Below are 56,083 nucleotides of genomic sequence, written 5' to 3'. Positions count from 1 at the left end.
AGGGTAAAGACCGTGACCCCGGCCAGGAACAACGGCCCCCGGCCCAGGATGTCCCCGGCACGGCCGGCGGCGACCAACACGACACCGAAGGTCAGGGCGTAGCCCGAGAGGACCCACTGAAGATCCGATTGCGAGGCGTCGAGGCCGGATTGGATGGAGGGCAGGGCAACATTGACGATGCTGACGCCGACCAACGACATGAACATCGTGACCAGCAGGACGATGAGGATGCGCCACCGGCGCGGATCCGGAACATAAGGCGTCTCGTCGGGGTCGGCAGGGGAAGGGGTCACAGCACCATTCAAGCACTGACGGGTCCGGTGCGTTGCCCAACTCGATCCACGTTGGTGGACATTACTTGGTGAAAAAGCAGGCTTGGATGACCGACGCGGAACCGGACTAGCGCCGGTAGTCTCCGCGAACGCGAAATGCCCGGGCTGCCGCGAGAGCCTCTCCGGCGACGATCAAGTAGTTTTCTCGTCCTGCTGACAAGGGGATGGATTCTTCGCCGTACTTCTCGTAGGCGAGATCAACGAGCTCCTCGGGAGTGTCTATATCCAGCGCGCTGGCCACGCGTTCGAGGTCCTCGATATCCTTGCTACGTTCAGCTGCGAGTTTCATGGCGGCCAGCGTTGGCAAGTCAGCCAGCGATACGGCGGCAGGTGTTCCAGGAATGTTCGCGGCCCACTCGGCACCGTCCGGGATGAAAGCCGTGGCATGGGAATTCAACCAACGCGCTGGCAGCACGTACTCAGCGGCCATTTCTGTGGCGACCTCGTCGATGATCTTGTTGGAGTACCGGGCGTCGATGTCTTCGGTCGAGCGTTCCAATAGACCGTGAAGGATCAGCGCGGCACCGCCAACGATCTGAATGTCCTGGCGACGCCACGCTTCTCGAGCCGGGATTCGAGCTCAACGAGTAGCCCAAGGATTGCTTCTCGGGTGAATCCCGGCATGCTCATGCGCGAGTCAGGTCCCTCTCCCGCATCCAGACGTTCATGGAAGCCAATTCACGAGGCGTCTCCCGTCGGATCAGGTCCTTCATCGCCTTGCTCATGGGGTGGAGTTTTTCTGAGGGGAACATCGGGCTGGATGCCGGCTTCGAGTCCTTGGCCCATCGGGGAGAGCACGAACCAACCTTGGCTGCTGCCCAACGGGTGATGGCGGCAAGCGCGGCACGGTAGGCCTGATCCTTGATCCGCGGCGCCCGGGTGATCATCATGGACGGCCCCTCTTCGACGACCCGTTGGGCGTATTCCCCCAGAAGGCGCAAGGCAAAATCGTAGTCGCCCCGGGACAATGTGGATTCGAAGTCGATCCTGAAGTCGCGCTCGTGAGGGCCTGCAGTGACGTTCAAATCCAGTTTGTTCAGGACAATGAGAGTCAAGCCCAGCGAGGCGCCGGGGTGGCCAGCCTCGAGGTCACCAAGGAATTTCCTGGAAACCCCTGCCTCCCTAGCCAGTTCCAGCTGCGTCCAGCCGCGCCGCTTGCGGGCGGAACGAATGCGTTCACCTACCATCGCGGCATCAATTCCTCTGGTTTCCATGCCTCCATGATGTCACCAACTGGTGACATGACGTATACCTCGCGTTGACTCTTCCGGGATGTCTCCGAAGGTGGCCATACGTTGCCGCACAGCAAAACCTCCGGATGCTTCAGAGCATTCAGAACCGAATCAGGTCAAACCGCTATGGGTGGGACTGACCGGCTGGCACCGCGATCAGGCCCGGGGCGTTGCCCAGGCTGAGCAGCGCTCCCACGGGAGCCCGGACCATCGGGCAGTCGGTTTCGACGCCACGCCCGAGACTGGTCACCCTAGAACTTCCGGGCGACAATAGGGCATGGGACTCTTTCGATCAGACGCCCGTCCCTTTTCGGACCGGGACTACGCAGGCCGCCATCTGGCCAGCCATCTGGACACCTACCGAGACCAATCTGACTCCGTCGTCGTGCTGGGCCTGGCCCGTGGCGGTGTACCGATTGCGGCGGCCGTGGCCCGCATCCTCGATGCCCCCTTCGACGCGCTGGTTGTGCGCAAGCTCGGCGTCCCCGGCCAGAAGGAACTCGCTTTCGGCGCCTTGGCCGCCCACGGACCGGATCAAGCCGAAGTACTGATGAACGAGGTTCTGGCCACCCTTCCCCCGGAAACACGCAGCAAGGCCGCCCTGGATGAAGTCCGGGACCGCGAATCCAGGGAACTACGACGCCGCCAGCTCTCCTATCTACGCCGGCGCGGCATCGATGTCGGCGAACAAGACGTCATCCTGTGCGATGACGGTCTGGCTACCGGGGCGTCAATGCTCGCGGCCATCAAGGTCATCCGCCAAGGAAACCCCAACCGCGTGATCGTCGCTTCCCCGGTGGGCCCACCCGAGGTGTGCGCACAACTGGCAGCGGTAGCCGACGAACTAGTGTGCCCGCTGCAGCCGGAAGAATTCGGTGCGGTCGGTGAGTTCTATGCCAACTTCGCCCAGGTCAGCGACGAGGACGTGCTGCGCCTACTGGGCGGCTAGGCCACGCACCGTGGCTCGACGCCTTCGCCATCTGACGAGCTCGACGGTCATAGTGCCCACGACTCCGGCAATGAGGAACATCCAGAACAACGCCTCGGGGCCGACCAGCGCGATGGCCACCGCGGTGAAGACGAGGGCCCACCACAGCTGATGGCGCCATTGGGGCCTCCGGATACCTCCGGGCTCGACGGGGCCCGACTCACGGACATCATCCAGCCGCACTTCCCGCATCGGGTCCATTGGAATCCCCCTCTTGGTTGCTCGTGGGTTACATCCTGCCATGGCCGAAATGACACCCCTCCCCCACGAGGACGGCCGCCCCACCCCCGAAGTGAATCCGGAAGGTGGGGCGGCCGTCGTCGTCCTCGGCGTTTCTACTTCTCGACGTAGTCCACGTGGTGTTCAACCATCAGGTCGACCCCGCGGGTTTCCTTCACCATGGAGACGGCGATCAAGGAGATGATCGAGATGACCACCACATAGATCCCGATGCTCCAGGAATGCCCGGTCTTCTCCAGCAGCAGCGCCGCGATCAGCGGGGCGAAGGCACCACCGAGGATCGCACCGAGTGCGTAGCCGATGGAGACCCCTGAGTAGCGAACCCTGGCGGGGAACATCTCGGCATAGAGTGCCGACTGCGGGCCGTAGGACAAGCCCAGTCCGATGGTCAGAACGAACAGCGCCACGAAGTACCAGTAGATGTTGGCTGTATCAATGAGGAACCACATCGGTACCGCCCAGAGGGCCACCAGGATGTAGCCGAGCTGGAAGGTGCGCACCCGGCCGATCTTGTCGGAGAGGATGCCCCCATACATGGTGAAGATCAGCCAACCGAAGGAGGCCAACGCCGTGGCCAGCAACACGGGGCCACGGTCCATCCCCAACGTCTTGGACGCGTAGGTGGCGAAGAAGGCGATGAGCAGGTAGCCGGCGGCGTTGTTGGCGATGAAGATCAGCGCGGTGAGGACCACTTCACGGGTGTTGTGCTTGAACAGCGTCTTCAGCGGTGCCGATGACTCCTTCTTGCGCTCCTGCAAGGCAGCGAAGACCGGGGACTCCTCCACCGAACGGCGGATGACGTAGCCGACGATGATCAGCACGATCGAGAACAGGAACGGAACGCGCCAGCCCCAGGAAAGGAACTCTTGCTCACCAATGAGGGTGGTCAACAGCCAGATGGTGCCGGTCGCCAGGATCATGCCGCAGGGGACACCGATCTGCGGGTAGGCGCCGAAGAACCCGCGGCGGTGATCCGGTGCGTGCTCAACCGACATCAGGGCGGCTCCGCCCCATTCGCCACCTGCCGAGAAGCCCTGCAAGACGCGCAGCAGGATCAGCAGGATGGCGGCCCATCCGCCGATCTGTGCGTGGGTGGGCAGTACGCCGATCAGCGACGTGGCCAGCCCCATCATGATCAGGGTGAAGACCAGCATCTTCTTGCGACCGAGTTTGTCGCCCAGATGGCCTGCGACGATGGCGCCCAGCGGGCGGAACAGGAACGAGATGCCGATGGAGGCCCAGGAGGCCAGCTGTGCACCGGTTTCCCCCAGCGGGGCGAAGAACAACGGACCGAGGACGAGACCGGCGGCCTGTGCGTAGATGAAGAAGTCGTACCATTCGATGGTGGTTCCGACGAGGGTTCCGGCCAGGACCTTGCGTTCCTCGCGCCGGGTGGCTGCAGTGGGTGCTGCTGCTGACAGGGACATGCGAACTCCAGTGTTCTGCGCTCTCTGCGCTAGGTGCATAACCGACCGAACGGACGGTAAGTGTGATCTATCTCATCGTAACCGATATGTTCGTCAATTTCTCGTCAACATTTCCCATATTTCGCCCAGATGACGACGGCACGGCTTAGAGCAGTTCTTCGACCCCGAGTTGGCTTCCCGGAATGGTGGTGAAGGCGCTATTGGCGAAGGCCAACGCATCGCCGGTGCGGTAGTTGAAGTCCTTCACCTCCCCCAGATACAGGGTGTGGTCCCCGCCGCCGTAGGCGGCCCAGGGGTCGCAGGAGAAATGTGCCAGCACGCCGGCGAGGCGTGGCGCTGTTTCGCCTTCGACCCAAACGGGGTCCGGTCCCGGCTTGCCGGCAAAGTGCAGGGCCAAGGCCTGTTGTTCGGCGCCGAGGATGTTCACCGTGAAGGGCCGGTCAGCGAGCTCGTCGTGGGCGCGGGTGCTGCGGGCGATACTCACCAGCACCAGCGCGGGGTCCATGGACACGGAGGTGAAGGAGTTCACCGTGATCCCGTGGCGTTTAGTGGATCCATCGAAGGTCACGATGGTCACGCCGGTGGCAAAGCGCCCCAGGCTGCCCCTGAAGTGCCGCGGGTCGGTGGTCTCGATCCGGTGCGGTAGGCCGCCTTCGGCTACTTCGCCCTGCGGGTCCACGTCCATGTCCGAGCCTCCGTCGTCAGCGATCAGGACCTTGCCTTCACGACCACAGGTGTTCTATATTCGAACTTCCAGTTCTATGAGAGAACTACTTCAAACGTATCCCGGGCCCCTGCGGCGCACAAGAGGTCGCGCCCCGCCCCTCAGAAAAGGCGGTACCCGTGTCAGAGAGTTCCACGGCCGGTTCCCCGGCGCAAACCCTGTCGCGGGGGCTCCGCGCCCTGGAAATCATCACCGATCGTTCCGAGCCTCCCACGATCGCCGAACTCGCTGACGAGTTGGGCGTCCACCGCTCCATCGCCTACCGGATCCTGCGCACCCTGGAAGATCATGCCCTGGTCCGTCGAGATAGCACCGGCCGCCTCGAGGGGGCTCCGGGGCTGGCGTCCTTGGCCCGTGGAGTCCAGCGCGATCTGCAAAGCGCCGCCCTGCCGGAACTGACCTCACTGGCCAACGAATTGGGGATGACGGCATTTTTGGCCGTCTGGGACCACGAGGACTGCATCACCTTGGTCTCCGTGGAACCACGACACAGCACGGCCACCGTCATGCAGCGTCCCGGTTCGAGGCATCCGTTAACCCATGGCGCCCCGGGCATCGCGATCCAGTCGGCGCATTCGCGCGCCGAATGGGAGGCGGTGGCACCGAAACATCCGTGGCGTGCGGCCGCCGACGACGCCCGGAGGGCAGGATATGCCACGAGCCTGGATGAGGTCATCCCTGGAGTTTCCTCCATCGCTGCGGCCCTTCACGTTCCCGGCCAGACCCCTGCCGCGTTAGCTGTCGTCTATGCCACGGCGGCCCATGAGGTGGACGCCGATACGGTGGGCCACCGCGTGGCCACCGCCGCGGCCACGGTCCAACTGGCGCTGGGCTGATCGTCGTTGCCCGGTCCGGCAGCTAAACGCTGTCGGTGCGCCGCACCCGTCCCAGCGCGTAGGTTCCTGCACCCGAGCCAAAGAGGACGACGGCGGCAGCCGCCGCGACCAGGAACGCCCCCTGCGGCCCCACCACATCGGCCAGTACCCCGGCGAAACCGTTGCCGATCGCGGTGCCGACGACAATCCCGCTGGCGAGCATCGTCATCACGGTGCCCATTCTGCCGATGGGTGCCACGTCTCCTCCGACGGTAAAGATCGTGACCAGAATCGGTCCGATCGGTAGGCCGATCAGCAGCAGGAACACGACCATGGTGCCCATCGTGTCAGGAACCTGCAGCAGCAGGGCCAGCGGAATCAGCAGCAAGGCACAGGCCGCCCAGCGCACCGGTTGCGCCCAGCCACGTGGCCACAGCGAGACGGACAGGGCGGCGATGGCCGAGGTCAGTCCCAAGGCGGCATACAGCAGTCCGCCGGCGCTGGCATGACCGAAAAGTCCCGCATAGGACACGGCCCCGGCAGAGACTGAACCGAAGAGGGTCCCCATCCCCGTCATCCCCAGTACACACAGACCCACGCGCACCACGCGGGCCGGGATCCATCCGGATCCAGGGACTGGTTCGGCGCCGGAATCCTGCAGTTCGATGGCGTGGGAGGTCGGGTGGACCGCGAAGGCCGGAACCAGAACCGCGGTCAAGACGGCGGCCAAGGCCAGCGGTAACCAGGGCGCCGCGAGTGAGGCCAGCACGCCGACGAGCGCCGGTCCCATCACGAAGGTCAGTTCATCGACGGTGCTTTCGTAGCTCAGTGCTGTTTCGAGTTCCCGTCGGCCCCGGGAGCGCCCCTGGGTCAGGGCCATCCAACGCACGCGGGCCAGCGGGCCGACTTGCGGACAACTGGCCCCGGCAGCGAAGGAGATCACGATGACCAGGAGCAGGGATTCGGAGTCGATGATTCCGATGCCGGCCAGGATGAGCACCGCAACGACGAGTGCGTGGAGCAAGGCCACCGGGAGCAGGACGGGCCGTTGGCCCCACCGGTCCGCAGCGTAACCGATCAGCGGCGCACCGATGGCCGAACCAACTCCTACCGCCCCTGCAGCGATCCCACCGCTGGCATAGGATCCGGTCGCGGTGCTGATCAGTGTCAGGGTGCCGATGGTGAGCATGGCCAGAGGCAGTCGGGCGAAGAAAGCCAGCGGGAAGAATCCCGGACCGGCCAGTTCCAGCAGGCTGCGGAAACTACCACGAGAGCGGGGGGTGGTTTCAGTGGCGGGGTGCGCGCCCGTGGTGGGCGCCGAGGGATCGGTGTTCATGTATTTCACGGGTCCTCCAAGGTGCGCCCGTCCCAGCCACCCGGAGCGCCCTACCCTTTGCGCTCCCTATTCTACCGTGTCGGCCAAAACCACTTCGGTGGTGGAACCCGTGCGTTCCTTACTGACCCTCAACTGGGCAGGGATACGTTGTTTCATCTCGGCGACGTGGCTCACGAGGCCGACGACCCGGCCACCGCGACGCAGCCCGTCGAGGGCATCCATCACCGTCTCCAGTGCCCCCTCGTCGAGGGAACCGAACCCTTCGTCAACGAAAAGGGTCTCGATGTCGATGCCTCCCGACTGCTGTTGGATGACATCGGCCAAACCCAGGGCCAACGCCAACGAGGCCATGAAGGACTCCCCACCGGAAAGCGTCTGGGTGTCGCGGCGCTGGCCGGTCCAGGCGTCGAGCACATGCAGTCCCAGACCGGATTTTGCGTTGCCCTTGGGGCTGTCGTCGTGGACCAGCGAATAGCGTTCGGCGCTCATGACCAGGAGGCGTTCGGTCGCGGCGGCCGCCACGGCTTCCAGCCGGGCAGCCAAAACGTAGGTGGACAAGGTCATCTTGAACCGGTTCTCCCCCAACCCCCGGGCGATATCGGCCATCGACTTCACCCGCGCATAGCGTTCCAGCACGGCGCCTTGGCTGGTCTCGAGTTCACGGAGGCGTTCGCTGCGCCGTCCGAAGCGTGAGGCATAGGAGCGCAGGACGGCGTCGCGTTCGAGCACCGTGTCACGTGCCGTGGCCGTTTCGGCGGCCGTGGCCTGGGCTTCGGCCAGTTCCTCCTGGCCAGGGACCGAGAACCCCTCTTCCACCTCGGTTTTGGCCCGGGCTACGGCTTCGGTTCCCGCCAGGGTGTCGATCCGTACGCCCTCGGCCGTGTGTTCGGCGATCTGGGCCTGTGCGCCGGCCCGTGCCTCCGGGTCCAGAAGTGCCGCGGCCCAGGCGGCGTCGTCGTGGAACCCGGCAGCATGGCGTTCGGTTTCCCAGGTAGCGGTGGCCGTGTCGGCGGCACGGCGGGCACTGTCGAGCGCACGGGCTGCCCGGGCTAGTTCCTCGAGCAGTCCCCTGGCACCCACCAGCAGTTCGTGGCGGGACCGTAAGGATCCTTCCTCGCCTCGCAGCCGTTTCAGCCGGGATTCGAGGGTGGTGATTCGTATGCCGAGCTGTTCGATACTTCCGGCCAAGACGGTCAGTGCCGTGGCTTCGGCGGTGTTGTTCGTGCGCAGGCGCTCAAACTTTTCGCTGGCCTCTTCAACCGCCGTTCGGGCGCGTTGGGCCTGCGCCGCGGACTCGGTAGCCTCCGCCAATGCTTGGTTGGCATCGGCGAGGGCTTGGTCGGCCTGTTCGGCGGTGGACTCCCCCGCCTGCCCCGCGGCCCGGGAGGCTGCCTCGCGGGCTGCATGGAGCCGGGAGGCCGCCTCGGTTTCGGCAGCATCGGCAGCGGCAGCCAGCTGACGGGCGCTCTCCTCGTCCTCTTCTTCGACGAGTTCACCGTCCGCTACCCTGGCCGGAGCCGGGTGCTCGGCCGAGCCACAGACCAGGCAGGCCTGCCCCGGAACCAGTTCCCGGGCCAAGGCCGCAGCCGCCTGGGCCAGCCGGGTCCGTCCCAGGTCCAGCAGCCGTTCACGGCCTGCCAGTTGTTCGTCCTTGGCCTGGGCCCACACAGTATGGGCTTGGGTTGCCGCGGTTTCGGCGGCCTGGCGGGCCGCGACGGCTGCCACCCGGTGCGCCGCGTCGTCCCGTGTGGCGGTGAGCGTCGGCAGCGTGCCGGCCGTCCCGGAGAGGGCTTCGGCTGCCTCCCGCAGTCGCGGCAGTGAGTCCCCGAGCGCCTCTTGTTCACGCAGTTTCTCGGCCTGTGCCGTCCTCCGCAGTTCAAGGTCAGCCTGGGATTTGTCCAGTTCAGTGTTGTGTTCGCTCAGTTCGCGCTCTTCGGGCAGGGCAGCCTCCAGCACGGCAGCGTCGCCGGTGATGCGCGAAGCGGCCTCGGCGGCGCGTTGCGACAGTTCTGCAGCTTCGGTCTCCGCCGGCCCAGCATCGGTTGCGGCGTCCGTTTCGGTGAGCACGCCCGGTTCCGCTGCCGCGGCCAGGTAGTCGGCGGCCAGCCCACGGCCTGCGGCCTCGCGGACGGATTCCAGCGCCTGGTCGGCGTCCTGGACAGCTTGTGTTGCCCGGCGTCGTGCCTTGTCGCTGGGCTGAAGAGCCGCTGCCTGCTCATCCAAGGACACTTTGGCGGCCACGGCAGCCATCCGCTCGCCGCTCTCGGCATGGGTGGCGCGCAGCCGGTCCAGTTCGGCCAACGCCCGGTGGCGTTCGGCGGCTGCAGCGAGTTCGCTGGCGGCGGTTCGGGCCTGCGTCGCGGCGGCATCTGCCGCCGTCCGTTCGGTGCTCGAACGTGCCGTGCTTTCCTGCAACCGTGTCTCCAGTAGCGTCAGCAGTTCCTTGCTGGAGAGCTCTTCCGGCGTCATGTCGGGCGCCGTACCCTCTTCGCTATCGACCGTATCGGCGGCAAACGGGGAGACTCCGTCGTCGTTGGAAAGGGATGCGGTGGCGTCTTCGATCAACTGGTCGACGGCTTCACTGCGGGCGCGTTCGGCCTCTTCGGCTGCCGTTCTAGCCGTCGCGAGTTCCTCGGCGAGCAGCGCTTCGACGCTGTCGTAGAGACCGGTGTCGAAGAGTTTCTTGAGGAGCTCTTCGCGTTCCTTGTCCTTGGCGCGGAGGAAGGCGGCGAAAGCGCCCTGGGGCAACATGGCGACGCGGGTGAATTCGTCCTTGCCCAAGCCGATGACCCCCCGTAATTCGGCGGAGACCTCGTCGTTGCGGGTGGAAATTTCCTTCCACTGGCCCTCCACGAGTTCGCGAAGCCGGCTCTGGGCCTGGGCCGTGGTGGTCTTCCCTGTCCCGCGTTTGGAAGGGCGCTGCCAGGCCGGTGATCGACGAACCTCGAAGCGGCGTCCGCCGGTACTGAATTCCAGGACGACCTCCGGCTCATCGGCTGGTCCCGCATGATCGCTGCGCAGCGATTTGGTGCCCTCCCGTGCCCCCGGGAGCCCGGCATACAGTGCGTAGCAAATCGCGTCGAGGATACTGGTTTTGCCGGCACCGGTTTCACCGTTGAGCAGGAATAAGCCAGCCGCGGAGAGTTCGTCGAAGTCGATATCCTGCCGCGCGGCGAACGGCCCGAATGCGGCGATCTGCAGGTGGTGGACTCTCATCGTTCCACCTTCCCGCTGGTGGCCTGCTGAAGGATCCGGCCCAGCAATTCGGCCTCCGCCTCCGAGGGCGGGCGCTGGCGGACATGGTCGATGAATCCGGTGCAGACCTCCAACGGGCTCTCCGCCGCAGCCAGCCGGTCGCGGTAGCTGCGGGTGACCTCTGCCGGGCGGCCCTCGGGTTCGAAGTTCAGGACCAGGGTGTTCGGGAAGCGGGTTCGCAGCCGTTCCATCGCCTGGGAGGGACGATCACGGTCCGTCAGCGTCACCTGGCACCAGGCTTCTTCGGCACCTGCCAGGCCCGGGTCGGCCAGAAGTTCCTCCAGGGGGCCCCGCAGAATGCGCAGCTGGGTGGCGGCGGGCCAGTCCACGGCGTCGATGGAGGTGATGCCTTCGGCGGTGACCTCCAGCAACCAGGCCCCCTTGCGGTGGTTTGCTTCGGAGAAGGAGTAGGCGATCGGTGAACCCGAATAGCGGACCGTTTCGGCGAGGCGTTGGCGGCCATGCAGGTGTCCCAAGGCGGCGTAGTCCAAGCCGTCGAACTCTTCGATCGGAACGATGTCCAGCCCGCCGATGCTCAATTCGCGTTCCGAATCACTCGAGAGGCCCGTGGCTGCAAAAACGTGGGCCATGACGATGGAGCGGATGGGCGTCCCGGTTCCTTCCCTCCGCGTAGCCAGATCGGCACGAACCCGGCCCATCGCCGCCCGGACCACCGGCTGATGTCCGGGGGCCTCAACGCCCAACTGCTCGGCGACCATCCGCGGTTCAAGGTAGGGCAACCCGTAGATGGCCAGGGTGAAATCCTCGCCCTCCACCAGGGCCGGGGTGTCGAGGTCCGCGAGGCGGGTGCGCAGGTGCAGTCCGGCGCGTTCGAGCAGGCGCGAGCCGAAGCCCAGTCGCAGGGCCGAATCGTGGTTGCCGCTGGTGGCCACGACGGTGGCCCCCGCATCGCGTAACCGCACAATGGCGTCGTCGAACACGGTGACCGCATCGACGGAGGGCAGGGCGCGATCGTAGACGTCCCCGGCGATCAGGACCACGTCAACCCGTTCGTCCTTCACCGTTGTGAGCAGGGCATCAACGAAACCACGTTGGGCGTCCAGGAGTCCGGCGCCGTGGAAGGACCGGCCCAGATGCCAGTCGGAGGTGTGCAGAATCCGCATGAACCTAGACTATCGAGCACCACCGACGGGTTGGACCATGAAGACCCGGGTGGTGGAGCCAGTCCCCCGAGGGGCGGCTCCAGCTGCGGGTTTCACCGCCCGCGATGGTCTTTGCCTCACCTTTGCTGGCCAGTCACGACGGGTGAGGGCACACTGGGGGTATGAGCGAACCTCAGGGCACCGGCGTTTCCCAGGATGCTTCCGAGCATCCCGACTCGGCCGGGACGCGAATTCCCACCACGGCCGCCGACATTATGAGCGCTCCCGTGTTCACGGTTTCCCGTGACACGCCCGTCGAAGAAATCGCGGCCCTGCTGGGTCGGCACCGAATCAGTGCTCTGCCCGTCGTGGAAGATCCCGGGCATGTGCTGGGGCTGGTCAGCGAATACGATGTGCTCGCCAAACCCGGGCGGACCGCCGCCGAGGTGATGAGCCCCGGGGTCATCAGCGTTTCCGTCGACACACCGATCTCCGATATCCGGGCCCTGCTGGTGGATCAGCGGCTGCGCCGTTTTCCCGTGCTGGACACCGGACGGCTGGCAGGAATCGTCAGCCGCCGCGACATCGTGGCCCTGCTGACCACCGAATGGGTGTGTGGAACCTGCGGCGAGCCGGCCCGTGGGATGGAAGCCCCCGAAACCTGCCCCACCTGCGGGGGATCCGGCAGCTTCAGACTTCAGGAACAGCCTCCCGGCCCCTAACCACAAAAGTGACGACGGCATGGAGGCAGGCCAGCAACGGAGGAACATGATGGTTGATCGGACGCAACAGCGCACCGCCGGGGAGGAAGACCCGCAGACGCTGATCGGGTATTACCGGCAGATGGCACTGATCCGCAGATTCGAGCTGACGGCCGACCAGATGTATAAGCGGGCGAAGATCGGCGGGTACTGCCACCTCAACCTGGGTGAGGAAGCCAGCGTGGTGGGCCTGATGACCGCGCTCCAACCCCGTGACTACCTGTTTACCAACTATCGCGACCACGGTTATGCCCTGGCGCGCGGAATGAGTACCGGCGCGGTGATGGCCGAGCTGTTCGGCAAAAGCACCGGGGTTTCCAAGGGCCGCGGCGGTTCCATGCACATGTTCGACACCGAAACCCGCATGCTGGGCGGTTACGGCATTGTGGGTGGACAGCTTCCTCCCGCCACCGGGGCCGCCTTGGCGTTGACCTATCGCAGCGCACCGGGCCCGGACGCCGAAGTCGTCATGTGCCAGATGGGCGATGGAACCACCAATATCGGTGCCTTCCACGAATCGTTGAACCTGGCCTCCGTCTGGAACCTGCCGATCGTCTACGTGATCATCAACAACGGATTGGGCATGGCCACCACGGTCGATGCCGCCGCCGGTGAACCCGAACTATATAAACGCGGCTGCTCCTACCGCATCCCCGGTGAACGGGTGGACGGCAATGACGTGGTCGCCGTCAGGGATGCGGCCAACAGGGCCCTGGAGCGGGCCCGCCACGAACGCCAACCGTTCCTGTTGGAGCTGATGAGTTCACGATTGCGTGGTCACTCGGTGGTCGACCCAGCACAATACCGCTCCCGCGAGGATGTCGAGGAAGCCCAGGCAGCTGACCCGGTTCCCGCCTTCCGCCAGCAGCTGGTGGCCTCGGGGGTGCTGGAGGAATCCGTGGCACGACAAATCGACAACGAAGCCCGCGAAGAGGTCGAGGCAGCGGTGGCCTTCGCCGATGCCAGCCCCGATCCAACCCCCGATCAGCTCTTCGATTACGCCTATGCCACCCCCGTCGCCAATGCACCGGACACCCTGCCCGGACAACCAGTGATCGGCATGCCATGACCGGCGAAGAAGGAGTCCAGATGACCGTCACCACCTACCGGCAGGCCCTGAACGACGCCTTGCGTTCCGAGTTGACCCGCGACGAGAACGTCCTGCTGATCGGCGAGGAGATCGGACTTTTCGAGGGTTCCTATAAGATCACCGCCGGGCTCTTGACCGAGTTTGGTCCCCGCCGCGTTCTGGACACCCCCATTGCCGAAGAGGGGTTCGTGGGCGCCGCCGTCGGTGCCGCGATGCTCGGAATGCGTCCGGTGGTGGAGATCATGACCTTGAACTTCTCCCTGATAGCCATCGACCAGATCGTGAACCACGCGGCGAAGATCCACGGCATGTTCGGCGGCCAGAGCGCCGTCCCCCTGGTGATTCGGATGCCCGGCGGTGGTGGCCAACAGTTGGCCGCCACCCACTCCCAAAACCTGGAGGTCTGGTACGCGCATATCCCCGGGCTCAAGGTCGTGGCTCCTTCCACACCCGCGGACGCCAAGGCCCTGCTGGTCGCATCGATCCGCGATAACGACCCGGTGATCTTCCTGGAGAACTTGGCGCTCTACAACACTCGCGGTGAGGTTCCCGACGGGGACAACGTCGCCGAAATCGGCAAGGCTGCCATCGCCAAAGCGGGCAGCGACCTCACCGTCATCACCTACTCCCGGGCCACCACCGTGGCTCTCGAGGTGGCCCGGCAGCTGGAGGAGGAAGGCATTTCGCTCGAAGTGGTGGATCTGCGCAGCCTGCGCCCCCTGGACCGGGAAACCGTCTGTGCCTCGGTGCGCAAGACCAGCCGGGCCGTCGTGCTCGAGGACGACTGCCTCAGTTATGGCATCGGCGCCGAAATCTCGGCAACCCTCATGGAGGGGGCCTTCGACTACCTCGACGCCCCGGTGAGACGGGTGGCGGCGGCCGAAATCCCGCTTCCCTACGCGAAGCCCCTGGAAAGTGCCGCACTGCCGACCGCGAAGGACCTGATCCGGGTCGTCCGCGAACTTCTCGCCGCCACCAGCTTCACAGGATAGGAGACCGCGATGCCCGAGGTGAACATGCCCCGACTGTCCGACACCATGCAAGAAGGTGTCCTCAGCCGTTGGGTCAAAAAAGTGGGCGATACGGTGCGTGAAGGCGACGTGATCGCCGAAATCGACACCGATAAGGCCACCATGGATCTCGAGGCCTTCGACGAGGGCATTTTGGAGAAACTCCTCGTCGAAGAGGGGACGATGGTGCCCATCGGGGAACCTGTCGCCTTCATCGGTACCGGTGCCGCTGGCGACAGCGGTGGCGGAACCACCGGCGCACAGGCCGCCGCGTCCTCAAGCAGCCCGACCCCCACGGAACCCAGCCCGGCCTCCGAGCACGTTCCTGCCGCACCGCCGGCGCAGCCCCGCACGCCGGCGGGCCCGACGGACCGGCAGTCCCCTGCCGGTTCCAACAGCGGGCGTCTTCTTGCCTCCCCGCTGGCCCGCCGTGTTGCCGAACAACACGGCATCGACCCGGCGGAAATCACGGGAACCGGCCCGGGTGGGCGCATTGTCAGGGCGGACGTCGAGGCTGCGGTCGCCGCCCAGGCCTCCGCTGCCCCCCATCAGCGGCAGCCAGCGGACTCCACGCCGGTGAGTGCAACCGGCACGCAGCCGTCTGAATCGGTGGAGGTTCCCCTGACGATGATGCGCAAGGTGATGGCCCAACGGCTCACCGAAAGCGCCAGCGCCCCACACTTCCACCTGACTCACGTGGTGGCCATGGATCGACTCATGACCCTGCGCGCGGAGATCAATGAACGCTTCGCCGATTCAGGAGTCAAGATCAGCGTGACCGACCTGCTGGTCAAGGCGTGCGCACTCACCTTGGAGGACCACCCGCAGGTCAACGCCTCCTGGGCCGGGGATAAGATTCTGCAGCACCCCCGCGCACATATCGGGGTGGCGGTGGCCCTGGATGACGGGCTGATCGTTCCCGTGATCCGCGACGCAGCGACCAAGGGCCTGGAGGTGATTTCCACCGAAACCCGTGCGCTGGCGAAGAAGGCCAGGGACGGCAAGCTGACCCCCGCGGAATTCAGTGGCGGGACCTTCTCGATCAGCAACCTGGGCATGTTCGGGGTCGACAATTTCACCGCGGTGATCAACCCTCCCGAGGCATCGATCCTGGCGGTGGGTGCCACCACCGAGGAGCCCTACGTGCAGGACGGCCAGCTCTCCACCCGCCAGATCATGAAGATCACGCTCACCTCAGATCACCGGGTCTTGGACGGAGCCGTCTCGGCGGCCTTCCTCCGAGATCTCAAACGCACCCTCGAAGAACCGTTACGCATCATCATCTGACCGGCCCACCGGCCAGCGGTTCTCCCCGCACCAGATGAGCTCTGGACTTTGGCACGGGGAAGTTGGTTAATGGGTTAAGAGCCGTCGCCCTGCAGAACACGGTTCTCGTGGTGGACCCACACGTTCGACGTGTTCTCCACGACGCCGGGGCGTCAGCGGGCTCCGTCACTCGCCACGAGGAGGACCGGCCATGCATGAATATAAAGTCATCACCGACAAGATCAAGGACTACCCCGACTTCAAACCCTCGGATCTTGAAGCCAGTCTCAACGAGCATGCCCTGTCCGGGTGGAAGGTCGTCACCTGTTTCACGGACTCCACGGTGTGGCACGAAACCACGGTGACCACCATTCTGGAACGCCAAAGCAACTACACCACCAAGTCCTAGGGTGGTGTCAGGTCACCCGACGGTCCTCTGGACTAGTCGGGTGACTCAGACACCGCAAGACCCCGAACGACGCCGCAAATTTTCCTGCCCGGTCGAGGCGATTCCGCGGATCAGGGCCTTGGGCACCTTGGAGTCGGCCACCAGATTTTAGGAATCAAGACTGGGGTCCTGGCCTTATAGGCCTCGTAGTCAGCTTGGCCACCCCATTTGGCATCGGATTTCTTTTCCAACAGCGGGACCCCGCTGACTTTGGTCAGGAGCAGAATGACAAGGACCGGGGAGATCAAGGCCACCAGCTGCCACCCTTGAAGCACGGGGAAAGCGACGATGGCGACGCCGATCCACAGCAAGATCTCACCGAAGTAGTTGGGGTGACGCGAGGTGGACCACAAACCGGTGGAAATGAATCCACCCTTTTTCGATGGGTTGCCGTTGAACCGTGATTTCTGCTGATCGGCCACCACTTCCAGACCGAATCCGAGCATCCACACCAGGACGCCAACGAGTGCGAACCCGTCCACGGCAACTCTATTTTCGGAGGTCATGGCAACCCACGCCGCCGCCGCGGTGAAGGTGACCCACAGCCCCTGGAGCGTCCACGTGCTCAAGAACCTGACGAAGGAGGGCTTGATCTCATCAAAACGATCATCCTTGCCAGCCCGGCTAATGCGACGGAACAAGAAGAGTCCGAGCCTCAGCGTCCAGATGAGAACCATGATGGCCAAGATCAGCGAACGCGCGTCGATATCTGGAAGGGCCAGGAGAATCATGACCGTAATGGTGACATAGCTCAACATGCCGGAGAGGTCGTAGTACTTTTCCGTCTGGGCCAGAAAAGCAGGAATAATGGCTATCCACTGAATCACGATGGCCATGCCCACGGCCAGGGCAAAGACGGGGATTACTCCCAGAGTGACACCGCCACTGCTGCCAGCAGCAGCAAGCAAGGCTGCGATGATCAACACGATGGGCAACGTGATCAGCGCCTTGCGCTCAGATTTATTCACTGGACGGTTCCTCTCTGACATGCGGAGCTTGCGCGGAGACGGTTTCCCCGGAGACTATGCTGCATATAAAATTTCATTCAATCTTTTGATGATCAAAGAATATTGACTATACTCGAAGCTTGCCCTTAAGGAATGGAAGTCGTCATGTTGTCTTATCCTTCCGTCGCCACGACCTTGCAGGAAATGTTGATCCTGGCCCGCGAGAGCGAGAGGGAAGTGGCTCTGGGATTGGGCCTGAATCTCAACGATTTTCGTGCGCTTTCGGTGCTGACCCAATCAGGACCGATGACTTCGGGAGATCTCGCACGGGAGCTGGGTTCCACCGCGGCTACCACTACGGCCATCACCAACCGTCTGGAGCTCAATGGTTACCTCACCCGTAACCGCGGCGCGGCAGATAGGCGACACGTCATGTTGACGGCGACCAACGAGGCCTTCCACGAAATCCGGAACCTGACCCATCCACTGGCGACCGCCATCTACGAACAGCTCCGGGCCCTCCCCGTTGAGCACGGCACCATCGTCAGCAATTTTCTTGACGCTACCCAGGACCTGATGCGTCACCACCTGCAAACACTGTCGAATGGGAACACCCCGTGAAAGAGTTCACCACGCCATCCTTGGTGGTTCCGGCCGTCTATCGAAACGCGACAGAGCTTTTGATGCAGCGGCTCAGGAGTTCGCCCCACCACATGGCTTTCGAAGTTCGTTCCGGCGGCTCGGCGATCGCCGATCCCTGGGTCCCAGTGAGCACCAGCGCGTTCGTCGGGCAGGTGCAAGCTCTGGCCAAGGGCTTCATGGCCGCGGGCCTCCAGCCCGGTGGATCCATCGCCATCATCTCACCCACCCGCTATGAATGGGCCCTGGCGGACATGGCCGCCTGGTTCGCTGGCGCTGTTGTCGTGCCGCTCTACGAAACCGCCGCACTCAACCAGATCTCGGCTATCGTCACCGACGCTGACGTGCGCTTCGGTGTTGCCGGTACGACAGAACACGCCCGCCTGCTTAAACAGGGATTCGAGCAAGCCGGTGTCCTCGACGGGCGCATCTGGACGATGGACCGCCAGACGGAGTCATCCCTGGACGACCTGGTGCAGATCGGCGAACACCTGACCGACGAGGCCTTGGAGGAACGACGGCTACTGGCCACACTGGATTCGGTGGCAACCATCGTCTACACATCGGGAACCACGGCTGATCCGAAGGGCGCGCTCATCACCCATGGAAACTTCGTCAACCAGGTACTGAATGTGGCCGGATCCTACTCCGAGGTGGTCAAGGAATCCGGAAACACGGTGATCTTCCTCCCGATGGCCCACGTACTGGCTCGCGGGCTACAACTGATCTGCCTGGCCAACGGCATGCGCATTGCCCACTTGGACGATACGCGTGAGGTGGTACCGGCTTTGGGCGCACTGAAACCCACCTTCTTGGTGGTGGTCCCGCGTGTTCTGCAAAAAATACAGACATCCGCTGCGGCAGCCGCAGAAGCAAAACATCTCGGCCCCCTCTGGAAGGTGGCACAGGAAACCGCTGTGCAGTGGGGCCGGCTGGCAGAGCGTCGCGCTACACATCCGGCAGCACGAGCCGGGCTCGGGCTCCGGATCAAACACGCGATCTTTGATGGATTGTTCTATGCCCGCATCAGAAAACTCGTCGGTGGGCGCCTGGACTATCTCCTTTCCGGCGCCGCCGCGCTGGACGCTGAACTCTCGCTGTTCTTCCGCGGTCTGGGATTGCCCGTCATCGAAGGATACGGACTCACCGAAACCACGGCTCCGCTGACCGGTAACCTTCCAGGAGCCATCAAGGCAGGCTCCGTGGGAGTGCCCATGCCGGGAACCACCGTCCGCATCTCGGATCAGGGTGAGGTCTTGGCTCGCGGGGCCGGAGTATTTTCCGGATACAACAGGCCCGCGGATAACACCAATGCCTTCATCGATGGCTTCTTCCGGACCGGTGACCTCGGCGAACTCGATGACCTCGGGCAGCTGACCCTCAAGGGGCGCATCAAGGATGTCCTCGTCACAGCAGGCGGCAAAACCGTTTCCCCCACCATCTGGGAAGGCTACGTCGAAAACGATCCCCTCATCGCCCATGCCGTGATGGTGGGAGAAGGCCGCCCGTTTCTCGGCGGCCTGTTGCTCCTTGACTTCGAAGCCGTCGTCGATTGGGCACATCAACACGGGTTCGCCCGTCTGGCGGGCCTTCGAATCCCCGAGGCCGGCGGGGCGGTATCCATCGAGGACCACGGACTTCTCGAAGCGCTCAATCAGACGGTCAGCAGCGCGAATTCGAAAGTGTCCCGTCCCGAGCAGGTACGCAAGTTCCTCCCGCTACTGACCGATCTGAGCGAAGCAAGCGGAATCATGACTCCCACCCTGAAGCTCAAGCGAGGGATCTTCACCCAACGTTCGCTTTCGTTCGTTGAGAAGATCTATGCGCACTCACCGGAGCCAGGCTAGATTTCCCGGGCCATCTCCTAGACTGTTCGAGTGACTCAGACACCGCAAAACCTCGAACCACGCCCCGAATTTTCCGACAGGGTCCTCGCCGTCCTGCGGGCCACCGCGGCCGGCGCCGCCGCAGCTCGAGCCGGCCAGGCCCCAGGTGAGACGGAGACGCTGCAGCTCTTCCTGTTCGATGGGCTCCTGGAAGCCGTTGAATGGGCCAACGACGGGGTGGCCTCCGATGAAGCTGCCTGCCTGTGGTTGGCCGGACTGCGCTGGAACCGCGCGGTCACCGGCTCCTTCCCCGACGGTGCCCCGGAACCGCTCCCCCGGTGGATCGACGCAGCTTTCTCGGCCACCGACGAGCTCGCTGCCCCCTCCCTGGCTCCTGCCGATCCGCAAAACCGCAGGGCCCTGGCCGACCCGGATATGGCCAGCACCGGCAGACCGGCCCACCCCACGGCGGATGGTCCGGGGGTCTTGCCGCGGGCAGCGGTCATGGCCCTGTTGCCGCGCGTCGATGAGGGAACGACGGCACGGCTCGCCTCCGACGCCGCCGCCCTGACCCACGGCGCCCCCGGAGCACACCGGGCTGCCTCCTATGCCGCCCGTGCGGTGCGCGCCGGCCTGGACCTCGGAGCCCAGGCCCCGCAGCGGTGGAAGGAAATACTGCAGGAGACAGCTGATGACGACGGTGCCGCCTGCGCCGCCTTACGCGCAGCACTGCAGGCGGCCATCGATGAACTAGCGACCCGGCAGGCAGCTACCGATGAGACCGGGGATGCCTCCGCCGTCGTACGGCGTCTGGGGACGACGCCGGATCCCGATACGGCAGGATACGCTGCGGCATTGGTCGCCTCGGCCACCGGGTATCGCCAGGCAGCCGAACTACCGACCAGCACCGTGGATTCGGTGATCTCCCAGATGCACCACCGGTGGGTTGAGGCCGTGCTCGGCACTGCCCCCGATCAGGCCGGCTGATCAGGGAAGCCGGAACCCGCCGACGAGCTGCAGGAATTCGCCCTCCGAGAGCAGCGAGACCTCCCGTCCTGCCTCGCGCAGCCGCAGGACATGTTTGACCTTGGAGGTCAGACGCGTGGTGTGCAGGTCACCGGGAACGAAGCCGTCACCGACGATCAGGACCGTGGTGGCCCGGGTGACCCGGCTGGCACAGGTGGCCCCGTTCTCGGCCGCCCGGTTCTTGGCTTCCTGCCGGGTGATGCCCAGGTTGCCTGAAAAGACCACCGTTTCCCCATAGAGCGGGTTGGACGGGTCGGCCTCGGGATTCGGAGGCGGGTCCTCCCCCTCGGAGGGCCAGCCTCCGGCCCAGGTCGGTTGGGCGGGGACCAGCATTCCTGCTGCCAGCCGTTCCTGGGCCGATACCGTGGCCTTGGACAGTCCGTCCCCGGGCGCGTAGGCCGCTGCATGGCCCATCGCCACGCGTACCGCCGTCGCGGCGTTGGACACCGAATCGACGACATGACGGTGCCCGATGTCGATCATGATGGAGGCGCAGGCCCGCGCGTCCGCCAGGGCATCGTGATGGTTCTCCATCGGGGATCCCGCTGCTTCGGCTACGAAGGGCAGCGAATAGGACTGCAGCGAATACGTTTTGCGCGCCAATTTCACCGTGCAGGCGAAATCGTAGGCGGGACCCGCCAGCTCGGAGACCTCCAGTGCGGAGCGGATGACGCCGAGGTCGAAGGCCGCATTATGGGCCACGACAGTATCCGAGCCGATGAAGGAGGCCAGTTCCCCGAAGACCTCGCCAAAGCGGGGCGCGGTGGCCACCATTTCGGCGGTGATCCCGTGGATCTGCACGTTGCGCGGGTCGAAATGGTCGAATCCCTCGGGTGGGCGCATCAGCCAATAGGCCTCATCGACGATCCCCCCGTCGCGGACGCGGGTGACGCCAACGGAGCAGGCCGACCCGCGAAATCCATTGGCTGTCTCGAAATCGATCGCCGTAAAGTCCAAAGCCACCCCACTACCTTAGCGGGGCCCGGCTGGGAGTCTGCCCACACTTTGGTCCGGCGGACCGTTTCGGAGCAGCCGGCGGCCCGGCCGCCGGTAAGCTGGGGCACGTGATGATTGACGCCCTGAGCCCGGCCCTGGACGCCGCAGTGACCCTCCAGCCTCAGATGGCCGGCTTGCTGCCGGACTTCCTGAACCCCGATGTCTTCCTGCGTGACCCGCGGTTGGCCCCCTGGATCGTGCTGCTGGTCTGCGGCATCGTCTTCGCAGAAACCGGCCTGCTGGTTGGTTTTTTCCTGCCCGGTGACTCCATGCTCTTCACCGCCGGCCTCCTCGTCGCCACCGGGGCCATCGACGTGAACCTGTGGGTCTTCGCCGGCTGCGTGTTCCTCGCCGCCTTCGCCGGGGACCAGACCGGCTATCTCATTGGTCATAAGGCGGGGCCAGCGGTCTTCAATAAACCCGATTCCCGTTTCTTCCGGAAAGAATATGTGGACAAGGCCCACGAATTCTTCGAACGCTTCGGCGGCCGTGCGGTCATCCTGGCCCGCTTCGTGCCGATCGTGCGGACCTTCGTTCCCGTGATCGCCGGTGTCGCGAAGATGCACTACCGCACCTTCATCGCCTTCAACCTCGTCGGGGCACTGCTCTGGGGGGTCGGGGTGACCCTGCTGGGCCACTGGCTCGGGCAATACGCCTGGGTCGGAAACAACATCGACATCATCTTCGTGGCCATTGTGCTGCTCTCGGTGGTCCCGATCGCCGTGGAACTGATCAAGGCACGCCGGAAACCAGCCCAGAAGTAGTTCACCGCAAGAATCCCCCTGATCCGAGGTGAATCAGGGGGATTCCTTTTTCTGACGGGGTGCCTCCACCCGGGAGACGAGTCGCCGGCTCAGCCGGCCTGCAGCACCTCGACCAGGTGGGGCATCAGGGCCCTGAAGGCCTGCCCGCGGTGGCTGATGGCGTTCTTCTCGCCACTATCCAGCTCGGCGCAGCTCCGGTCCTGACCGACGGGTTGCAGGATCGGGTCGTAGCCGAAGCCTCCCTCCCCGCGGGGCACTTCCAAGACGGTGCCCTCCAAGCGGCCCAGTTCCACCGTTTCGCTCCCGTCGGGCAAGGCCAGGGCGGCGGCGCAGATAAAGGCGCCACCGCGGTGCTCGGCGGGAACATCCGAGAGCTGGGCCAGCAAAAGCGCCAGATTCGCTGCATCGTCACCATGGCTTCCCGACCAGCGGGCCGAGAAGATGCCGGGCGCCCCACCCAGGACGTCCACCGACAGACCCGAATCATCGGCGATGGCCGGCAACCCGGTGGCCTCGGCAACCGCGTGGGCCTTGAGCAGGGCGTTGGCCTCGAAGGTCACCCCGGTTTCACGGACATCCGGGGCGTCCACGGCACCGGCATCGACCACCTGGGTGTCCACATCGAGTCCGGGGACCTGCCCGCGCAGCAACTCACGGAGTTCACGCAGCTTGCCCTGGTTATGGGTGGCCAGGACCAGCCGGGGGGACGGCGCCGTCACTGCTCGAGGGTTTCGCGCTGGATGACGGCCAGCTCGGCGGTCCCCGACAGGGCCAGGTCGAGCAGGGCGTCGAGTTCATCACGTTTGAACGGCGCGCCTTCGGCGGTGCCCTGAACCTCCACAAAGTCGCCGGAGCCGGTGACCACGACATTCATATCGGTTTCGGCTCGCACGTCTTCCTCATAGGGAAGGTCGAGCATCGGGGTGCCATCGATGATGCCCACGGAAATCGCCGACACACTGTCGGTGAGCACATTGGCCTTGGCGGCGATGAGCTTCTGGCCGCGGGCCCAGGTGATGGCGTCGGCCAGGGCAACGTAGGCTCCGGTGATCGCCGCGGTGCGGGTTCCACCGTCGGCCTGGAGCACGTCGCAGTCCAACACGATCGTGTTCTCGCCCAGGGCCTTGGTGTCGATGACCGAACGCAGCGAACGGCCGATCAGCCGAGAAATCTCATGGGTGCGCCCACCGATCTTGCCCTTGACCGATTCACGGCCGTTGCGGGTGTTCGTCGCCCGGGGCAGCATCGCGTATTCGCCGGTGACCCAACCAGTGCCTTCGCCCTTGAGCCAGCGCGGGACGCCCGAGGTAAAGGAGGCGGTGCACAGCACCTTGGTGTTGCCGAACTCGATCAGGGCCGAACCTTCGGCTTGGAGGGACCAGCCGCGGGTGATGGTGACCTTCCGCAGATCGGCGGTTCCGCGCCCGTCGGCGCGCTGGATGGTGGAAGTATTGGAGCCTGTAGTCATGGTCCCCAGTCTAATGGTGCCGACCGGGGCCCGTGTCAGGGGTTCAGGGGCGGAAGGGGTCCCGCGGGGCGGGCCTGTCCTTCGGTTCCCCGAGCCGGTCCCCCGACCAGACCCCATAGGTGACCCCGGAAACGGCAATGGCCAAACCCCCGTCGTACGTGGTCTTGGCCTCGTCGACGACGGTGTTCACATCGGTCCACACCGGGATATGGGTGAGCAGGAGGCGTTTGGCCCCGGCGGCAGTCGCCATTTCTCCGGCCCGTTTGCCGGTGAGGTGTACCCCGTCGATCCCGTCGTCCCGCCCTTCTTCGAAGGCCGCCTCACAGAGGAACATATCCGCATCATGGGCTGCCTCCACCAGGCCGTCGCAGGAGTCGGTATCCCCGGAATAAGCCAGCACCGAGGTCCGGGTCGTCCCGTCCTGCAGCGGTTCGGTCGCCTCGACACGGATGGCATAGGCTTCCTCGACCGGGTGGCGGACCGGAACCGCCGAGACGGTGAAGGGGCCGAGCTTGACCTCTTGGCGGGGCACCCAGTGGTTGAAGTCGAAGTCCTCGTGCATGCCCGGGTCCAGTTCCAGGCCATAGGCGGTGGCCATCCGGTCGGCGGTGGCCTCGGGCCCCCAGACGGTGATCCGATCCCGGTTCCAGCCGTTCGGGTTCCAATGCACTGCCACATGGAGTCCACAAATATCCATACAGTGATCGGGGTGCAGATGGGACAGGAAGATCGCGTCAATATCTTCCAAATCCATATAGCGCTGCAGCACGCCCAAGGCGCCGCTGCCCAAATCCAGCAGGATCCGCCAGGTGCGTTCGCCGTCGAACGCGGTGACCAGATAGCAGGAGGCCGGGGAGCCCGGGCCGGGGAAGGAGCCGCTGCAGCCGATGATGGTCATTTTCATGGCTGCTCCCCCACGGTGAGTCGTTCGGGTAAGACGCCGGCGTCGACCGCATGCACTTGCGGGATCTCCCCGGTGGGGTGGACGGTTCCGCCATGGCTCATATGCTGCACGGATTGGACTTCGGGGCCCAGGAACCTGCGGGCCAGCACCTCGAAGTAGCCGGAGTCGCCGGTGGACATGAAGTCATGTGCCCCGTTCTGGCCGGCTTCGCTGGAGAGCCCGTGGCGCATCAGGGCTGCGTAGACATCCTTGGCGGTTTCTTCGGCACTGGAAACCAGGGTGACGCTGTCGCCCATCACGTAGGAGATCACACCGGTCAGCAGCGGATAGTGGGTGCAGCCCAACACCAGGGTGTCCACGCCGGCATCCTTCAGGGGGGCCAAATACTGTTCGGCGGTGCGCAGGAGTTCGGAGCCTGCGGTGACCCCGCTTTCAACGAATTCCACGAAACGTGGGCAGGCCGCTGCGGTGATCTCCAGTTGCGGGGCCGCGGCGAAGGCGTCTTCGTAGGCACGGGATCCGATGGTTGCTTCGGTGCCGATGACGCCGATGCGGCCATTGCGGGTCGCGGCGACGGCGCGGCGGACCGCGGGCTGGATGACCTCGACCACGGGGATCCCGTAGCGGGCCGTATAGCGTTCGCGGGCGTCACGCAGCACTGCCGCCGAGGCGGAGTTGCACGCAATGACCAGCAGTTTCACCCCGGCGTCGACCAGTTCGTCCATGACGCCTAGGGCGTTGGCCCGCACCTGGGCGATGGGCAGCGGCCCGTAGGGGCTGTTGGCCGTATCCCCGACGTAGAGCGTGGATTCATGGGGCAGCTGGTCGATGATGGCGCGGGACACGGTCAGGCCACCGACGCCGGAGTCAAAGATCCCCAACGGTGCGGAGCGGTCACGGGCCGTCCGGCGATCCTGCGAGGCATCGCCGGGGGGCTGCGCGGAGGCGTGGCTGTTCATGATCTACCGACCATACTGCCTGCGTCGGCGACGTGGGAGTAATAAAACGCTGATGTAGCCCACGTCACAAAGAACCGAGCAGTGCCTGCATCAACGTTTCCTGCAGCCAGGTGACGAAGTTATAGACCAGAGCCAGATACTCGTCCACGTCGTCGACCTTGGCGGCGTCGTTCACCGAGGAGATCCGTTCGGCGTCCTCCTCAGAGCGCAGATCCAGCCGTTCGGCCAGCACCAGGCGAACATCGTTCAGGGCCTGGGCGAACTGGTTGGCCGCCGCAGCATCAAAAACCAGGGTGCCCGATTCCATCGCCAACGCGGCGGCTTTCAGCGCGCCGACCTTCCGTTCACGCAGCGCCGTCTCGGTCAGCCGCCGGTATTCCAGCGAGGCGTCCTGGTCCCCTTGCACCGCATCGGGCAATAACCGCAGCTCGGCGGGGTCCGTGGGGGCTGCGAAATCTGCGGCATGGGTGCGTGGATCCATCCCCACCATCGCCCACAGCGGATCGGGTTCCTGCCCGGGAGTAGCCCCATCGTCCGCTGGAGCCAAGAGGGTGGCGACGTCTTCGAACAGACCCCTCAGCAGCTCGCGTTCGGTGGAATCCAGCCGGGCAGTGAAGCCGCGGGGCGTGGACTTGAAGGCACGAGCCACCGGTTCAGCCCTGGTCCGCGCGTTGGAAGGTCGCCCACAGCCCGTAGCCGTGCATCGCCGCAACGTCGGCTTCGATTTGTTCCAGAGCGCCGGTGGAGACGACCGAGCGCCCCTGCTGGTGGACTTCGAGCATCAGTTGATCGGCTGTGGCCTCGGAGTATCCAAAGTGGCTGCGGAACACATAGCTGACGTAACTCATCAGGTTCACGGGGTCGTTCCAAACCAGCAGGACGTACGGGGTATCGAGTTCCTGCTGCTCGGACGTCTCACTGCGTGGCAGGACGTCGGTGGGTGCGGTCAAGACAGGCATACCCTCTATTCTACGACGTCAGGGCCGCGGCAGCCGATAGAGTGTGGGTGGGATCGCGGCAGCGCGGTCCTGAATCGAACGATCCGAGGAGTCCTCCGACCGATGTGGCAGCAGCCGACCTCGCTCTTCACCGACCACTATGAGCTCACGATGCTCCAGGCGTCCCTGCACTCGGGGGCCGCGCACCGTCGCTCCGTGTTCGAGGCCTTCGCCCGCCGGCTCCCCGAAGGCCGCCGCTATGGCGTGGTCGCCGGCACCGGACGCATCCTCGAGGGGCTGGAACATTTTAGGTTCGGTACCGAACAACTAGATTTCCTGGCAGATCGCGGGGTCGTCGATGACACGACGCTGCAATATCTCAGCGATTTCCGATTCAGCGGAGATATCTATGGGTATGCCGAGGGCGACCTCTACTTCCCCAACTCCCCCCTGCTGACCGTCGAGTCGACTTTTGCCGAGGCTTGCGTCCTGGAGACCTACATCCTCTCGGTCCTCAACCATGATTCGGCGATCGCCTCGGCCGCCTCCCGCATGATGGCCGCCGCCGGGGACCGCCCGTGCATTGAAATGGGTTCACGCCGAACCCAGGAGCATTCGGCGGTCGCCGCGGCCCGCGCCGCGGTGATCGCCGGCTTCCACAGCACCTCCAACCTGGAGGCCGGGCTGCACTACGGGGTCCCCACCGTGGGCACCGCAGCCCATTCCTTCACCCTGCTGCACGATTCCGAGCGCGCTGCCTTCGAGGCCCAGGTCGCTTCCATGGGGGCCGGGACCTCACTCCTGGTGGACACCTACGACGTCGAACAGGGGGTCAGGACCGCAGTGGAGGTGGCAGGGCCCGAACTCGGTACCGTCCGACTGGACTCCGGCGATCTGGTCGAACAGGCCCGCTGGGTGCGCCGCCTGCTCGACGATCTCGGCAACCACAACACCCGCATCATGGTCACCTCGGATCTGGACGAATACGCCATCGCCGCCCTGGCTTCGGCCCCCGTGGACGCCTACGGGGTCGGCACGGCCTTGGTCACCGGGTCCGGGGCCCCCACGGCCTCGATGGTCTACAAGCTGGTGTCACGACAGAACGACGACGGCGATTTCGTCGCTGTGGCCAAGGCAGCCAAGAACAAGGTCAGCGTCGGCGGACGCAAATACGCGCTACGCCGGCTCAACGAACGTGGCCGGGCCACCGCCGAGGTGGTGGGCATCGGCGAGCCGCCGGTTTCCGACGGGAACGACCGCGAACTGCTGGTGCCGCTGGTGACCGATGGAGTGGTCGCCGCGGAATATACCGGCGCCGAAGGCCTGCGGCGTGCCACCCAACGTCATCGCGACAGCGTCAAGGAAATGCCAGGACTTTCCAAACGCCTGCAGCGCGGTGAACCAGTGATCCCCACCGAATTCGTGGATCATCTATAGGTACCCGACCACCGGGTGCCCAAGAAGGAGAGCAAGAGATGGAAACGGCCCTGATCATCGTCGACGTGCAGAACGACTTCTGTGAAGGTGGTTCGCTCGGGGTGACCGGAGGTGGCGCCACCGCTGCCGCCATTACCTCCTACCTCAGTGATAACGGCTGGAAGTATGCTGCCGTCCTGGCCACCCAGGACTGGCATATCGATCCGGGGACCCACTTTTCCTTTGAGCCGGACTATATCGACTCCTGGCCCGTGCACTGCGTGGCCGGCACCCACGGGGCCGAACTCCATGCCGGGCTCGCCCCGATCCTGAAGGCCGGCGCCTTGACCGCCACGTTCCGCAAGGGACGTTATGAGGCCGCCTATTCCGGTTTCGAATCCACGCTGGTGGACCCCAACGATCCGGCGGCGACCTCCGAGGAAGCCGACGTCGAATCCCTGGAGAGCACCCCTGGCGAATCACTCGGGGAATGGCTGAGCTCGCGACACATCCACAAGGTGGACATCGTGGGTATTGCCACCGACTTCTGTGTGCGGGAAACCGCCCTGGACGCGGTCCGGGCCCGGTTCGACACCACCGTGTTGGCCCGTCTGACAGCCGCCGTCCACCAGGTCACGGTGCCCACCGTGCTCGGTGAGCTGGCCCGTGCCGGCGTCACGATCGACCGGGACGCCTGATATAAGTCGTAGGTCTTCCCCAAACACCTCCGGGGGTGCCAGAAGGGATATCTCAGATCCCTCATCGAGGATCAGGCGTTGACGCGCCGGTCCTTCTGGCTGCCCCCGGAGGTGGGGCATGTCATTCCATCATGCAATACAGACCGTTGTCGTGGCTGTGGACGTCGGCAATAACACCCTGGCTCTCTCGGCCACCGACTCTGAACATCAGGTTCTGCTGGATCCATTCGACGCCGCAATGACCCGAACGGGTCTGAACGCTGCGCTGGAGAAGATCCGGCTCGTCCTGCCACCGGATATCCCGGCCCTGGTCGGGATCGAAGCCGCAGGGCACTACCACCGTCCGCTGATGTCCTCGGTGTCTTGGCCCCTGGGGTGGGACCTTCTCCAGCTGAATCCGGCCCACGTGGCCGAACAACGCCGGATCCAGGGCCGGCGCCGGGTGAAGACAGACGCGATCGATCTCGAAGCAATCACCGAACTGGTCCTGGCCGGCCGGGGCCAACCAATGACCGAACGCTCCGTGGTCATCGGATCCATCACCGCGCTGGCCGCGCACCGGTATCGCCGCATCGAGGCCCGGAACCCGCGAGGTGGAAAGCGATCTCGGCTCCGTCGATCTTCATGAACTCCATGACCCAGACGGTATTGGACTTCCCCGTCTCCGCCAACGCCCGGAGGACCTCTGGGCGATAACATCGACCAGCCCGACGCATCCTCAGCGTAGCGACGCATTAGACTCGCCGAATGCTCTCTGCTGAAATCCTTGAAGCCGCCACGGCCTGGACCTCACCGCGCATCGTGGAATGGTCTCCGCCCCTCCAGCGCAACCTCAGCGAATGGCTTGAACCCAGTATCGCCCTGGTGGGTGACGCAGCATGGGGAGCACGGATCCGCGATCTGGTCCAGTTGCCCATTGACGATCCGCTCGAATGGGCCAATCGCCGCATCACCCTTCCCGGCGGAGACTGGGCGATCGCCGGCATCCGCTTCAGGGACCGCGACATCAGCAAGCCGTTCGTCGACATCATCGCCACCTCGCTCGCCCCGGAACCATCGCAGTTGGCAGTACTCACCGACGTGCTTCCGCACTTTGCCGGCTTCTCGCCGCTCTGCCTTCGAATCCACTGCCCCGATCCCGAGCAGACCCGCTCCGAGTTGGCACGGTCCGGCGCCTATGGCGGACACGCGACCACTGACTTGCTCGTTGTCGCCGGACTGTTGGAAACCCTTAAACGGCGCGCAATGCCGAGCACCTCCGAGAGCGTCGATCTTCGCCCCGGCGATCCTGAAGCAGTGGCCGACCGTGTGGCCGCGATGTACGACGAGCTGGAACATTCGCGCCCCGGTATCAGGTCCTGGGCGCGCCCGGCCGACGTCGACGTTCTTTCCAGCGCAGCCGAAGAAAATCTGCTGTTCGAGGTGTGTTTCGATTCCGAGCCGATCGGTGTCGTCGCCGCTGCTCGCGAGGACGCCTACGGCATGTCGGGGTACAGCGTCCAGGAGCTGTGCATCGACGCGGAACACCGGGGGCGGCAACTGGGCAGCGCGGTGCTGCTCCAGCTCTGCGGCCGGTTGCCGATCACCTCGGTCGGCGACGTGCTCTGGGGCCACATCCACCCCGAAAACAAGCCGTCTCTGCGCAACTCCATCTCCATGGGCCGACAGGTCGTCGGCGGACATCTTTGGCTGACCCCTGCCGGCTACCCCGGGATGCCGGCATGAGCCTCGAACCGAAAGTGGAACCTTCGCCTCCTGCCCCGGTGATCCACCGTGCAACCGACGACGACATCGGCTCACTCGTGGGGCTTCGGGCAGCCATGTTCGCAACCATGGGCCACGAGGCCGATCCGGAAGCTCCTTGGCTCGACGAAGCGTGGAGATGGTTCTCCGAACATCTGGGCGTGGATGCCTGTGCGTACATCGTCTATTCCTCGGGAACGGCCGTGGCGGCCGCCCTTGGCTATGTCCACACCACGCCACCGTCGCCTGCAAGCTGCGCAACGGTGACCGGGCATCTCTCCAATGTCGTCACCCTCGAGAGCCACCGCCGCCGCGGATACGCTCGAGCCTGCGTCCAGGAGCTCCTCGACTGGTTCCGCCACGAAACATCGGCGGCCAGGGTCGATCTGGCAGCCAGCGAGGAGGGTCTGGCCCTCTACGAATCCCTGGGGTGGGTGCGCCGGCAGCAACCGACCCTGCGTTTATCCCTCCACCGCGACTGAGCCCGCACCTCGACTCGACAGAGGTCCGCGAACGTCAGGGAACGACGGCAAACCGCTCCAGGACGACCAGGGTGTCGTCGTCGGGCTCGAATTCCGCTCCGAGCTCCGCTCGAATTTCGGCTGAGGTCCAGAAATCCATGTGCCCGGCCCGCCACTGGGCCACCGAGGTATCGCCTTCTCCCTCCGCCAAGGCATGGTCCAGGGGGACATCTGCCAGCCGCACGACGTCGACGCCCGTCGTCTGCAGCGCGAAAAGCCTTTCTCCGTCGGAGCCGACGACACAGCCAGTGTCGCCGACAGCCGGCAACGCCTCATTCCCGACCTCGTATTGGCGCAGCAAGGTGCTGGTTGAGGTTTTGGCGCCCGTTTCGATGGCAGCAATCAGGCTGTCACGTAGCGGCCCCGGGAAGGCAAATTCAATGATCGGCAGTTTGTCATTCATCTCCACAGCTAACCAGAACCCCACGTCATCTACGCTATTCGACGACCCCTCCGGCCCCGGCCAACAGCGATGCGAGCTCCTCCAAGGCTTCCTCGCCCGTCAGATCCCGGGCCAGCAATGGCAGTTCGGTCATCGGTACCGTAGCGAGTTTCTGGCGGAGCACCTGCAGTGAAGTCTCCTCAAGTTCCCTGCGCTCCGTTAGGAAGGAACCGGCATCCGCGGGTGATCTGCGGTTGACCACCAGGGAAGCCACATCGATTCCTAAATCACGTAATTGCCTCACAATGTCCAGGGACTCTGCCACGGGCATTTTCTCGGCCAGACTCACGATCACGAAACCGGTGGCGGTCTCGTCGGTGATCGTTTCTCGCATGCGGGCGAATCGGTCACGGCGGGCAATCAGGTTCCGCCTCAGTTCCGAGTCTGCTTCCGCCTGAGGGTCTTCACCGCCGACGATTCCGCGGGCGGCGGCGGCGAATCGCTCGGATCTGGAGCGACTGGCGAGCAAGGATTCCGTCCACCCCGTCAACTTCTCCGGCAGGGTCAGCAGGTGCAGGGTATGCCCCGAGGGTGCCGTGTCGAAAAGGACCAGGTCATAGGCGGCGGCACCGTGATCGATCAGCTCGGCGATCCGCTCCAGGACTGCCGATTCGTGGCTGCCCGGCGCAGTCTTCGCGAGGTCGAGATGCTGTTGCGCGGAGCGGTGCAGCTGCTCGGGAAGAAGTTTCATCATCGTCGCGCTCACCGATGTGAAGTGACGCTCGATGGTGGCCTGCGGGTCGATTTCGACGGCATCGACATACCCGGCCGGTGCCGTAAACACCCGGGCAGCGGTATCCGAGAGCTGCAGGTCCCAGATATGTCCTAGGTTATGTGCCGGATCTGTGGAGACCAGCAGTACCCGTCCACCGCTGCGGGCACGGGCCAGCGCCAAGGCCGACGCCACGGAGGTCTTACCGACACCACCCTTGCCCCCGACGAAGAGTACTTTGCGTTCAGTAGCGAGTTTCAGCAACATCCAATATGGTCCAATGGCGATCGTGGGATCCCGACGCGGCGGTGCCAGGCATGGAAATTTTCCCACACGGCGGGCATGAGTTCGGCGGTGTAATAGGCGGCCGGGTCGGGTACCCCAAGGGCTTCACCCAAGACGGCGATCATGAACAGATCGTCCTCTTGTTGCTGCTCCCGTTTGAACATCTGGCGGTACGGTCCCACATAGAACTCGTACATCCCTTCCCGGAGAGCCGACCAGCGCCGGAAGAATCTCCCCCGGCGCCGGTTGGTCGATGCTGGTTCCATCGGGTTAGAGGTCTTCCCTCGTCGCCGCCATCTCAGCATCGGCGCCCTCATGTTCGGGCACCATCGTCCTGGCGTTGCGCATGGCCAGGATCGCTTCGACGGCGACCCACACACTGGCCACGATGATGATGACGTCCAGTGCGAAGAGCATCCAGTCGGGGTTGGCCGGATCGGTGAAGCTACCCAGCTGTTCGATCGCGGCCCAGAAGGCCATGACGAAGATGATCACCAGCGGAATCAGTGCCGTGATGGGGTTGCGCCCCTTACGGATCAGAATGACCGCGATGATCGACAAACTGAGCGAGGCCATCAGCTGGTTCGTGGTTCCGAACAGTGGCCAGATGCGCAGTCCGCCTTCGCCCCCCAGACCCTGTGAGAACGTCAGTCCCAGACCGAGGACCACGACGATCAGGGTTGCCGGGATCTTGCCGATTTTCAGCTTGAATGCCTCACCTGCCTCTTGGACCACGAAGCGCAGTAGCCGCATTCCGGTATCCATGGTGGTCGCAGCGAAGAGCACTGCCATGGTCGCCAATACCGTGGCACTGAGCGAAGCCGGAAGGCCGATGCCGTTCTGCATCAGCGTTGCGCCACCTTCGACGAAGGCGTTGACCCCTGCCGCACCGAACTCGCTGTAGATCTCGTTCCATTCGGCAACGGACTTGAAGCCACCGATGACCGCGAGGATCGTACCCAGTGAGAGCAGCCCCTCACCGACGGCACCGAAGTACCCGACGAAACGGGCGTCCGTTTCCTTATCGAGCTGCTTCGAGGTCGTCCCGGAGGCGACCATGCCGTGGAAGCCCGAGATGGCGCCACAGGCGATGGTGACGAACAGCAACGGAATCATGCTCGGCGTTCCGTCGGGAACGTTCATGTTGATGGCTGGCGCCACAATGTCCGGGGGTGATGCGGAGAATAGCGTGGCAAGCAGGACCGAGCCGAACAGGAGGATCAAACCGACAAAGAGCTGGACGCCATTGATGTAGTCGCGCGGCTGCAGCAGAACCCATACCGGCAGCAGTGAAGCGATCGCCCCGTACACAAAGAGCGCCAGGATCCAGAAGGTGGCCGGGGACATGCCGAGCATGGATTCCGGCAGAACCACTGGCATCTTGTCCCCCACCACGATCAGTGCGTACAGGACGACGACGCCGACGACGGTGACGGGTAGCAGCGGCCAGCGCAGCCGGTAGACGGCCACGCCCACCAGCAGGGCAACGACGATGGCGCCCCAGACGGGGATGACAGCTCCCGGCGTGCTGATGAGCAGGTTCTTGATGACGACGGCGAAGGCCGCGATCACCATCAGCAGCACCAGGAAGATGACCACGAGGAACAGATTGGCTCCACGTTTGCCAATGTAGCGGGCGGACAAAGCCCCGATGGACCGTCCCTTATTGCGCGTCGAAGCCCATAGGGTGCCGAAATCGTGCATTCCCGCGAAGAAGACGGTGCCCAGAGTGACCCAGAGCAAGGCGGGAAGCCAGCCCCAAATCACAGCAATCGCTGGCCCGACGATGGGTGCGGCACCGGCGACCGAGGTGAAGTGGTGGCCCCACAGAATGAACTTATTGGTGGGCATGTAGTCCACGCCGTCTTTGAGTTCATGCGCAGGCGTCACGAAACTGATGTCGAGTTTATAGACCCTCTGCGCGAGGAACTTGGAGTAGACCAGATAGCCGGCCGCCATGACGGCCAAACCAATGATCATGAGTATCAGGGAACCCATGAAGTTCTCCCCTCCTTGGTGAGCTATCGCGGACACCTGGCGTTGAACAACCCGGCAGTGTCCGGTAGTGCGAGTGAACCGAGGCAGGTTTGCGACGGCGACCGACGTGACATCAGTCATATACCTGTCGACAATATCAGGGCCCCCGAGCGGCACGTCATGTTCTGAGGTGGCACCGTAATGATCAACTTCGCGCAGCCGGGCCGTCGATCACCCAACCCGTAAGACACTCGGACCAGCTCCAGCCGACGGTGATCTCGCGCTTCTTCATGTGCAGTATCTTCACGACGGGGACCCCTACGAGATCGATCAGGACGTATTGTCGATTTTCCATCCAAGCGCCACAAAGATCCGGGCCCCCTCCAGGCCATCTGACCATCACCGTCGATCGGGGCTTCGGCCCAGGCCACACGGCTTGGTCTGGCCAATATTTCCTGCCCGCGGTCGGCGCCGGGCCCCTCCACGATTGCGAACCCTTGGAAACCAATTCCACTGTTCATGACCACTAAATGCCCCACCATCACCTGGTCGATAGCGGTTCGGACCTGCATTTCCGGCAGCATCACCGAAACCGTAGTCTCCAGGGAGAGCAGGCCCGCGTCGATATCCATGCCGATGACAAGGGCAACACGTCCTTGGAGACCGGGTCGATGTTCTCTCGATCGATGCTGCGCCCCGTCCTGCCCGTTGAGTACGTACACCCCATAAGCGCCGAGCCATTCTGCCTCGACCGAGGAGGCTATGCGTTACGAGACAGCCGAAGCAAGCCTCATGAGCCTAGTCTTCCAGCCTTGTACCGAGCTCCTGCGGCTAGCGTCTTTGCTCAGCCACTGAACATGTCCAGCGAACGCGTTCAATGCGGTGGTTCCCAACGTCAAATACCTCAACGGAAAATCATGACGGCAGCGGAAGCACTCTTTCTCGAAAGCAGCTTCACGACAACCTCCGTGCGCAAAGTTGCCGAGCAGACAGGTTCTCCGGGATCCAGCGCCCAGACCTCGCAGCTCTTATGCACTTTGGAAGAACATGGCATGTCTACTTCCCCGGCGACCGAGTCCGCCGCAGCCATCTACTTCGCCTATCTGGGGGCACTCCTCGCATGGTCCGACGGCGCCTTGGTGGCCCACGGCCCTGCTCGCCCTGGTTCTGCCGTTGATGCAGCCATTTACCTCCGGCCACCGAAGTTCATTCGAAACTACCTGGACGGTGTCCGCTTCCCCCGGGACCGGCGGTGGGCGCTGGTTTTCATCAAGTTCCTCTCCGTGGCCGGCCTGATGGCGGAGATCCTCGTCCAGGGCATCACCTTCGCCGCGAACCTGGCCGTGGACCCTACTCCCTAGCTGTGGCCTCTGCACAACTTCGAGTCCGCTTGCTCAAACAGGAATTCTGGCTGAACCCCCTGGGCATCCTGGTCTTCACCCTGGCAGTCCCCCTCCTCTCCTCCAGGAGTTAGGCGGACGATCCCCCAGGTATCTCACCATGGTTGATTCGAAATAGAGCGTGTACGCTCGGTTCAACGGCACCCGACTTCCACGTGCCGTTTGGAGGTGACGCGCAATGTTTGGATCAATAGGCCAACCTGTTTCCGGCGCGAAGAACGATCAGACCGCCCATATCTTCCTGAAGTACCTACGGGACCAAAACCCCGACCACGTATCGACCCAACGTCGCAGAAAGCGGCAGCGGCAGCGCTTCTACAGCATGGTCAAGGGTTGGTTCACCGCTCACTGAGTTTTTACCGGAATCGGCTGAAAACTGCTTCCCTGCTCAGTGGTTCGGGTGGTTCAGCAGGCTCCGGCCAAAGCCCTGACCTGACCTGACCATTCGTTGCGCAGTCCGCAATCGCTGCTTCTCATACGTTTTGAGGACTTCGACGCCCCGTCGCCCCACCACACCGTGGTCAGTGAGCTCGCCCAGCGTCTCGGCATCACCCAGCCCGGTATCGAATCCGGCGCCGGTCATGGGTGAGGGCACATGCGCTGCGTCGCCGATGATCGCGATCCGTCCACGCGTCAGACGTCGGGGTACGTATTCGGCGATCGGTGTGGCGATAACCTGTCGCCGATGGACACTATGACGCACAATCTGGTCCCAGGGCGCCGGCCAATGCCCGGCACGGCGGTGGATGTCCTCGTATTTCGAGGCCGCGATTCCCTCGTTGACCAAGGAGTGCTGGGAGACGTTTTCCACCAGTGCACCGGATTCATGCAAGTAGTCGTCGCTGGTGGGGTCGTACCACTGCCAGAAATATCTCCGCGGTTCGCCGTTGGTCCTCGTTTCCCCCACGATCATCGCCCCGTCCCCGTGGGGCAGGGTGATCATATCCATGTGATTGTGGCCCTCGGCCCAGCCGGGCGCCGCTTCGTAGGGGGCTTTTCCGGTCCAGATCGTATAGCCAGCGTAGGTGGCGTCTGGATGGGACGGGTCCACGCTGCGCCGCACCATGCTGCGGTGCCCGTCAGCGCCCAAGAGAATATCTGCTCCGTGGACCTTGCCGCTGGCATCCTTGATCCATGCGGTTTCTGCGTCTTGCCCGATCTCCACTACTTCGCTCTCATAGTGGATCGATATCCCGGGTTCCGTGGCAGCGGCATCGGCCAGTCTGCGACGGACCGTTGCCCACCCCTCGGGCCCTGGGACACCTGACGAAGCGATAGAGGCAATCGTCGGCGCCGAAAACCCAGAACCGTCCCTCCGACGTATGGTTTCACCCATCCCAGCCCAGAGCCGGAGGCCAGTCCCACCGTTGCGTTCCTCCGCTGCCCGTTCAAAGACGTTCACTGCCAGTCCAGATCTGGCCAATGAAATGGATAGCGCCAAACCAGCCAGCGAGGCGCCGACAACGATGGCTGTCCCCCGCTCAGGAATCGGCCCAGAGAAAGTCTCTGCTCGAACCATGTTCCTCCCTCTACCGCCAGGGATGTCATCGAGCTGTCTAACGACAGCGATACGGCGAGAACGTCTGCTACGCCGCTGCGGGTTCAGTCATGAGGCCCACTACCCCGGACGGGCCATCCTATTACCTCCTCCGGTAGGGGCTTGGGCGAGTTCGCGACGGGCGTACCCGGGGCACGTTCGGCTGGACAATTCATATGTCCTGCCCTGAACCGCCCCAGTCGGCCAAGGCCTGTAACCTGTCTTCGATGGTGAAGTTTCGGCGAACCAACCCCGGTCCTCTCTCAGAATGTCCGATTCCTGGATATTGCGTTCTTCTTCTGTCCTCAGTGTGGATGCCAAGGCATCGAATGCGGCGGCTGCACGGGGATTGGCCACTGACCCCACGGCGCGGAATCTGAGGATAGGAACGTTGAACTCATGGGAAGTAAACTCGATTGAATTCCCGTCGCCGAATTCATCCCCGAGCCGCTGGCCCGAAACGGTGCCTGCCCGAGCGATGTGTCGGGCGAGGTCAGTACATATCCAGTCGAGATGCGAAGTCAGTGAGTCGTCTTAAGACTGCTCACAACCCTGAGACCGCTGATGCCTTCAGGCAGCATTTCGGCGGGTTCGCCGCCAACGGGCTCACAGATCCACAGCACGGTGTCCGCGTTGTCAGGAAACATGCGCACCATCTGGAGCTGTCCGGCCCGCTGGTTACTCGTGCCAAAAGGCTTTCGCGCTCCTCAGTAGGGGTGGGGCTTTTTCTTGCCCTTGCCGAGGCTTCATGCCTCGAAACCTCCAGCGGTGAGAACCTACTGGGTCTTATTGGTCGACTCCGCTTCGTCGCCTGCCCCGGGGTCCACCATATGGGTGCGCTCGACGTTGTCGACGACTTCTTGTGGTGACAAACGCCGCGTCACGGCCACCCAGAACACGATCGCCGTCAGAACCAGGGCTCCGAGCTCACCCCAGCCGAAGGTCAAGAGATCCAGCGACCCATCGCCGTAGTGACCGATCCAACTCAACAAGGCCAAGCCACCCATCCACAGGAGCATCCACCACCCGGACTTCATCTGCAGTGGCGGGATCTTGCTCCGGTCGCTAAAAGCGTAGTGCAGGCTCAGGACGATGTAGCCGATCGCCACCGCCAGGAACAGCTTCCAGTTCGTATCCCAGCCGGTCCAGTACACGATGAGGTTCGCACACAGGAACCCGAGGAACGGAAGCACATCTCCTCCGGGGAGCCGGTAGGGGCGGTCCTGATCCGGTAGTTGACGGCGCAAGGCCGCCACGGTGACCGGTCCACTGCCGAAGGACAGCACGGTGCCGGTGGTGATGAAGCCGACGAGCTTCGCCCAGGAAGGGAACGGGAGGAACATGAAGCAGGCGACCACGAACATCACCAAGAGCCCGACCCAAGGGACTCCCCGCTTACTCAGTTTTTGCAAAGCCGACGGGGCATTGCCGACCCGGGCTTGAGAATAGGAAAGACGGGGCGACAGGGCCGTGTAGATCAGGCCCGTATCGGCAGGAGAGACCACCGCATCAACATAGAGGATGATGCCGAGCCACATCGCACCCAGCACTATCGCAATCTCTGCCCAGGGGCCGGCATCGTTGGTGAACGAGAGACCCGCCCATCCGTTGGAAAGCATGCTGTCCGGCACGGCACCGATGAAGGCGATCTGCAGCAGCACGTAGATGATCCCGGTGATCACGATCGATCCGATCAAGGCAAAGGGCACGTTCTTTTGCGGATTCGTCGTCTCACCGGCGAACTCGACCCCCTGACGAAACCCCAGGTAGGAGAACACGATGCCGGCGGCAGGAAGCGCCGCGAAGATCGGGCCTACTCCTTGGGGCATGAAACCACCGAACCGCGCTTCGTGGAAGTGTCCCGGATGGAAGGCCAGGATGCCGAGCACGACGATAACCAGCAGAATGACGCCGAGTTTCCACCAGACCAAAACATTGTTGAACCGGGCGAAGAGTTTGACGCCAAACATGTTGATGACACAGAACACCGCCACCAAGACAACGCTCACGGCGATGCCCCCACCGGTCAGCACGAGGGTGCCATCCACGGTGTGCATCAGCCATGGCAGATAGCTGGAGGCATATTGCACCGCGGCCAAGACCTCGATCGGCACCGTTGCCACCACCGCCAGCCACGTGATCCAACCGCTGGTGTAGCTGGCGAAGGATCCGAATGAGTAGTGCGGGAACCGGATGACGCCCCCGGCGACCGGGAACATGACACCGAGATCGGCGTAGTTCAGGGCGACGATGATGATCATGACGGCCCCGAGGATCCACGAGATAATCGCAGCCGGGCCGACCAAGGACGCCGCCTCAAAAGCTCCGAACAACCATCCGGAGCCGATGATGGAGCCGACGCCGGTAAAGAGCAGCCCGATCTTGCCGATATCTGGTTTCAAACCCCGGTCCAGTTCGACCTTGACCTTGGTGGGGGGTGACGTTGGTGAAGACATCTTCGGCTTCTTCTGTAGAGCACAATAATCATCATGCGGCCACGTGGCTCGGTGATGCGGGTCACTTTTGCAGTATCTGCCTGTGAATTCCGGGTGTCAACAACAGCAATGCGGATCTTTCGGCTTTTTTGTGTTGCTCTTTCCTGGGTGGTTGCCGCGGTGCGTGTAGCGTCGGATGATGGACCCTCTCCCCTGCTCCACGGCCCCCGAACGCACCGATCCGCCCTTCGATGACAACGAGCGGCGGGCCCTTGAAGCGTGGCTGGAGTTCCATCGAGCGACCTTGCTGACCAAGTGCGTTGGTCTGAGCGCGGAACAGTTGGGCCAGCGAGCAGTACCGCCCTCGACTTTGAGCCTGCGTGGTCTGCTCCGCCACCTCACGGAGGTCGAGCGCTATTGGTTCGCCGACGTCTTCGCCGACCGCGATCCATCAGATCTCTACTGCACGGCAGAAAACCCGGATGGTGACCATCATGGGTTCGATCCGCTGGCGGCGACGGCGTCGGAGGAAGTCCGCCACGAAGTCTCCGTCTTGGACGAAGCCATCACGACCAGCCGCGAGATCGCGCGGGCCCATGAGTCCCTGGATGAGGTCTCGGTTCGTCGCCGGGATGGCGAAGCCGTGACGCTGCGCTGGATCTTCCTGCACCTCATCGAGGAATACGCCCGACATAACGGACACGCCGACCTGCTCCGCGAGTGCCTCGACGGGACCACCGGGGAATAGCAGCATCCGCCGCGTCGTCTCAAACCGTGTCGAAGCCGAACGTCGTCAGACTCGGCAGGCCCGCTGCTAGACGTTCCAGGACGTAGCGTTCGTGCGGAACCGTTGCATGAGGTAGGCCATCCAGCAGGAACCAGCCCAGATCGGCAGCTTTATCAGGTTCCATGAGCCGCGGTTCTCCGTGCCACAACTCGCAGCTGAAGAAGAAATCCACCCGTTGCCCGTCCAGAGCTGTTGCCCCGTTGGAGCGGTGCATCGTGGTCAGCGGGACCAGTTGCTCTGGATCAATAGTGATCCCCAGTTCCTCCTGGGCTTCGCGCACTGCCGCCAGGACGGCGGACTCCCCCGCTTCGAGATGACCGGCAGCGGCCGCCGCCCAGCAGCCGTCCATGTATCCGGTGCCTTGTCTCAATTGCAGCAAGACCTGATCGGCACGACGAAAAACGACATAGCTGGCGGGAACTAAACGAGGACGTTCAGACATCGATGCTGTTCTCCTGACCGTCGTGTCCGTGAAACCCTGGCGAGTCTCAGCGCTTGCCGACGAACCAGCCCTGCAGCTTATCCAGGCGCCGGGTGAGCTGATCCGCATTGGCTTGGGCGACAGCTGGTCCGCCACACACTTCGCGCAGTTTGTTATGCACTACCCCGTGTGGCGTCCCGGTGCGGGCGGCCCACGCGGAGACGTTCTTGGAGAGTTGGCTGCGTAGTTCGGTGAGTCGGCGGTGGTCGGTGACTGACTGTTCCTCAGCCGGGGCCGCGGGCGCCCCGTTATTGCGACCACGGCGGGTGACTTGTTCCTGCTGGCGTTGACGCAACAGTGCCCCCACCTGATCGGCGTCGAGCAAACCGGGGATGCCCAGGAAGTCCTGTTCATCTTCGGAACCGAGCATGGCCCCTGTTCCGAATTCACCGCCGTCGTAGAGGACCCGGTCAAAGGATGCGCGGGAGTCCAGGGCCTCGAACTTCTGCTTATTCAGTTCATCGGAGGCCTTCTCCTCGCGGTTGGCCTCGTCCATGAGATCTTCCTCGGGGATGAAATCCGGGTCGTCCACATGCTTCTCGGGCCGATCGAGTGCATGGTCCCGCTCGAGTTCCATTTGGTTCGCCAACGCCATCAGGATCGGCACGGACGGCAGGAACATCGAGGCGACTTCACCGCGTTTACGCGAACGCACATAACGTCCAACGGCCTGGGCGAAGAACAGCGGCGTCGAGGTCGAGGTGGCGTAGACGCCGACGGCCAAGCGTGGAACGTCAACCCCCTCGGAGACCATCCGCACCGCCACCATCCAGCGGTCGTTGCTTTCGGTGAAGGCCTCGATCTTGGAGGACGCCTTCGCATCGTCGGAGAGGATCGTGGTGACCTTCTCTCCGGTGATCTTCTTCAGTTGGGCAGCATAGGCCTTGGCGTCGGCATGGTCCGTGGCAATGACGAGGCCGCCTGCATCGGGAACGGTATGCCTCACTTCGGTCAACCGGCGGTCCGCGGCAGCGAGGACCGAAGGAATCCATTCGCCGTCGGGGTTCAATGCCGTCCGCCACGCGTGGGCAGTGATGTCCTTGGTGAAGCCCTCCCCGAGTTGGGCTTCCATTTCCTCCCCCGCCGAAGTGCGCCAGCGCATCTGGCCGGAATAGGCCATGAAAATGACGGGTCGCACGACGTGGTCCTTCAACGCGTCGCCATAGCCGTAGGTGTAGTCGGCCTTGGAACGACGGATGCCCTCGGCGTCCTCGATGTATTCCACGAAGGGGATGGCCGCTGTATCGGAGCGGAAGGGAGTCCCGGTCAGGGCCAGGCGACGGGTCGCCGGTTCGAAGGCTTCACGAATACCGTCGCCCCAGCTCAGGGCGTCACCGCCATGGTGGATCTCATCGAGGATGACCAGGGTGCGGGCGGCTTCGGTCTTGGCCCGGTGCAGCAACGGCTTGCTGGCCACCTGGGCGTACGTGACGGCCACGCCGATGAAATCGGCTCCGTGGCGCCCGTCTGCGTTCTTGAAGTTCGGGTCCAGCGCCAAGCCGATTCGTGCTGCGGCATCGGCCCACTGGCTCTTGAGGTGCTCGGTCGGGGCGACGACGGTGATCCGGTTGATGGTTCCCGCCTCGACCAGCATCGCGGCAACACGAAGGGCAAAGGTCGTCTTGCCGGCGCCGGGGGTCGCCACGGCGAGGAAGTCCTGACGTTTGCTTTCGAAGTACTTCTCCAACGCTTCGGCCTGCCACTGACGTAGCTTCGTTGCCGTTCCCCACGCCGCACGTTCCGGATATGCCGGTGGCATGGACTCGCCCAGACTGAACAGGGCATCGCCCACAGCCAACCTCCTCAAATACTCGGTGGCAGGAAAAATCGGCCGCGAACGGCCGGAAAGAAAAAACAATCTTATGGCGGTCGGCACACGGCCCGTTCCACCGACACGGGACGACACCTGATCGGTACGTCACCTTGCCCTGCCGCCGCCCGCCCTGGAGCAGGAGCGGCCCTCTACCAGCGGAGGCCTATTTCTTGTCGTCCTTGCCGCCGCCATCCTTCGGGGAACGGATGCCTTCGTAGACTTCCTTGCACTCCGGGCAGACAGGAAATTTATTCGGGTCCCGTCCCGGAACCCAGACCTTGCCGCACAACGCGATCACTGGTTCGCCGGTCAACGCCGACTCCATGATCTTTTCCTTACGCACATAGTGAGCAAAACGCTCACTATCACCAGGCTCGATGTGTTCGCGCAGCTCTTCACGCTCAATGGTCGCGGTGCCGCCGCCCTGGCCAGGGTCGTTGGGGTCGTTTTCAAACGGATCTGCAGGCATCGTCATGCCCCCCAGTCTACCAACTCCCCACGTCCCTAACGGTTCAGTACGGTGGCCTGCATCAGTTCCGGGGTCCTGGAATCGAACCAGCGTCCGCCGATCCGCAGTCCCGCAACCAGCATCAGGGCCCCGAGAACGACGCCGGCGATCAGCACGAGCCAGGCGTAGAGCTCCTGCCCGGTGACCAGGAAGACGATATGCAGAATGATTTCGGGCAGCATCAGGACGATCGTGGACCCGAACGTCGCCAGCTGAGTGACGGCCATGCGGGCCCCGGTACCCGGGGGCGTCTTCATCGGGTTGTCCCCGGGCAGCGGGACCGCATAGGTGTAGCGGGCCGAGGCGATGCTCGAGACCGCCCAGCCGGTTCCCAGGGCCCCGAGCGAGAGCCCGAGGATGGCAGGCAGCAGTGCCGTTTCCCCCAGCAACGCCGCCGGCAGGATCGCGGCCAGCAGAACGATCGGCACGGCGAAGACCGCCGAGGCGGCCACCCGTCCCAGCCGATCGTCGAATCCGCGCAGTCCGGTGAGCACGTGCAGCGAGAACGCGGTGTTGTCATAGGAGATATCCGCCGAGATGCTGAAGGCCAGCAGCACGGCGATGATGGGGGCCAAGTACAGCATGGCCGTGTAATTGCCACCCTGTGAGGACCAGAACCAGATCAGTATCGGGACCAGCGGAACGAAGATGATGCTCATCGCGTAGCGGGGGTCCTTCATCCAGTAGGTCAGGCACCGTGAGGCCACCGCACCCCATGGGGTGGCCGGGAACAACCGGAAGGCGACGCCCAGGCCGGAAACGGCGCGGCTCCCGCCCGACTGCTGGGGCGGGGTTTCCAGGGCCCGGGCGAGCACCGTCTTCCACGCCCAGATGATCGCCACCAGATAGGCCAGCGAAAGCACCAGCCTGGCGGCCGCCAGACCCCAGGCCCCGATGGCCATGTCCCCCGGGACGGCGGCGAAGGCGCCCAGCGGCGTCCAGGCCAGTACCGCCGAGATATCGGGCAGCCAGCCCAGGCCCGCTTCGAGCCCTTCTGTCGCCGTCTGGAGGATGGGCCCGAGCATGATCAGCGGCACGAACAGCAGGATCATCCCCAGTTCACGGAACCGCCGGTTCGACGTCAGCGCCGTGGCTGCGGTGACGGCCAGCCGGGAGACGGCCAAGGCATTGAGCGCCGCCAGGATGCCGCAGAGGATGCCGACCAGCGCCAGTCCTGCATTGGCCCGCCAGGCCAGTCCCTGACCGGCGAAGAGCAGCAGCATCACCAGCCCTGGGACACCGATGAAACCGCTCAGCAGCAGGCCGATCACCAGTTGCCGCGGCGGGATGGGGTAGACCGAGAACCGTGAGGGATCCAGCGTCAGATCCACTCCCGAGAGCAGTACCGGGATAATTGCCCAGCCCAGGGTGATCAGCGAGACGGCCAGCACGACGACGGTGGTGATCAATTCGGCGGGTTGGTCGCCCAGGGCGAACATCCCCACGCAGAGCAGCACCGCCAGCCCGAGGCCGTAGATCCCCCCGATGATGACGCCCACGAGCTGCCACGGGCTGCGTTTGAAACCGTTGCGCAGCAGCGCCAGCTTCAGCTTCAGGAGGTGTGCAACCACGAGAGCCCTCCTCCTTCGGCCCGGCCACCGACCATGTTCACGAAGGTGTCCTCGAGGCTTCCCTCACCGCGGACCTCGTCCACGGTTCCGGCGGCGAGCAGGTTGCCGTCGGAAATGATCGCGACATGGGAGCACATGCGCTGGACCAGGTCCATTACATGGCTGGAGACCACAACTGTTCCTCCGTGGCCCACATAGTCGGCGAGGATGTCCCGAATATTCGCCGCCGATACCGGATCGACGGCCTCGAAGGGTTCGTCAAGGACCAGCACTCGCGGTGAATGAATCAGGGCGGTGGCGAGGGCAATCTTTTTGGTCATGCCCGCGGAGTAGTCCACGACAAGTTTCCCGCCGGCGTCGGACAGGTCCAGGACCCGCAACAGGTCATCGGTTCGTTCGTCCACGGTGGCGGCATCCATACCGCGCAACAGACCGGCATAGGTCACCAGCTGGCGTCCACTGAGCCGGTCAAAGAGCCGAACCCCGTCCGCCAGAACACCGAGCAGTGATTTGGCACGGCGCGTCTCCTTCCAGACGTCCACCCCATGGACCCATGCCTGTCCGGCATCGGGGCGGAGCATCCCCGTGGCCATGGAGAGCGCGGTCGTCTTGCCGGCGCCGTTGGGGCCGACGAGTCCATAGAAGGAGCCTGAGGGCACATCCAGACTGATCCCGTTGACGGCGATCTTCTGGCCGTAACGCTTGCCCAGGCCACGCAGGCTGATGGCGGGGGCCGTCGACGGGTTGAGTTCGGAGTTCATGCTCCGAACCTAACAGTGGGCCCCTGCCGCGGGCATCATCCTCATGGCTGAATCACCCCGTCAGCCTTCAGGGGTAGATCCCGCCGAGCCGCGCCGCGGGAGGCTATTGCTAGAACAGGACGCGCGCCAGCTTTTGTCGTGACTTCACGACACGCTCGTCCTGGGCTCCGACCACTGCATACAGCGAAACCAGCCGGGCACGGACTCGCTCACGGTCTTCCCCTGCTGTGCGCCCCACCAAGGAAACGAGCCGGGCGAAAGCATCTTCGACATGGCCTCCCAGGACATCCAGATCGGCGACGGCTAGCTGTTCGTCGATGCCTTCGGGGTTGTCAGCTGCTGCTTTACGAGCCGAATCGAGGTCGGAGAAGGCTGTGCGCTGGAGTAGCTCGACATGCTGCAGTCCGGTCTGGGCATCGTCGTCGTTGGGTTTCTCGGCCAATGCCTTACGGTAGGCGGCAATGGCCCCGGCATAGTCTCCGGCGTCGATGGCGTCCATCGCCTCTTGGTGCAGGGGCGGAACCGGCTGCTCCGCCTGGGGCGCACCGAAGGGCGGCACCGTCCCGGTGACGCCGTGCTGGACCCCGAGTTGGAGGAGTTCTTGCAGCAGTGAAGCAATCTGCTCGGGGGCCGCGTCGCCTTGGAACAGCGGAACGGGCTGGCCATTGAGCAAGGCCACCACGGCAGGGACCTGCTGGACCCTGAAGGCTTGCGCAATTGCCGGTTCCCGGTCGGTGTCCACCAACGCCAGGACCAGTCGGCCGGCATAGCCGTCGATGAGGTCGCGCAGTGTCGCGTCCAACTTCGCCGAGGCCGGGGAAGCACCGGTGCCCAGCGAGACGACAACGGGCGCCGTGTTGGAGACTTGGACCAGTTGGGTGAATTCCTGCTGGTTCACCGAGGCGGCCCACGTCGCCCCCTCTGCGGCGGGCGGTGGCGGCCCGCCCGGCGCTGCCGGGGCGTGCTCAGCGCCCGGTACCTGGGCGGCCTGCGGGTTCTGGGCGCCGAGTCCCGAGAGATCAACGGCGCCGCGGCTGGAAGCTGCTGCTGGTTCGGTATTGCTCATGCCCCTACCTTATGGTCTGCCTCGTTCGGGTGCCCAATGGGCTGCCGTGGACCACGAGGACTACTTCACCTTGGAAGACACCAAGGCCGACTCCCCCGCAATGAGGCGGATCTTGTCCTTGCTGTCCTTCCCGGGGATATAGAAGACCACGGGCTCGGCGGACGTGGTCACCACACCCTTTTTGGTGGTCTTGGCGTCGGCGAGCTTGGCGCTGGCGTCATCCAATTTCACGGTGCCTCCCTCTTCCTTCGGGGTGGCCGTCATGGTGCTCGTCAATTGACCGCTGACCAGCGCGCCGCCGTTGGGAGTGGATAGCACCTCGAGGGACTTCGCGTCGACAGCATGTTCGTACTTGATCTTGGCGTTCTTATTTTCCTTGATCTCCTTGGCCTGTCCCTTCTGGGTGGCCGTGATGAAGGCGCTCTCCGCGAACTGGCTCTTCTTCTTGGACTTCGCATCACCCAGGAAGGTCGCGAGATCCTTGGCAGCCGTCGCCGGAGGCGACATGAGCGATCCGTCCTTGACGCCCAAGGTACGCACCGAGGTATCGCCCACGGCCAACCCCGGGAACTCCGAACCGGGGAGCATGGAGACCTCATTGATGAGTTTGTAGTTCGCGCGGGGATCATCCTGCTTGAGCACCAGAACCCGCGGGATCTTCGCGTCCTTGGCCTGCGTCACGATCATCGCGGTACGCGGCCACTTGGTCGTGGTGGTCACCGCTGCCGAACGGATCGGCGCCGCAGCCACGGTGCCCGGTGCGGGGATCTTCAATCCGTCGCTTCGCTGGGAATAATTGGTTTTGCGCAACGACAGGGCATCCCCGCCGACACGGGCCGTCAGCTTCTTGGCATCGCGTGCCTTATCCCCGCTGGAGACGGTATCCGAGATGGATTCCAGAATACGGTCAAGCTGGTCTTCCTGCAGCACGGCGTAGGACCCCGCGCCTTCCTGGTCCTGCGCCACACTGGATTCGGAAGGAGAGTCCGAGGCACTGTTGGTGGCAGCGGAAGCCGGCCCCGCGGGAATCAGGACCAATGCTGCCGCAGCAACGACCGTAGCCGTGCGCTGGAGCGTCGATGAGCCGGTTCCTGAGCCTGCGGTCGGGGCCGTCGAACCGCCGCCGGTGGAGCCTGAGCCCTCCGGGCCTTGTCCTCGCCCACGGCGTCCGACCAGAACGGTGGCCAGGCCGAAGAGGACCAGCAGGGAACCGACGATGATCAGCGGGATCGAGAACGGTGCGGTGGCGTCGTTCTCCCAAGAAACGGTGATTTCGGTGGGAGCGGCCTTCGTCCCGTCAGCGGCCAGCAAGAGCGACCAATCGCCCTCATCCGGCTCGGTCCAGCGGTGGACCATATGCGAATCAGCGGATTCGGAAGCGACCCAGAGGTCCGAGTTCTTAGGGTTCGGGACCTTGGCCTCTCCCTTGGAATGCTCGGCCGTCAGGGACATGGCTTCACTATCGATACCCGAAATGGTGTTATGGGCTGCCTTGCCGACCCAGGCGTCGACGTCGGAACTACGCCCCAGTGCCGCGGTGAACTCACCGTCGGCTTCGATCGTGACATCAACTGGACGGTCCTCGATTTCCGCGGCACCGGGCTCGACCACGGTCAGCGGAGCATCCTTCAGTTCGGTCTGCACAGTCGCCGTCACGGTCTCGGGCGGTGCCCAGAAGGTCCGCTGCCCGATCCCCACCACCAGGGCCAGGGCGCCCAATAATATGGAGATCGCAGCAATGAAGATTCGCACGTAATTACACCTAACAAAAATGGGGGTCGATGATCGGCCTCGGTTGTGGTCGGGCACAGTTGCAGCCTGACCGCACTCCAATGATAACGAATCGGTTACCCCAGCGGTTCCCACCTGTGTTCCGGAGCACGTGATGTGTTAGTCCCCCGGAGGGGAAACACCCGCTGAGTGGCGGCCGGAAGGTAGGCTCAAGCTCGTGATGAAGGAGAGCAACGCCACCCCGGAAGACGGCGAATCCACCCTCGGCACCGACGACGGTGTACCGGATGGTCCGCGCGCCGAGAGCATCGCTTCCCAGCAGCCCCCCGGCTCGGGGACCGCTGCCGCCGAAACACGGCCGCCGTCGTTCCTGAGTCGTTTGCTGCGCTTCCTGAAGATCACCACTGCGGATTCGAACCGCCCTCCATCGGATCACGGCGACGGCCCTGAACCCGCGATCGGCGTCCCGGGGGTCCGCCATCCGGTCTTTACCGGGTTCATGTTCAGTGTCGGCGTCGGATTGGCGCTGCTGCTCTACTTCATCCTGACCAACGTCGGCTCGTTGCTGGTCTGGATCGCGATCGCGCTGTTCATCGCTCTGGGCTTGGATCCGATTGTCAGGTATCTGGAACGCCACCGGGTCCCCCGCCCGGTAGGCGTGCTCGCGGCCATGCTGTTGCTGGCCGTCATTTTCGGTGGAGCGGTGGGCATCCTCATCCCCACGATCGTCAAGCAGACCACCGCCTTCGTCGAGAAGGCCCCGGATATCGTCGACAGCTTCCTGAACTCCGATTTCTTCACCACCGTCGATGAACAGTTCCAGGTCCGCGAACGGATCACCGAAGAAGTCGATAAGTTCTTCCAGAACACCGATGCCCTGGGAGGGGTCTTCGGCGGGGTCATCGGGGTGGGCAGCGTCGTAGCCCAAGGACTGTTCGGTACGCTGATCGTGCTGGTACTGGCCATCTATATCCTGGCGGCACTGCCCGGGCTCAAGTCCTGGTTCTATCGGTTGGCCCCGCGCTCCAAACGCGAACGCGTGGAACTGCTCTCCGAGCAGATCTCCAACAGCGTCGGTAACTACGTGATGGGTCAGGCCATTGTTGCCTTGCTCAACGCCCTCTACGCCTTCATCATCATGTCGATCGTCGGCGTCCCCTATTCGCTGCTCCTGGCGCTGGTCGTCGTCGTCCTGGCCTTCATCCCCCTGGTCGGGGCCGTCATTGCCGGGATCCTGGTGTCACTGATCGCCCTGACGGTGGGCTGGGAGACGGCGGTGGTCTATGCCATCTTCTACTTCGGCTACCTGCAGTTCGAGGCCTACTTCATCTCACCCCGGGTCATGCAACGCACCGTCGCGGTTCCCGGTGCCGTCGCCGTCATCGCCGTCATCGCCGGGGGGACGCTGATGGGCATCGTCGGCGCCCTGATGGCCATCCCGCTGGCGGCTTCCGCGATACTACTGATCCGCGAGGTCTTCATGGCCCGGCAGGAACGGCGCTAGTCCCCCGCACGCCCCGCTTCTCCGCACGCCCTGCCGAATCGCCTCCGAATGAGGGGCCTCCTTTAGTAGCGGAAGCTGCGGCCGCTCCAGCATTTCAGGTGCCAGTGGCGCCGCGAAGCTGCCGAAGCCTCCTCGCCGCTCCAATGGTCCGCCCGCCAGGCGACAATATGCTCAATCCCCGGATCAATCGTGCGATGGCACCCCGGGCAGGTGTAGTTCTTACCGGCCCGGGCGGCCGAAATACGCCGCACATGCCATTGGCCATCCGGTGCGCTCTGCAACGACGGAATCGACAGGCCCGGGCCCTTGAAGCCCTCGTTCTCCCCGTCCCGACGCTGATCGGCGTGCGCCCATTTATTGGGGCGGGCCTGACGCTGGGGACGGCGCGAGCGGTTGGAACGGGGCATGTTCGTGATCGTATCGCTTTCTATCGCTCCTCCGGGAATGCCAGCTACCGGATCGGACGGTAGAGTGCTGGATGTGCGTTTAGTGATAGCTCGTTGCTCAGTCGATTACCTGGGCCGTCTGCGTGCCCATCTGCCGTTGGCGACCCGCCTGCTCATGGTCAAGGCCGACGGCTCCGTCCTCATCCACTCGGACGGCGGCTCCTATAAGCCGTTGAACTGGATGAGCCCACCGGCGACCATGCATATCGCCCCGGCCGACGAGGATGCCGCAGCCGAGGGCGTCGTGGAGACCTGGCGTGTCCAACACTCCAAGGTCGACGACCACCTGGTGATCAGGATCCACGAGGTCCTGCACGATTCCAGCCATGACCTCGGTACCGATCCCGGCCTGATCAAGGATGGCGTCGAAGCCGACCTGCAGCGGCTGCTGGCCGAACAGATCCATACCGTGGGCGAGGGATTCAAGCTCGTACGCCGCGAATACATGACAGCGATCGGGCCGGTGGATATCCTCGCCCGTGATGCCGAGGGCTCGACCGTGGCGATCGAGCTCAAACGCCGTGGCGATATCGATGGCGTCGAACAGCTCACCCGTTATCTGGAACTGATGAACCGGGATCCGCTGCTGGCACCGGTACGCGGGATCTTCGCGGCACAGCAGATCAAACCCCAGGCACGCACCCTGGCCACGGACCGCGGAATCGAATGCCTGACCCTGGATTACGACGCCATGCGTGGGGTCGATGACAGCGCTTCCCGGCTGTTCTGAGTCCCCGACTCCAGCGGAGTCCAGCTTCACCCGCGGCCCCCATCTAGGTCGCCCGCCGGGCAGAAACTATGCTGGGGGCATGACTTCAACCGAAGAACCCACCCGGCTGTCACTGCGCGGCCGTGCCGTCACCGGAGGTAGCATCCTGGACGACGCCGTGATCGCCTTCGAAGGCGACCGCATCGTCTTTGTCGGCACCGCCGAGGAATTCGCCCACTGGCCGGACTCCTCCTCCCATCCCGATGTGCAGTTGCCCTCCGGGGCGACGATCCTGCCCGGGCTCGTCGATGTCCATTGCCACGGGGCCGCGGGCGGAGACTTCCCCAGCGGTGACGCCGAAGCCGCAGCGCGATCCATCAACTTTCTGCACGCCTCCGGGACGACGACGTTGCTCGCCTCCTTGGTGACCGCCACCCGGGCCGATATGCTCTCCGCCGCAACAGTGCTGGCCGATTTCGCCGAACGCGAGGTCATCGCCGGAATCCACGCCGAGGGCCCGTTCCTCTCCACCGTCCGCTGTGGAGCCCAGGACCCCTCACTACTCTCTGCTCCCGACCCTGCCTTCGTCGACGAACTGGTCGCCGCCGCGAGGGGCCAGCTGCGCACCATGACCTACGCTCCAGAGCTCGCCGGCTCCGACGCCTTGGTGGAGCAGCTCGTTTCCCACGGAGTCCTTCCTTCACTCGGGCATACCAACGCCGACGCGGCCACGGTCACCGCATCCCTCGACGTGGCCGTCGAGGAACTCTCCTCGGCCGGCTTCGATGGCTATACCGAACGCGCCACCGTGACCCACCTGTTCAACGGGATGCCCCCGATGCACCACCGCTCCCCCGGCCCGGTAGCCGCCTGCCTCGAGGCTGCTGCCGCTGGCAAGGCCGTCGTCGAGCTGATCGCCGATGGCGTGCATCTGGACCCGGCGATCGTCCGGGCGATGTTCGTGCTGCTGGGCCCCGAAGCCATCGTGTTGGTCACCGATTCCATGGCCGCTACCGGCCTGCCCGACGGGCAGTACACCCTGGGCCCGCAGGACGTCGTGGTCTCCGATGGCGCCGCCCGGTTGGCCGAAGGAAACTCCCTCGCCGGTGGCACCGCCACCATGTTGGATGTGGTCCGCAGCGCCGTCGAGGGCGGTGTGCCCCTCGAGCAGGCGGTGCTTTCAGCGACCTCGGTACCCGCCGAATTGGTGGGTCTCACCGATGAGGTCGGCGCCCTGGGCATCGGCTTCAGCGCCGACGCCGTGATCGTGGATCGCCATTTCCGGCTCCTGAAGGTCTACCGCGATGGGGTCGAACTGGCTCCGAATCGTGGGTAATCCCCGGCCACATGGGCTTTTGTCGTTGAATACCTCACATTGATGTGTGATGATCAACTCAGTCTTTGTGTTGGTCATATACATGCCCGCAAAGCAGGTTGCGGGTGTGAAGCACCGCCGGCCCCGTCGGCGTCTTCTCACTTCGGTACCGTCCGGACGCGGCAAGACGCCGTGTGCGGTTAGTTTCACATCAATGAGGAGATATACATGGCGCAGGGCACCGTGAAGTGGTTCAACGCTGAGAAGGGCTTCGGCTTCATCACGCCGGACGAGGCTGACGGCGATGTGTTCGTCCACTACTCGGAAATCCAGAGCAACGGTTTCCGCACGCTGGAGGAAAACCAGCGGGTCGAGTTCGAGATCGGCCAGGGTGCCAAGGGCCCCCAGGCCACGGGAGTCACAGGAATCTAGAGGGCCGCCCGGCCACCGGCCGGTCAGCCAGCCGAAATAAGAATGGCGCGCACCCCGTACTCACGGGATGCGCGCCATTCTTCGGTCCGGGGTGTGAGCAGGATCAGCGCCAGGTGCCGACACCGGCCACCGGGCCGGCTTCGATCCAGCTGCGGAGGCCCGTATAGGAGCCATAGTCCATGGCCAGGAGGATCGGTACGCCTTCCGCGGTCAGGTCAACAACGACTGCCCCCGGCTGGATACGGATTCGTTCCTCGCCTTCGGATTCCCGCCACCCGATGAGTTCCAGCGATGTCCTGGCATACCGGTACAGGGGCACCGGTGTGACCGAAAATAGCCGAAGAAATTCCAGATCGGTCCCCGTATAACGACAAACCCCCATCATCCACTTCCCTGAAGACGTGGAGATGGAGGCGTCGAAGGTACCCAGGGCACGCCGCAATTGATGGCGACGCAACCCCATGGCACCCAACATCATCAAGAACAACAGCAAGGCAACAGCCAGAATGATGACGGGAATGCCGATGTCTTTCAAGGGCGGACTATCGGTTTCCTACCGTGGCGGTATCGTCGAGCTGCGCATTGTCAGCCACGATAACAACCCGGTCCTTGTCGACCGAGAAGAAACCGCCGTCGGCCTGGACCGTGAACCGCTCACCATTTGAGGGCACGATGGCCAGCTCGCCTGCCGCGAGAACCGCCAGGACCGGGCTATGCCCGGGCATGACGCCGATCTCGCCATCGCTGGTGCGTGCCTTGACCAGGGACGCTGCCCCGGACCACACGAAGTGGTCCGCGGCAACGATTTCGACTTCGAGTTCGGCCATGGCTACTTGCTCTTGCCCTGGATCTCGGCCCACTGGCGCTCGACGTCGTCCAGACCGCCGATGTTGAAGAACGCCTGTTCGGCAATGTGGTCCAGGTCGCCGTCGCAGATGGCCTTGAAGCCCTCGATGGTGTCCTTGATCGACACCGTCGAGCCGTCAACGCCGGTGAACTGCTTGGCGGTGTAGGTGTTCTGCGACAGGAACTGCTGGATACGACGGGCCCGCGAGACGACGATCTTGTCTTCTTCGGAGAGTTCGTCGACACCCAGGATCGCGATGATGTCCTGGAGTTCCTTGTTCTTCTGCAGGATCGACTTGACCCGAACTGCGGTGTCGTAGTGCTCCTGGCCCACGTACTGGGGGTCCAGGATGCGCGAGGTCGACGTCAGCGGATCAATGGCCGGGTACAGGCCACGGGAGGCGATTTCACGGGAGAGTTCCGTGGTCGCATCCAAGTGCGCGAAGGTCGTGGCAGGTGCCGGGTCGGTGTAGTCATCCGCGGGCACGTAGATGGCCTGCATCGAGGTGATGGAGTGGCCCTTCGTGGAGGTGATGCGCTCCTGGAGGGTACCCATCTCATCCGCCAGGTTGGGCTGGTAGCCCACGGCCGAGGGCATGCGGCCCAACAGGGTCGACACCTCGGAACCTGCCTGCGTGAAGCGGTAGATGTTATCGATGAACAGCAGCACGTCCTGGTTCTGCACATCGCGGAAGTACTCCGCCATGGTCAGAGCCGACAGGGCCACGCGCAGACGGGTTCCCGGGGGCTCATCCATCTGGCCGAAGACCAAGGCGGTGTCCTTCAGGACCCCCGATTCTTCCATTTCAACCCAGAGGTCGTTGCCCTCACGGGTCCGCTCGCCAACACCGGCGAAGACCGAGGTACCACCGAAGTTCCGGGCCACACGGGTGATCATTTCCTGGATCAGCACGGTCTTGCCGACACCGGCACCACCGAACAGGCCGATCTTGCCGCCCTGAATGTAGGGGGTGAGCAAGTCAATGGACTTGATACCGGTTTCGAGGATCTCCGTGGAGGCTTCCAGGGTCGCGAAGGCCGGCGCCCCGCGGTGGATGGGCCAGCGTTCGGTGATCTCCAGCTCGGACGCAGGAACGTCGAGCGGTTCACCGAGCACGTTGAAGATGTGTCCCTTGACGACGTCGCCGACAGGCACGGAAATCGAGGCGCCGGTGTCCTGGACGACGGCACCGCGGACGAGTCCGTCGGTGGCCTGCAGCGAAATCGCGCGGACCAGGTCGTCGCCAAGGTACTGGCTGGTTTCGAAGGTGACCGTATGGGTCTCGCCGTTAAGCGTGATATCTGCGGTCAGGGCGTTGTACAGGGAGGGAAGGGCATCGGCCGGGAATTCGACGTCGACGACCGGGCCAGTGACGCGCGCGATGCGCCCGGTTGCACCCGGGGCTGCGGCGGCGGTTCCCTGCTCGTTTAGTTGGGCAGTCATCTCTCTCACTTCGCTTGTATCTCTAGAGCGTGGGGGTAAATGGTGATCGGCCGGCTGCTACGCGCTGAGCGCGTCGGCGCCTGCCACGATTTCCGACAGTTCCTGGGTGATCTCGGCCTGACGGGCGTTGTTCCGAAGTCGCGTGTACTTCTTGATCAACTCGTTGGCGTTGTCCCCGGCTGCCTTCATCGCGCGCTGGCGGGCTGCCAGTTCCGATGCGGCCGCCTGCAGCATGGCTGCAAAGATGCGGGATTCGATGTAGCGCGGCAGGAGTGCGTCCAGAACCTGTTCCGGTTCCGGCTCGTACTCGTACAGCGGCAGCAGATCGCTCTCGTGTCGCACTTCTTCCTCCACGACTTCCAAGGGCAGTAGACGGATGACCGTCGGCTCCTGGAGGACCATGGACTTGAACTGCGTGAAAACGACGTGGATTTCCTCCACACCGCCTTCCTCGTACGGCGTATTGAAGGCCTCCAACAGCGCCTCGCCGATCTCCTGAGCGGTTTCGAACTTCGGAGCGTCGGTATCCCCGGTCCACACCCGTGTGTATTCACGGTTGCGGAAGTCGAAGTATGCCTGGGCCTTGCGGCCGACGACGTAGGTGCTGATTTCCTTACCTTCGCCATGCAGCAGCTCGATCAACGATTCTGCCTGCTTGATCGCACTGACCGAATAGGCACCGGCCAAGCCGCGATCGGAGGTCATCACCAACACGGCCGAGCGGCGGACCTGCTCCGGCTCAGTGGTCAGCGGGTGTTCGACCTCGGACTGGGACGCGACGGCAGAAACGGCACGGGTGATCGCACGGGCGTAGGGCATTGAAGCCGAAACACGGCTGCGTGCCTTGCCGATGCGGGAAGTGGCGATCAGTTCCATCGCCTTGAAGATCTTGCCCATCGACGAGGTCGAGGCAATCTTCTGGCGGTAGACCCGAATCTGGGCTCCCATGTTTATCCTTTCCTAGTCCGTGGTGGTGGTGCCCCCGCCCCCGGGGGGGGGGCCCCCCACA

Annotated in this window: 57 protein-coding genes (1 of these 57 cut by a window edge); 22 read left to right on the top strand and 35 right to left on the bottom strand. The window is 64.0% G+C overall.

From position 1 onward, the window contains the following. The 3 genes from FM101_RS08790 to FM101_RS08780 form a co-directional block, all read right to left on the bottom strand. Positions 1 to 206 carry the beginning of an MFS transporter gene (locus FM101_RS08790; protein ID WP_086998743.1) on the bottom strand. 1,192 nt of this gene lie to the left of the window's left edge, so 206 of the gene's 1,398 nt are visible here — the first part of the coding sequence; it begins with the start codon at positions 204 to 206; the stop codon falls past the left edge of the window. 193 nt (positions 207 to 399) lie between these two features. After that, positions 400 to 831, bottom strand: a complete 432-nt coding sequence (locus FM101_RS08785; RefSeq protein ID WP_245806664.1) for a hypothetical protein — start codon at positions 829 to 831, stop codon at positions 400 to 402. Positions 832 to 958: 127 nt separating this feature from the next. Beyond that, entirely contained in the window at positions 959 to 1,546 is a 588-nt protein-coding gene (locus FM101_RS08780; RefSeq protein WP_086998451.1) for a helix-turn-helix domain-containing protein, read from the bottom strand. A 295-nt stretch (positions 1,547 to 1,841) separates the two neighbouring features. Here FM101_RS08780 and FM101_RS08775 point away from each other — a divergent pair, with 295 nt between their 5' ends. After that, positions 1,842 to 2,513, top strand: a complete 672-nt coding sequence (locus FM101_RS08775) for a phosphoribosyltransferase (protein WP_086998448.1) — start codon at positions 1,842 to 1,844, stop codon at positions 2,511 to 2,513. Here FM101_RS08775 and FM101_RS08770 read toward each other — a convergent pair. The 3 genes from FM101_RS08770 to FM101_RS08760 form a co-directional block, all read right to left on the bottom strand. After that, entirely contained in the window at positions 2,499 to 2,753 is a 255-nt protein-coding gene (locus tag FM101_RS08770; protein ID WP_086998446.1) for a hypothetical protein, read from the bottom strand. The genes FM101_RS08775 and FM101_RS08770 overlap by 15 nt on opposite strands. A gap of 134 nt (positions 2,754 to 2,887) precedes the next feature. Next, on the bottom strand, positions 2,888 to 4,219 hold the full coding sequence (locus FM101_RS08765) for an MFS transporter (protein WP_086998443.1): 1,332 nt from the start codon (positions 4,217 to 4,219) through the stop codon (positions 2,888 to 2,890). Between the two features lie 145 nt (positions 4,220 to 4,364). Then, on the bottom strand, positions 4,365 to 4,904 hold the full coding sequence (locus FM101_RS08760) for a flavin reductase family protein (RefSeq protein ID WP_086998440.1): 540 nt from the start codon (positions 4,902 to 4,904) through the stop codon (positions 4,365 to 4,367). Between the two features lie 158 nt (positions 4,905 to 5,062). Here FM101_RS08760 and FM101_RS08755 point away from each other — a divergent pair, with 158 nt between their 5' ends. After that, complete coding sequence (locus tag FM101_RS08755) at positions 5,063 to 5,779, top strand: IclR family transcriptional regulator (RefSeq protein WP_086998439.1); 717 nt, start codon at positions 5,063 to 5,065, stop codon at positions 5,777 to 5,779. 22 nt (positions 5,780 to 5,801) lie between these two features. Here FM101_RS08755 and FM101_RS08750 read toward each other — a convergent pair whose 3' ends face one another. The 3 genes from FM101_RS08750 to FM101_RS08740 all read right to left on the bottom strand — a co-directional run bounded on the left by FM101_RS08750 (position 5,802) and on the right by FM101_RS08740 (position 11,473). Further along, positions 5,802 to 7,094: an MFS transporter gene (locus FM101_RS08750; RefSeq protein WP_086998738.1), complete on the bottom strand. Its 1,293-nt coding sequence runs from the start codon at positions 7,092 to 7,094 to the stop codon at positions 5,802 to 5,804. Between the two features lie 66 nt (positions 7,095 to 7,160). Continuing rightward, positions 7,161 to 10,310 (bottom strand): AAA family ATPase, encoded by a 3,150-nt coding sequence (locus FM101_RS08745; RefSeq protein ID WP_086998436.1) that lies wholly within the window; start codon positions 10,308 to 10,310, stop codon positions 7,161 to 7,163. After that, positions 10,307 to 11,473 (bottom strand): exonuclease SbcCD subunit D, encoded by a 1,167-nt coding sequence (locus tag FM101_RS08740; RefSeq protein WP_086998433.1) that lies wholly within the window; start codon positions 11,471 to 11,473, stop codon positions 10,307 to 10,309. Before FM101_RS08740 ends, FM101_RS08745 begins: the two co-directional genes overlap by 4 nt. A 161-nt stretch (positions 11,474 to 11,634) precedes the next feature. On the opposite strand from FM101_RS08740, the gene FM101_RS08735 reads away from it, so the two are divergent. The 5 genes from FM101_RS08735 (at position 11,635) to FM101_RS08715 (ending at position 15,988) form a co-directional block, all read left to right on the top strand. After that, positions 11,635 to 12,174, top strand: coding sequence for a CBS domain-containing protein (locus FM101_RS08735; protein WP_086998429.1), 540 nt, complete (start codon positions 11,635 to 11,637; stop codon positions 12,172 to 12,174). A gap of 46 nt (positions 12,175 to 12,220) precedes the next feature. After that, complete coding sequence (gene pdhA, locus FM101_RS08730) at positions 12,221 to 13,282, top strand: pyruvate dehydrogenase (acetyl-transferring) E1 component subunit alpha (protein WP_218778273.1); 1,062 nt, start codon at positions 12,221 to 12,223, stop codon at positions 13,280 to 13,282. 20 nt (positions 13,283 to 13,302) lie between these two features. Next, a complete protein-coding gene (locus FM101_RS08725; protein ID WP_086998424.1) occupies positions 13,303 to 14,295 on the top strand; it encodes an alpha-ketoacid dehydrogenase subunit beta in 993 nt (330 codons plus the stop codon). A gap of 9 nt (positions 14,296 to 14,304) precedes the next feature. After that, positions 14,305 to 15,600: a pyruvate dehydrogenase complex dihydrolipoamide acetyltransferase gene (locus FM101_RS08720; RefSeq protein WP_179204280.1), complete on the top strand. Its 1,296-nt coding sequence runs from the start codon at positions 14,305 to 14,307 to the stop codon at positions 15,598 to 15,600. A gap of 190 nt (positions 15,601 to 15,790) precedes the next feature. Then, a complete protein-coding gene (locus FM101_RS08715; protein WP_086998421.1) occupies positions 15,791 to 15,988 on the top strand; it encodes a DUF4177 domain-containing protein in 198 nt (65 codons plus the stop codon). 110 nt (positions 15,989 to 16,098) lie between these two features. Here the strand turns inward: FM101_RS08715 and FM101_RS08710 are convergent, their stop codons facing one another. After that, complete coding sequence (locus FM101_RS08710; RefSeq protein ID WP_086998418.1) at positions 16,099 to 16,995, bottom strand: DUF1295 domain-containing protein; 897 nt, start codon at positions 16,993 to 16,995, stop codon at positions 16,099 to 16,101. Between the two features lie 144 nt (positions 16,996 to 17,139). On the opposite strand from FM101_RS08710, the gene FM101_RS08705 reads away from it, so the two are divergent. From FM101_RS08705 to FM101_RS08695, 3 genes are all read left to right on the top strand, one after another. Beyond that, positions 17,140 to 17,595, top strand: coding sequence for a MarR family winged helix-turn-helix transcriptional regulator (locus FM101_RS08705; protein WP_086998729.1), 456 nt, complete (start codon positions 17,140 to 17,142; stop codon positions 17,593 to 17,595). 92 nt (positions 17,596 to 17,687) lie between these two features. Further along, a complete protein-coding gene (locus FM101_RS08700; RefSeq protein WP_245806663.1) occupies positions 17,688 to 19,460 on the top strand; it encodes an AMP-dependent synthetase/ligase in 1,773 nt (590 codons plus the stop codon). 30 nt (positions 19,461 to 19,490) lie between these two features. Next, on the top strand, positions 19,491 to 20,426 hold the full coding sequence (locus tag FM101_RS08695) for an ADP-ribosylglycohydrolase family protein (RefSeq protein WP_086998416.1): 936 nt from the start codon (positions 19,491 to 19,493) through the stop codon (positions 20,424 to 20,426). On the opposite strand, the gene FM101_RS08690 is transcribed toward FM101_RS08695, so the two are convergent. Next, the gene (locus FM101_RS08690) at positions 20,427 to 21,428 is read right to left on the bottom strand and encodes an exonuclease domain-containing protein (protein WP_086998413.1); all 1,002 of its coding nucleotides are present in this window, start codon (positions 21,426 to 21,428) and stop codon (positions 20,427 to 20,429) included. A gap of 104 nt (positions 21,429 to 21,532) precedes the next feature. Between FM101_RS08690 and FM101_RS08685 the strand changes: the two genes are divergently transcribed. Further along, positions 21,533 to 22,225, top strand: coding sequence for a VTT domain-containing protein (locus FM101_RS08685; protein WP_241895376.1), 693 nt, complete (start codon positions 21,533 to 21,535; stop codon positions 22,223 to 22,225). 89 nt (positions 22,226 to 22,314) lie between these two features. On the opposite strand, the gene rdgB is transcribed toward FM101_RS08685, so the two are convergent. From rdgB to clpS, 6 genes are all read right to left on the bottom strand, one after another. Continuing rightward, on the bottom strand, positions 22,315 to 22,944 hold the full coding sequence (rdgB, locus tag FM101_RS08680; RefSeq protein ID WP_086998410.1) for an RdgB/HAM1 family non-canonical purine NTP pyrophosphatase: 630 nt from the start codon (positions 22,942 to 22,944) through the stop codon (positions 22,315 to 22,317). Further along, entirely contained in the window at positions 22,941 to 23,693 is a 753-nt protein-coding gene (gene rph, locus FM101_RS08675; protein WP_086998408.1) for a ribonuclease PH, read from the bottom strand. The genes rdgB and rph overlap by 4 nt, the downstream gene beginning before the upstream one ends. A 43-nt stretch (positions 23,694 to 23,736) precedes the next feature. Continuing rightward, entirely contained in the window at positions 23,737 to 24,597 is an 861-nt protein-coding gene (locus FM101_RS08670; RefSeq protein WP_086998406.1) for an MBL fold metallo-hydrolase, read from the bottom strand. Continuing rightward, positions 24,594 to 25,556, bottom strand: a complete 963-nt coding sequence (murI, locus tag FM101_RS08665) for a glutamate racemase (RefSeq protein ID WP_086998404.1) — start codon at positions 25,554 to 25,556, stop codon at positions 24,594 to 24,596. The genes FM101_RS08670 and murI overlap by 4 nt, the downstream gene beginning before the upstream one ends. 64 nt (positions 25,557 to 25,620) lie before the next feature. After that, positions 25,621 to 26,205, bottom strand: a complete 585-nt coding sequence (locus FM101_RS08660) for a DUF2017 domain-containing protein (RefSeq protein WP_086998401.1) — start codon at positions 26,203 to 26,205, stop codon at positions 25,621 to 25,623. A 4-nt stretch (positions 26,206 to 26,209) separates the two neighbouring features. Then, positions 26,210 to 26,515 carry an ATP-dependent Clp protease adapter ClpS gene (gene clpS, locus FM101_RS08655; RefSeq protein WP_086998398.1) on the bottom strand — a complete coding sequence of 102 codons (306 nt, stop codon included), beginning with the start codon at positions 26,513 to 26,515 and terminating at the stop codon, positions 26,210 to 26,212. Between the two features lie 102 nt (positions 26,516 to 26,617). On the opposite strand from clpS, the gene FM101_RS08650 reads away from it, so the two are divergent. The 5 genes from FM101_RS08650 to FM101_RS08630 all read left to right on the top strand — a co-directional run bounded on the left by FM101_RS08650 (position 26,618) and on the right by FM101_RS08630 (position 30,833). Next, positions 26,618 to 27,931 (top strand): nicotinate phosphoribosyltransferase, encoded by a 1,314-nt coding sequence (locus FM101_RS08650; protein ID WP_086998395.1) that lies wholly within the window; start codon positions 26,618 to 26,620, stop codon positions 27,929 to 27,931. Between the two features lie 38 nt (positions 27,932 to 27,969). Continuing rightward, entirely contained in the window at positions 27,970 to 28,608 is a 639-nt protein-coding gene (locus FM101_RS08645; protein ID WP_086998393.1) for an isochorismatase family protein, read from the top strand. Between the two features lie 118 nt (positions 28,609 to 28,726). Next, positions 28,727 to 29,236: an IS110 family transposase gene (locus FM101_RS08640; RefSeq protein WP_086998390.1), complete on the top strand. Its 510-nt coding sequence runs from the start codon at positions 28,727 to 28,729 to the stop codon at positions 29,234 to 29,236. Positions 29,237 to 29,355: 119 nt separating this feature from the next. Continuing rightward, positions 29,356 to 30,333 (top strand): hypothetical protein, encoded by a 978-nt coding sequence (locus FM101_RS08635; protein ID WP_086998387.1) that lies wholly within the window; start codon positions 29,356 to 29,358, stop codon positions 30,331 to 30,333. Continuing rightward, on the top strand, positions 30,330 to 30,833 hold the full coding sequence (locus tag FM101_RS08630; protein ID WP_086998385.1) for a GNAT family N-acetyltransferase: 504 nt from the start codon (positions 30,330 to 30,332) through the stop codon (positions 30,831 to 30,833). Before FM101_RS08635 ends, FM101_RS08630 begins: the two co-directional genes overlap by 4 nt. A gap of 34 nt (positions 30,834 to 30,867) precedes the next feature. Here FM101_RS08630 and FM101_RS08625 read toward each other — a convergent pair whose 3' ends face one another. The 4 genes from FM101_RS08625 to FM101_RS08610 are packed head-to-tail and all read right to left on the bottom strand — an operon-like array spanning position 30,868 to position 34,309. Next, a complete protein-coding gene (locus tag FM101_RS08625) occupies positions 30,868 to 31,275 on the bottom strand; it encodes an ASCH domain-containing protein (protein WP_086998382.1) in 408 nt (135 codons plus the stop codon). Positions 31,276 to 31,309: 34 nt separating this feature from the next. After that, positions 31,310 to 32,293 carry an ArsA family ATPase gene (locus tag FM101_RS08620; protein WP_086998379.1) on the bottom strand — a complete coding sequence of 328 codons (984 nt, stop codon included), beginning with the start codon at positions 32,291 to 32,293 and terminating at the stop codon, positions 31,310 to 31,312. Next, positions 32,284 to 32,577 (bottom strand): cory-CC-star protein, encoded by a 294-nt coding sequence (locus tag FM101_RS08615; RefSeq protein ID WP_218778272.1) that lies wholly within the window; start codon positions 32,575 to 32,577, stop codon positions 32,284 to 32,286. The genes FM101_RS08620 and FM101_RS08615 overlap by 10 nt, the downstream gene beginning before the upstream one ends. Positions 32,578 to 32,581: 4 nt before the next feature. Beyond that, a complete protein-coding gene (locus FM101_RS08610) occupies positions 32,582 to 34,309 on the bottom strand; it encodes a carbon starvation CstA family protein (RefSeq protein WP_086998374.1) in 1,728 nt (575 codons plus the stop codon). A gap of 1,031 nt (positions 34,310 to 35,340) precedes the next feature. On the opposite strand from FM101_RS08610, the gene FM101_RS08605 reads away from it, so the two are divergent. Further along, a complete protein-coding gene (locus tag FM101_RS08605; RefSeq protein ID WP_143269254.1) occupies positions 35,341 to 35,649 on the top strand; it encodes a hypothetical protein in 309 nt (102 codons plus the stop codon). Between the two features lie 427 nt (positions 35,650 to 36,076). Here the strand turns inward: FM101_RS08605 and FM101_RS08600 are convergent, their stop codons facing one another. Both FM101_RS08600 and FM101_RS08595 read right to left on the bottom strand, forming a co-directional pair. After that, the gene (locus tag FM101_RS08600; protein WP_342744376.1) at positions 36,077 to 37,024 is read right to left on the bottom strand and encodes an FAD-dependent monooxygenase; all 948 of its coding nucleotides are present in this window, start codon (positions 37,022 to 37,024) and stop codon (positions 36,077 to 36,079) included. A gap of 977 nt (positions 37,025 to 38,001) precedes the next feature. After that, a complete protein-coding gene (locus FM101_RS08595) occupies positions 38,002 to 39,681 on the bottom strand; it encodes an APC family permease (protein WP_086998365.1) in 1,680 nt (559 codons plus the stop codon). Positions 39,682 to 39,859: 178 nt separating this feature from the next. Between FM101_RS08595 and FM101_RS08590 the strand changes: the two genes are divergently transcribed. Then, on the top strand, positions 39,860 to 40,408 hold the full coding sequence (locus FM101_RS08590; protein ID WP_086998362.1) for a DinB family protein: 549 nt from the start codon (positions 39,860 to 39,862) through the stop codon (positions 40,406 to 40,408). A gap of 19 nt (positions 40,409 to 40,427) precedes the next feature. Here FM101_RS08590 and FM101_RS08585 read toward each other — a convergent pair whose 3' ends face one another. The 7 genes from FM101_RS08585 to FM101_RS08555 form a co-directional block, all read right to left on the bottom strand. Further along, positions 40,428 to 40,889 carry an NUDIX hydrolase gene (locus FM101_RS08585; RefSeq protein ID WP_086998359.1) on the bottom strand — a complete coding sequence of 154 codons (462 nt, stop codon included), beginning with the start codon at positions 40,887 to 40,889 and terminating at the stop codon, positions 40,428 to 40,430. 46 nt (positions 40,890 to 40,935) lie between these two features. Continuing rightward, entirely contained in the window at positions 40,936 to 42,687 is a 1,752-nt protein-coding gene (locus tag FM101_RS08580; protein WP_428844153.1) for a DEAD/DEAH box helicase, read from the bottom strand. Positions 42,688 to 42,904: 217 nt separating this feature from the next. Next, on the bottom strand, positions 42,905 to 43,216 hold the full coding sequence (locus FM101_RS08575) for a DUF3039 domain-containing protein (RefSeq protein ID WP_086998353.1): 312 nt from the start codon (positions 43,214 to 43,216) through the stop codon (positions 42,905 to 42,907). A gap of 29 nt (positions 43,217 to 43,245) precedes the next feature. Beyond that, a complete protein-coding gene (locus FM101_RS08570; RefSeq protein ID WP_086998350.1) occupies positions 43,246 to 44,820 on the bottom strand; it encodes a transporter in 1,575 nt (524 codons plus the stop codon). Then, entirely contained in the window at positions 44,802 to 45,581 is a 780-nt protein-coding gene (locus FM101_RS08565) for an ABC transporter ATP-binding protein (protein ID WP_086998347.1), read from the bottom strand. Before FM101_RS08565 ends, FM101_RS08570 begins: the two co-directional genes overlap by 19 nt. Positions 45,582 to 45,690: 109 nt before the next feature. Then, positions 45,691 to 46,647, bottom strand: a complete 957-nt coding sequence (locus FM101_RS08560) for a tetratricopeptide repeat protein (protein ID WP_086998344.1) — start codon at positions 46,645 to 46,647, stop codon at positions 45,691 to 45,693. Between the two features lie 60 nt (positions 46,648 to 46,707). After that, on the bottom strand, positions 46,708 to 48,399 hold the full coding sequence (locus FM101_RS08555) for a hypothetical protein (protein ID WP_086998341.1): 1,692 nt from the start codon (positions 48,397 to 48,399) through the stop codon (positions 46,708 to 46,710). Positions 48,400 to 48,598: 199 nt separating this feature from the next. On the opposite strand from FM101_RS08555, the gene FM101_RS08550 reads away from it, so the two are divergent. Further along, positions 48,599 to 49,882: an AI-2E family transporter gene (locus FM101_RS08550; RefSeq protein ID WP_086998338.1), complete on the top strand. Its 1,284-nt coding sequence runs from the start codon at positions 48,599 to 48,601 to the stop codon at positions 49,880 to 49,882. Between the two features lie 62 nt (positions 49,883 to 49,944). Here the strand turns inward: FM101_RS08550 and FM101_RS08545 are convergent, their stop codons facing one another. Beyond that, positions 49,945 to 50,289, bottom strand: coding sequence for a hypothetical protein (locus tag FM101_RS08545; RefSeq protein WP_245806661.1), 345 nt, complete (start codon positions 50,287 to 50,289; stop codon positions 49,945 to 49,947). Positions 50,290 to 50,362: 73 nt separating this feature from the next. On the opposite strand from FM101_RS08545, the gene nucS reads away from it, so the two are divergent. From nucS to FM101_RS08530, 3 genes are all read left to right on the top strand, one after another. Continuing rightward, positions 50,363 to 51,058 (top strand): endonuclease NucS, encoded by a 696-nt coding sequence (gene nucS / locus FM101_RS08540; protein WP_086998720.1) that lies wholly within the window; start codon positions 50,363 to 50,365, stop codon positions 51,056 to 51,058. Between the two features lie 79 nt (positions 51,059 to 51,137). Then, positions 51,138 to 52,373 (top strand): N-acetylglucosamine-6-phosphate deacetylase, encoded by a 1,236-nt coding sequence (locus FM101_RS08535; RefSeq protein WP_086998336.1) that lies wholly within the window; start codon positions 51,138 to 51,140, stop codon positions 52,371 to 52,373. Between the two features lie 207 nt (positions 52,374 to 52,580). After that, on the top strand, positions 52,581 to 52,784 hold the full coding sequence (locus FM101_RS08530) for a cold-shock protein (protein WP_086998333.1): 204 nt from the start codon (positions 52,581 to 52,583) through the stop codon (positions 52,782 to 52,784). Between the two features lie 103 nt (positions 52,785 to 52,887). Here FM101_RS08530 and FM101_RS08525 read toward each other — a convergent pair whose 3' ends face one another. Genes FM101_RS08525 through FM101_RS08510 form a run of 4 tightly spaced genes read right to left on the bottom strand, consistent with a single transcriptional unit; the run spans position 52,888 to position 56,022 of the window. Next, complete coding sequence (locus FM101_RS08525) at positions 52,888 to 53,319, bottom strand: DUF2550 domain-containing protein (RefSeq protein ID WP_086998330.1); 432 nt, start codon at positions 53,317 to 53,319, stop codon at positions 52,888 to 52,890. A gap of 7 nt (positions 53,320 to 53,326) precedes the next feature. Beyond that, a complete protein-coding gene (locus tag FM101_RS08520) occupies positions 53,327 to 53,611 on the bottom strand; it encodes a F0F1 ATP synthase subunit epsilon (protein WP_086998327.1) in 285 nt (94 codons plus the stop codon). Positions 53,612 to 53,613: 2 nt separating this feature from the next. Continuing rightward, positions 53,614 to 55,074: a F0F1 ATP synthase subunit beta gene (gene atpD / locus FM101_RS08515; protein ID WP_086998324.1), complete on the bottom strand. Its 1,461-nt coding sequence runs from the start codon at positions 55,072 to 55,074 to the stop codon at positions 53,614 to 53,616. Between the two features lie 57 nt (positions 55,075 to 55,131). Continuing rightward, a complete protein-coding gene (locus FM101_RS08510; RefSeq protein WP_086998320.1) occupies positions 55,132 to 56,022 on the bottom strand; it encodes a F0F1 ATP synthase subunit gamma in 891 nt (296 codons plus the stop codon). Positions 56,023 to 56,083: the final 61 nt, after the last annotated feature.

It is taken from the genome of Arthrobacter rhombi, from assembly GCF_900163545.1.
Classification (GTDB): Bacteria; Actinomycetota; Actinomycetes; order Actinomycetales; family Micrococcaceae; genus Arthrobacter_H; species Arthrobacter_H rhombi_A.
This window is presented reverse-complemented; position numbering and strand designations above follow the sequence as displayed.

Excerpts from the sequence above, each read along its gene's own strand:
- FM101_RS08560 (WP_086998344.1), bottom strand. The coding sequence starts at position 46,647 with ATGAGCAATACCGAACCAGCAGCAGCTTCCAGCCGCGGCGCCGTTGAT.
- FM101_RS08645 (WP_086998393.1), top strand. The coding sequence starts at position 27,970 with ATGGAAACGGCCCTGATCATCGTCGACGTGCAGAACGACTTCTGTGAA.
- FM101_RS08725 (WP_086998424.1), top strand. The coding sequence starts at position 13,303 with ATGACCGTCACCACCTACCGGCAGGCCCTGAACGACGCCTTGCGTTCC.
- FM101_RS08535 (WP_086998336.1), top strand. The coding sequence starts at position 51,138 with ATGACTTCAACCGAAGAACCCACCCGGCTGTCACTGCGCGGCCGTGCC.
- FM101_RS08520 (WP_086998327.1), bottom strand. The coding sequence starts at position 53,611 with ATGGCCGAACTCGAAGTCGAAATCGTTGCCGCGGACCACTTCGTGTGG.
- FM101_RS08720 (WP_179204280.1), top strand. The coding sequence starts at position 14,305 with ATGCCCGAGGTGAACATGCCCCGACTGTCCGACACCATGCAAGAAGGT.
- FM101_RS08635 (WP_086998387.1), top strand. The coding sequence starts at position 29,356 with ATGCTCTCTGCTGAAATCCTTGAAGCCGCCACGGCCTGGACCTCACCG.
- FM101_RS08760 (WP_086998440.1), bottom strand. The coding sequence starts at position 4,904 with ATGGACGTGGACCCGCAGGGCGAAGTAGCCGAAGGCGGCCTACCGCAC.
- FM101_RS08580 (WP_428844153.1), bottom strand. The coding sequence starts at position 42,687 with ATGCCACCGGCATATCCGGAACGTGCGGCGTGGGGAACGGCAACGAAG.
- FM101_RS08780 (WP_086998451.1), bottom strand. The coding sequence starts at position 1,546 with ATGGAAACCAGAGGAATTGATGCCGCGATGGTAGGTGAACGCATTCGT.
- FM101_RS08620 (WP_086998379.1), bottom strand. The coding sequence starts at position 32,293 with ATGTTGCTGAAACTCGCTACTGAACGCAAAGTACTCTTCGTCGGGGGC.
- FM101_RS08770 (WP_086998446.1), bottom strand. The coding sequence starts at position 2,753 with ATGGACCCGATGCGGGAAGTGCGGCTGGATGATGTCCGTGAGTCGGGC.
- FM101_RS08735 (WP_086998429.1), top strand. The coding sequence starts at position 11,635 with ATGAGCGAACCTCAGGGCACCGGCGTTTCCCAGGATGCTTCCGAGCAT.
- FM101_RS08510 (WP_086998320.1), bottom strand. The coding sequence starts at position 56,022 with ATGGGAGCCCAGATTCGGGTCTACCGCCAGAAGATTGCCTCGACCTCG.
- FM101_RS08685 (WP_241895376.1), top strand. The coding sequence starts at position 21,533 with ATGATTGACGCCCTGAGCCCGGCCCTGGACGCCGCAGTGACCCTCCAG.
- FM101_RS08705 (WP_086998729.1), top strand. The coding sequence starts at position 17,140 with ATGTTGTCTTATCCTTCCGTCGCCACGACCTTGCAGGAAATGTTGATC.
- clpS (WP_086998398.1), bottom strand. The coding sequence starts at position 26,515 with ATGCCTGTCTTGACCGCACCCACCGACGTCCTGCCACGCAGTGAGACG.
- FM101_RS08765 (WP_086998443.1), bottom strand. The coding sequence starts at position 4,219 with ATGTCCCTGTCAGCAGCAGCACCCACTGCAGCCACCCGGCGCGAGGAA.
- rph (WP_086998408.1), bottom strand. The coding sequence starts at position 23,693 with ATGACTACAGGCTCCAATACTTCCACCATCCAGCGCGCCGACGGGCGC.
- murI (WP_086998404.1), bottom strand. The coding sequence starts at position 25,556 with ATGAACAGCCACGCCTCCGCGCAGCCCCCCGGCGATGCCTCGCAGGAT.
- FM101_RS08700 (WP_245806663.1), top strand. The coding sequence starts at position 17,688 with ATGGCTTTCGAAGTTCGTTCCGGCGGCTCGGCGATCGCCGATCCCTGG.
- FM101_RS08630 (WP_086998385.1), top strand. The coding sequence starts at position 30,330 with ATGAGCCTCGAACCGAAAGTGGAACCTTCGCCTCCTGCCCCGGTGATC.
- FM101_RS08715 (WP_086998421.1), top strand. The coding sequence starts at position 15,791 with ATGCATGAATATAAAGTCATCACCGACAAGATCAAGGACTACCCCGAC.
- FM101_RS08775 (WP_086998448.1), top strand. The coding sequence starts at position 1,842 with ATGGGACTCTTTCGATCAGACGCCCGTCCCTTTTCGGACCGGGACTAC.
- FM101_RS08575 (WP_086998353.1), bottom strand. The coding sequence starts at position 43,216 with ATGACGATGCCTGCAGATCCGTTTGAAAACGACCCCAACGACCCTGGC.
- FM101_RS08565 (WP_086998347.1), bottom strand. The coding sequence starts at position 45,581 with ATGAACTCCGAACTCAACCCGTCGACGGCCCCCGCCATCAGCCTGCGT.
- FM101_RS08740 (WP_086998433.1), bottom strand. The coding sequence starts at position 11,473 with ATGCGGATTCTGCACACCTCCGACTGGCATCTGGGCCGGTCCTTCCAC.
- FM101_RS08595 (WP_086998365.1), bottom strand. The coding sequence starts at position 39,681 with ATGTCTTCACCAACGTCACCCCCCACCAAGGTCAAGGTCGAACTGGAC.
- FM101_RS08615 (WP_218778272.1), bottom strand. The coding sequence starts at position 32,577 with ATGGAACCAGCATCGACCAACCGGCGCCGGGGGAGATTCTTCCGGCGC.
- FM101_RS08545 (WP_245806661.1), bottom strand. The coding sequence starts at position 50,289 with ATGCCCCGTTCCAACCGCTCGCGCCGTCCCCAGCGTCAGGCCCGCCCC.
- pdhA (WP_218778273.1), top strand. The coding sequence starts at position 12,221 with ATGATGGTTGATCGGACGCAACAGCGCACCGCCGGGGAGGAAGACCCG.
- FM101_RS08610 (WP_086998374.1), bottom strand. The coding sequence starts at position 34,309 with ATGGGTTCCCTGATACTCATGATCATTGGTTTGGCCGTCATGGCGGCC.
- FM101_RS08550 (WP_086998338.1), top strand. The coding sequence starts at position 48,599 with ATGAAGGAGAGCAACGCCACCCCGGAAGACGGCGAATCCACCCTCGGC.
- FM101_RS08670 (WP_086998406.1), bottom strand. The coding sequence starts at position 24,597 with ATGAAAATGACCATCATCGGCTGCAGCGGCTCCTTCCCCGGCCCGGGC.
- FM101_RS08605 (WP_143269254.1), top strand. The coding sequence starts at position 35,341 with ATGTCTACTTCCCCGGCGACCGAGTCCGCCGCAGCCATCTACTTCGCC.
- FM101_RS08530 (WP_086998333.1), top strand. The coding sequence starts at position 52,581 with ATGGCGCAGGGCACCGTGAAGTGGTTCAACGCTGAGAAGGGCTTCGGC.
- FM101_RS08585 (WP_086998359.1), bottom strand. The coding sequence starts at position 40,889 with ATGTCTGAACGTCCTCGTTTAGTTCCCGCCAGCTATGTCGTTTTTCGT.
- FM101_RS08600 (WP_342744376.1), bottom strand. The coding sequence starts at position 37,024 with ATGGGTGAAACCATACGTCGGAGGGACGGTTCTGGGTTTTCGGCGCCG.
- FM101_RS08640 (WP_086998390.1), top strand. The coding sequence starts at position 28,727 with ATGTCATTCCATCATGCAATACAGACCGTTGTCGTGGCTGTGGACGTC.
- FM101_RS08745 (WP_086998436.1), bottom strand. The coding sequence starts at position 10,310 with ATGAGAGTCCACCACCTGCAGATCGCCGCATTCGGGCCGTTCGCCGCG.
- FM101_RS08650 (WP_086998395.1), top strand. The coding sequence starts at position 26,618 with ATGTGGCAGCAGCCGACCTCGCTCTTCACCGACCACTATGAGCTCACG.
- FM101_RS08750 (WP_086998738.1), bottom strand. The coding sequence starts at position 7,094 with ATGAACACCGATCCCTCGGCGCCCACCACGGGCGCGCACCCCGCCACT.
- FM101_RS08625 (WP_086998382.1), bottom strand. The coding sequence starts at position 31,275 with ATGAATGACAAACTGCCGATCATTGAATTTGCCTTCCCGGGGCCGCTA.
- FM101_RS08590 (WP_086998362.1), top strand. The coding sequence starts at position 39,860 with ATGGACCCTCTCCCCTGCTCCACGGCCCCCGAACGCACCGATCCGCCC.
- atpD (WP_086998324.1), bottom strand. The coding sequence starts at position 55,074 with ATGACTGCCCAACTAAACGAGCAGGGAACCGCCGCCGCAGCCCCGGGT.